A 57254-nucleotide genomic window follows, 5' to 3' on the forward strand; every position below is an offset into this window, starting at 1 on the left:
AGAACAGGACGTTCGAAAGGGAGCCCCCAGGGACGGGTTCACGGCGTTCCCGGAAAGGCGCCCCGCTGTCCCCTCGCGCCCCTCTGGAGAGAAAAACCCCACCCAGACCCGCCGCTTGCCCCAAACCCGGAATGATGATTCAATTCTTCAAACATCGGAACCGGGATTCCATTCATGGCCTATCGAGAAACCGCGCAAGTCAGAGCCCGCAAGGCCGCCCAGCGGGACCATCTGCTGGCCACCGCCGAGACCCTGGTGCGTGCCGGCGGGTTCGCCGCCATGACCATGCAGGCGGTGGCGGAGCGGGCCGGGGTGGGCGTGGGCACCTTGTACCGGTACTTCGACAACAAGGCCACGCTGGCCGCCGCCGTGTTCGAGGCCGCCACCGCCCGCGAAGTGGCGGCGGTGGACCAGGCACTGGGGCGGGAAGGGCCCGCCGCCGAGCGGCTGGAGCGGGCGCTGCGAGTGTTCGCCCGGCGGGCGCTGGCGGCGCCCCGGTTGGCCTGGGCGCTGATCGCCGAGCCGGTGGAACCGGAGGTGGACGCGGCGCGGCTGCGCTACCGGGCCGCCTACGCGGACCTCTACAAGCGCGTGCTGGATGACGGCGTGGCGCGGGGCGAGTTGCCGCCCCAGTCCACCGCCCTGGGTGCGGCGGCCCTGGTGGGCGCCATCGCCGAGGCGCTGGTGGGGCCGCTGTCGGCGCCGCTGGCCGATGCCGGCCTGCCGGATCAGCTCACCGCCTTCGTGTTGCGCGCGGTGGGCGCCCGCCCCGGAGGCGCCGGATGAAAAATCCGCTCAAGGCGCTGTTCTCCGGAGCCGCCGGCCTGCGCCGGGGGCTGTTGCTGTACGGCCCCTTTCTGGGCGCCGGCGTGCGCGTGGACGAACTGAGCGCGGATTTCCGGCGGGTGCGGGTGTCCATGGGCATGCACTGGTACAACCGCAACTATGTGGGCACCCACTTCGGCGGCAGCCTCTACAGCATGACGGATCCCTTCTACATGCTGATGCTGATGAACAACCTGGGCCGCGACTATGTGGTCTGGGACAAGAGCGCCAGCATCGACTTCGTGCGCCCGGGCAAGGGCCGGGTGTTCGCCGAGTTCGAGCTCACCGAGGCGATGCTCGATGAAGTCAAGGCCGCCACCGCCGGCGGCGACAAGTATCTGCCCACCTGGCCGGTGAAGGTCGTCGACGGCGACGGCCGGACCGTGGCCGAGGTGAGCAAAACCCTGTACGTACGACGCAAGCGCGCCTGACGCGCCGGAGGATGGAACCATGAACGCCAAGCACGAGGAGCTCAATGTGGACGCCCTGGCCAGCACCCATGAGGTGTTCAATCAGGCGCCGCCGCTGGAAAACTACGACGCCTTCACCGGCGACGCCGCGCTGCGCGAGGCGGTGATCCGCGAGGGCGGGGACTGGGGTCTGGACGACCTGAGCCGCTACGGCCGCGAAACCACCCGGCCGGAGGTGATCGAATGGGGCTACCAGGCCAACGCCAGCAAGCCCGAGTTCGAGCCCCACGACCGCTACGGGCACCGGGTGGACCGGGTCAACTACCACCCGGCCTATCACCATCTGATGAACATGGCCCTGCGTGAGGGCCTGCACTCCTCGCCCTGGACCGATCCGGGCGCCGGCGCCCACGTGGTGCGCGCCGCCAAATACTATATGCACGCCCAGGTCGAAGGCGGCCACGGCTGCCCCATCACCATGACCTTCGCCGCCGTGCCCAGCCTGGCGCTGACCCCGTCCATCGCCGAGCGCTGGCTGCCCAAGGTCACCGCCCGGGACTATGACCCGCGCAACGTGAGCCATAACGACAAGCAGGCGCTGACCATCGGCATGGGCATGACCGAGAAGCAGGGCGGCTCCGATGTGCGCGCCAACACCACCCACGCCCGTCCGCTGGGCGCCGAGGGCCCCGGTCAGCTGTACGAGCTGGTGGGGCACAAATGGTTCATGTCCGCGCCCATGTGCGACGCCTTCCTGATGCTGGCCCAGGCGCCCGGCGGGCTGAGCTGCTTCCTGGTGCCGCGCTGGCGCGAGGACGGCGGCAAGAATCCGCTGCAGGTGCAGCGCCTGAAGAACAAGGTGGGCAATGTCTCCAACGCCTCCTCCGAAGTGGAACTGCGCGGCGCCCACGGCTGGATGGTGGGCGAGGAAGGACGCGGCGTGCCGGCCATCATCGAAATGGTGGCCATGACCCGCTTCGACTGCATGATAGGTTCGTCGTCCAGCCAGCGTCAGGTGATGGCGCAGGCGGTACACCATGTGGCCCATCGCGCCGCCTTCGGCGAGACCCTGCTGGACCAGCCGCTGATGCGCAACGTGATCGCCGACCTGCAGCTGGAGGTGGAAGGCTCGGTGGCGATGACCTGGCGCATGGCCCGCGCCCTGGACAACCAGGACGATGAACACGAGAAACTGTTCGCCCGGCTCGGCGCGGCGGTGGGCAAGTACTGGATCTGCAAACGCACGCCGCACCACGCCTACGAAAGCATGGAGTGCCTGGGCGGCAACGGCGTCACCGAGAACTTCATTCTCGCCCGGCTCTACCGGGACGCGCCCATCAACGCCATTTGGGAAGGCTCCGGCAACGTTCAGGCGCTGGACCTGCTGCGGGCCATGGGCAAGAGCCCCAAGGTGCTGGACGCCTGGTTCGCGGAACTGGCCGGGGCCCAGGGCCGCAACGCCGTGCTGGATGCCGCCATCAACGATCTGCGCAAGGCGTTGGGCGACAGCGAAGCGCTGGCCTACCGGGCCCGGGATCTGGTCGATCGCATGGCCCTGACCATGCAGGCCGCGCAACTGGTGAAAGCCGGCAACGAGGCGGTCAGCGACGCCTTCATCACCGCCCGCCTGGACAGCGGGCACACCCGCAACTACGGCAGCCTGCCGCGGGGGCTGGACGTGGATACGCTGGTGCGCCGCGCCAATCCGCTGGAGACATGAAGCGGCAAGCTGCAAGCCACAAGCGGCAAGCCAGCCGTGCTGGCACGTCTCCGAATCAAGCACGGCCTGCCTGCCGCTTACCGCCCTACAACTTGAGCCGCTCCACCACCTCGAACCACATCGCCCGGTAGGCCTGGGCCGCCGGGGTGTAGGGCGCGATCTCGCCCACCGGGGCCTGGTGGTCGCCCATCTGCTCCACATGGGTGGCGTAGGGCACCCAGGTCTTCAGGCCATCTTTCATTTCCGGTGGGCGCTTGACCAGCATCTGCACGTGCAGGTCCCGGCGCCGGTCCACCATGTTAAAGAAGGGCACCACCCGCAGGTGCTTGAATTTCTTGTCGTCGAGCCAGTCCAGCACCTGCCGGAAAGCGCGCAGGGACAGGTGGGTGGGAATCACCGGCACGAACAGATAGTCCGCCGCCGCGAACACGCTCTCCGCCAGGGGGCTGAGGGTGGGCGGGCAGTCCAGCACCACCAGCTCGTAGGATTCGCCGAACGGCGCGATCAGTTCCTTGAGCCGGTTCTTGGCGCCGCCGCCCTCCGCCAGTTTGACGTCGGCGTTGCGCATGCTGATGTCGGCGGGGATCACATCCAGATGGGGCCAGCGGGTCTCGCGCTTGAAGCGGCCCGCCGGCTGCTTGCCCTTGAGCAGGCCGCCGGCCTTGTAACCGGGGGTCTGATCGTCCACGCCCAGATAGAAACTGGCGGCGCCCTGGGGGTCCAGGTCCCAGACCAGGGTGCGATGCTTCCAGCGGGCCGCATGCCAGGCCATGTTCACGGCCGTGGTGGTCTTGCCCACCCCCCCTTTCAAATTGTAGAAGGCGATGGTCTGCATGAGATGATTTCCGGTTTCCGCGGTCGGCTTCCGAGGCTAGCATGAAACGCGGGGTATCTCACCGGCGGCGCCTTGTGGTCGCTGTCGTCAGCCGGTTTAATAGCCGGTCCAGGGAAGCCGACCACGGGCGCGGGAGAGCGGGGTGACCGTCGACAAACGTTACCAGGTGTACATCAGCACCACCTATCCGGATATGCAGTCCGCCCGCCAGGCGCTGATGCTGCCGCTGCTGGACCTGGGACTGATGCCCATGGGCATGGACTTGCACAGCACCGAAAGTCATAACCTGATGCCCGTGGTGCAGCGCATGATTGACGACAGCGACTACTTCGTGATCCTGTTGGGCGGCCGCTACGGCACCCTGTCGCCCCTGGGCCTCAGCTACACCCACCGCGAATACATCTTCGCCGCCACCAAGCGCAAGCCGGTGGTGAGCTTTATCCACGACGACCCGCTCAATCTGCCGCCGGACCAGCGCGAGCCTTCCCGCGAAGGCCAGGTGCGCCGGGACGATTTCGCGCGGCTGCTGGAAAACAAGACGCTCAGCTTCCGCTGGCGGGATGAGAGCGACCTGGGCGCCCGGGTGGCCCAGGTGATGCCGGACATCATGCGCCAATACCCGGCGTCGGGCTGGGTGCCGGCGGGCGCCCGGAGCGGCGCGAGCGACGCCCGCGGCCAGGCCCTGGCCCGGCGGGTGGCGGAGCTGGAAAAGGAACGGGAAGAATGGCTGGCGGCCCAGCGGGCGCCGCTGCGCGGTCTGGCCCGGGGCAGCGACCCGCTGGGCCTGGAGTATTCCTGCAACGTCTATGAAGGCGGCGACTGCAAGATGGCCATGACCCGCTGCGAGCTGGACTGGGACCGGGTGTTCGCCTGCGTGGCGCCGCTGATGCTCAATCCGGTGTCCGAGCCGGTGATGCAGAAGGCGCTGGAGGACTACATCGCGCGCCGTGCCCTGCAGGACGTGACCAAGGACTTTCCCAAGGCCCACGCGGTGCGCAACGTGGTGCTGGCGGGCCACGCCTTCAACCAGGTGAAGGTGCACCTGCGCACCCTGGGACTGATCACCAAGACCTCGGAGACCGACAGCCGGGGCTTGCCGCTGTGGCGGCTCACCGCCCAGGGCGACAGCACCATGAGTCAGGTGATCGCCCAGCGGCGCTAGGGCTATCCCTTCAGCTTCTCCGTCAGAAATTCCACGATGCCTTCCATCGGAACGTCCGTATTTTCCGCGTCGGCGCGGCCCTTGTATTCCAGCACGCCGTTGTCCATGCCGCGCTCGGCGATCACCACCCGATGGGGAATGCCCAGCAGTTCGCTGTCCGCCAGCTTGACGCCCAGGCGTTCCTTCTCGCGGTCGTCGAACAGCACTTCCACGCCGGCCTCGGTGAGCTGCTGGTAAAGCTGCTCGGCCAGTTCCCGTTCGCGGGGGCTCTTCTTGATGTTCACCGGCACCAGGGCGACCTGGAACGGTGCGATGGAGGACGGCCAGATAATGCCCTTGTCGTCGTGGTTCTGTTCGATGGCGGCGGCCACCACCCGGCTCACGCCGATGCCGTAACAGCCCATGGGCATCACCACCGCCTTGCCGTTCTCGTCCAGCACCTTGGCGCCCAGGGCTTCGGAGTACTTGGTGCCGAGCTGGAAGATGTGGCCCACTTCGATGCCGCGCTTGATGGTCAGCGTGCCCTTGCCGTCCGGGCTGGGATCGCCTTCGCGCACCTTGCGCAGATCGGCCACCTCCGGCAGCGTCACGTCCCGGTCCCAGTTGACGTTGAAATAATGTTTGCCGTCCTGGTTGGCGCCGGCGGCGAAGTCGCTCATCACCGCCACGCTGCGGTCCACCACGCAGGGAATCGGCAGCCCCACCGGGCCCAGGGAGCCGGGGCCGGCGCCCACGGCGGCGCGGATCTCTTCCTCGCTGGCGAATGCCAGCGGCGCGGCCACCGCCTCCAGATTCTCCGCCTTGACGTCGTTAAGCTCGTGGTCGCCGCGCACCAGCAGCGCCACCAGACCGCCCTCGGCGCCCTTGACCACCAGCGTCTTCACGGTCTTCTCGATGGCCAGATCGAACTGCTCCACCAGCTGTTCGATGGTTTTGGCGTCGGGCGTGTCCACGGTGTTCATTTCGGCGCCGGGGGCGGCGCGCTCGCCGGCCGGCGCCAGCGCTTCCACCAGCTCCACATTGGCGGCGAAGTCGGACTGATCGGAGAAGGCGATGTCGTCCTCGCCGGAGTCCGCCAGCACCTGGAATTCATGGCTGGCGGCGCCACCGATGGCGCCGGTATCGGCCTCCACCGGACGGTACTCCAGACCCAGACGGTCGAAGATGGCGCAGTAGGCGCCGTGCATGATCTCGTAGGTCTTTTGCAGCGACGCCTCGTCGATATGGAAGGAATAGGCGTCCTTCATGGTGAATTCGCGGGCGCGCATGATGCCGAAGCGCGGCCGGATCTCGTCACGGAATTTGGTCTGGATCTGATAGAAATTGACCGGCAGCTGCTTGTAGCTGTGCACCTCGTTACGCACCAGATCGGTGATCACTTCCTCGTGGGTGGGGCCCAGGCAGAAAGCATTGTCGTGGCGGTCGGTAAAGCGCAGCAGCTCGGGGCCATAGGCCGGCGCGCGCCCGGACTCTTCCCACAGCTCCATGGGCTGCACCACCGGCATCAGCACTTCCTGGGCGCCGGCGCGGTCCATTTCCTCGCGTATGATGCGCTCCACCTTGCGCAGCACGCGCAGCCCGGTGGGCAGCCAGGTGTACAGACCGGAAGCCAGTTTGCGGACCATGCCGGCGCGCAGCATCAGCTGGTGGCTGATGACCACGGCGTCGGAAGGGGTTTCCTTGACGGTGCCTAGCAGATATTGGGAGGTGCGCATGGGCGAAGCGAATCCGTGTCAGTGGGTGAAAAGCAAACGGGCATTCTAGAGCAGCCTCAAGCCTCAAGCTACAAGTCGCAAGCGGCGCGCGGAAGACTGGCCGTTGATTGGCACGGCCTGTCCTTCGGCATGGCCAGCTTGCAGCTTGCCGCTTGCCGCCTTATGTTCCGGGTTCGTTTCGGGGCGAGAACAGGAACAGAACCATGCTGACGGCCAAACAAGTGGAAGCGCTGATCCGCGGCGGGTTGCCGGCGGCGGCGGAGCAGGGGGTGGTGGTGGAAAGCGTGGACCGCAACCGGGCGCGGGTACGTTACCGGTTCGATCCGTCCATGGTGCGCCCCGGCGGCACCGTGTCCGGCCCCACCCTGATGAGCCTGGCGGACGCGGCCATGTACGCCGCCATCCTCGCCAACCTGGACGGCCAGGAAATGGCCGTGACCCAGAATCTGAACATCAATTTTCTCAGCAAACCGGCCCCGGCCGACCTGATCGGCGACGCCGAGATCATCCGCCTGGGCCGGCGCTCGGCGGTGCTGGAAGTACGCATCTACAGTGACGGCGTCGACGCCATGGTGGCCCACGTCACCGGCACCTACGCGATTCCCTCGCGCCAACCCTCGTAGGCGCGGTGCCACCGCGCCTACCGCAGCTCTTTTTCCCAGATCAGATCGATGGCCTGCTCCTTGCTGCTGGACTGGGCTTCCAGGTGCAGGGTGCGGGTCAGGGTGTAGCGCAGCATCACCGTGGAGATGGCGTCGAACAGACCCACCGCGTAGGTCAGGTAGAGCCGGTCGGAAAGCCGTTTGCCGAGCATCAGGGCGGCGTCCTCGGTTTCCCAGTCGCTGCCAATGGAGATTTCGTCCAGGCCCAGGGTGTCGCCGATTTTGCGGGTCACGCCGGCCCCTTTCTGCAGACCGTACAGAGCCAGCGCCTGGGCCACCTTGGCGCCGTCGCTGTCCGAGCCGCTGTTCAGTGAACGGCCGGTGATCAGGTAGGACATGGCCTGGCTTTCCTCCAGGGCCGGGTCGGAGAAAATGCGCGCGTCCGGCTGCTGCAGGGTGCCGGAGAGCTGCACGCCGACCACCTGATTTTCGCTGGGAATGCGACGGATGGCGCGGATGTCCAGGGCCGGGTTGTCCGGCGCGCCCTGGAACAGCAGCCGGCCGTTCTCGATGGCCAGATTCTGGCCGTAGGCGCGATAGCGGCCTTCCACGATCACCAGTTCCCCGTCCAGCTGGGCGGGCTGGCCCGGCTGCTGGGTCACGCGCAGATCGCCGTTCAGGGTGGCGGTCAGGCCGAAGCCTTCGAACCGCACCTTGTCGCCCAGGCCCACCGACACCGCCATGGCCAGGGGCAGGCCGCTGCTCTGTTCGGCGCGGGCGTCCACCAGCACCTGGTCCTTGCTGACGGTGACCGCGCTTTCCGGCAGCTCCCGGGGTTTGAGGTCGGCTTCCGGAACGTTCAGGTCGCCGGTCAGGCGCAGCACGTCGCCGTCGCCTTCCAGTTTCAGATCCGGTGAGACGTACACCACCGCGTCGCTGCGGTTGGCCACGCGCAGGCGCTCGCCGGTGGCGGTCAGCGACAGGGCCAGCGGCGACCGGGTGGGCGACCAGCGGCCGTCCAGGTTGAGCGTGCCGTCGCCGAGGCCGGCGCGGCCTTCCAGCCGCAGGGCGCCGGTGGCGTCGCCGCGCACGCTCAGACGCACCCGCTCCACGGTGATGCCCAGGTCCGGCACCGTGGCGCGGCCGTCTTCCAGGGCCAGTTCGCCGCTTACCGACGGCCGCGCCGGATTGCCCCCCAGGGTCAGATCGCCGGTCAGCCGGCCGGCCACCTCACCCACCCAGGGGATCAGCGGGGCCAGATCCGCCAGGCTCGGCACGTCCACGCGGATGTCCCCGTCCAGGGGCGCCTCGGCGCTGAGGCCGGATCCCACCCGGGCGTGCAGCTCGCCCTGGTCCGCGATCACCAGATCCAGCTGGTTATCGAGGCGGTTGTCGTCCAGGGTACCTTCCAGCCGCGCGTCACTGAGGCGGAAGGTGGCGGGTTCTTCCAGGGTGGTCAGGGTCAGCTCGGTGCCGTCCAGGTTGAGTCGCCACTGCCCGGAGAGCGCCTGCAGGGTACCGCCGACGCGGGCGTCGGCGTTCAATTCGCCGTCCACCGTGGTGCCGTCGCCCAGCCAGGGTTCGGCCAGCGACAGGGGCAGCGCCGCGATGCTGACCCGGCCGTCCACGGCGCCGCCGCGGTGGCTGCCCTCGGCGCACAGGCGGCCGCCGGCGCTGCCGGTCAGGCACAGGGTGTCCAGGCTCTGCCGGTCGGCGCTCAGTTCGAAGGGCGCCGGCTGTTGCAGTTGCCAGGTGCCGGCGCGGGGCTGGCTGAGCCGCCATTCGCGGATTTCCCCGCGCCAGCGGTTGCGGGTGTCCAGGCCGGCGTTCAGCGCCAGCCGGGTGTCGGCGTCGTCGGCGCGGGCGGTGAGCACCAGTTGGTGATCGCCGCGCCGGCCTTCCAGATCCAGGGTCAGGGCGTCCACGCGGGTGACGCCGGCCTGGGTCAGGTCCTCGCCGCGCAGGGCCAGGCTCATGGCCGCGTCGCCCGGCGTCAGATTCTGGAAACGCGCCTCCAGGGCGGCCAGATGCCAATCCTGGTAGCCCAGCGCTTCGCCCCGGGCGGTGCCGCTCAGGCGCGGGGTTTTCAGGGCGCCGCGCAATTGCCAGTTGGCCTCCAGGCGGCCGGCGGCGGGGGCATGCCAGCGGCTCAGCCGGGCCACGCTGATCCGGCCGTCCAGGTTCCACTGCTCGCCGATGCGGCCACCGGCGCGCAGCCGGTCCTCGCCCCAGCGGCCGTCCAGGGTCACCGCCAGATCGCCGCCGGCGGGCTGCTCGGCGCGCCCGGTCAGTGTCAGCGGCGTGCCTTTCAGGCGCCCCTCCAGGCGCAGCGGATCGGCGACCACGCTCCAGTCGTCGGCGCCGCGCCAGTGGCCCCGGGTGCGGGTGTCCAGGGCCAGGTCGGCGGGCCAGTCCGGCGCCACCACGGCCGGGTTCAGGTGGCGGCCACGGGCGTCCAGGTCCCAGGCGATCCCGTCGGCATAATCCAGTTGCCCGGTCAGGGTCAGGGTTTGCTTCTCGCTGGTCATCGCCAGCCGGGTAAGCACCAGCCGTTGCAGGCCCGCCTGGCCGGCCAGTGCCAGATGGATGGGGTGGCCGTCGGCGGTGAGGTCGGCGGCGCCCTCCACGTCCACCGCCTCCAGATCGCCGCGGGTGGTGAGCCGGCCGGCGCCCAGGGCCACCGGCACCGGTGTGTCCACCGGCAACGCCTGGGCCGGCCAGGTGTGGGTCAGATCCAGGCTGACCTGGCCGTCCCGATAGCCCAGCTCCCCCTCGGAGTCGAGCCGGAGCGGCGCGCTCAGCCGGTGGGTCAGGTGCAGTTTTTCCGGGGTGCCACTCAGGATCAGGTGACCGGCGGCCTGGTTTAGAGGCGAGGAATCCGCGGGCGAGGTGTCGCCCGGGTCGGTGGCCGCGTCGTCGGTGGCCTCGTTCTGTAGTTCCGCCCGGGCCGGGCGCCGCCAGCGCAGTTCGCCGTCCAGTGCATAGGGCTGTTCGAGCCGGCCGTTCAGGGTCGCTTCCAGGCGGGTGTCCTGAACGCTCAGGGCCAGGGACGGCAGCGCCAGGTCATCGTCGGCGGCCAGATCGTCGCCGCGCAGATCCTCGATCACCAGCGGCGCGTCGCCGTTCAGCGTGAATCGGCCCAGGCGCAGCTCATCCACGCGCACCCCCAGGGGCGGCGCCAGGCGCTCGGGCAGGGCGAACGGCGGCGCGTCCGGATCGGCGGGCTCGCCGGCGGGCAGGGTCAGGGTGACGGCGTCGGCGCGCAGGTGGCGCAGTTGCAGCCAGCCGTACCAGAGCTGGCGCGGGGCCGCTTCCAGATCCAGCCCGTCGATCTCCACCGCCAGGGTCTGGTCGTCGGCGCCCTGGCGGTAGCTCAGCCGATCCACCCTCACGCCATTGAGCAGATTGCCCCGCCAGTTCTCCACCACCAGCTCGCCGGGCAGGTAGGGCCGCGCGCGCTCCAGCAGCCAGAGATTGCCGGCGCGGGTGCCGAGCAAACCGAACAGGGTGCCCAGCAGCAACAGCGGGATCACCAGCAGCAGGATCAGCAGAATCCGTCTCATCCGTGCGCCGCGCCTCACAGGTCCGGCCCCATGCTCAGGTGCAGACGCCAGTCCCGGTTTTCCTCCACGCCCCGGGCCAGGTCCACCCGGATCGGGCCCAGCGGCGAGCGCCAGCGCACCCCGAAGCCGGCGCTGCGTTCGATTTCGTAGTCGTCGAAATCGTTGAAGGCGTTGCCGGCGTCGCCGAACACCGCCACGCTCCAGTTGGGGGTGATCGGGTAATCGTATTCCACGCTGCCCACCAGCAGGTGGCGGCCGCCGATCACCTCACCGTCGTCGTTTTTCGGCCCCAGGGACTCGTAGGCGAAGCCGCGCACGCTGGCGTCGCCGCCGGCGAAGAAACGCAGGGAGGCGGGCAGTTCGGTGACGTCGGTGACGTCGGTGAAACCGAACTCGCCACGGGTGATGAAACGGCCCTTGAACACCGGCACGATCAGTTTGCCCCACAGGTCGTACTGGACGAAGGTGGCCGACGAGGAGAGCGCCTTGTGGGCGCCGCGCACCTTGCCGCCCAGCCGCCAGCCGAAACGCGGGTAGACCGGATCGTCGGATTTCACCCGGCTGAGCTGGAAGCCCGGGATCACCAGTTCCGCCTGATCGATCTGGTCGGCCACCTGGTAGGTTTCGCGCAGGTACTCGATGGACGGCGTGGCCACCCAGCCGGAATCCAGCTTGACGATGTAATCGGCGCCGACGCTGAAAATTTCGCTGTCGGTGGTGTCGGTTTGTTCTTTCACGTAGCTGGTGCGCAGTTCCAGCTTCTCGTTGAGCGGGTCGCTGAGCGGAATGGTATAGCCGGCGCCCACCCCCTGGCGCACCCCGGACAGTTCGGTCTCCGCCCGGGCCTTGTGGCCGTCGGCGTTGACGCGCCGGTTCTCGATACCCAGCCGCACCCGGGGGCCGGTGTCGGTGCTGACGCCGGCCCCGGCCAGCAGCGCCCACTCGTTGCGGGGCGTGAAGTGCAGGGTAATGTCGATGGTGTGGTCGGCCCGGTCCGGCTCGCCGCGCTCCACCCGCACGGCGCTGAAATAGCCGGTGCCCAGATAGGCCTGCTGGGCGGACAGCAGGCGCTCGTTGCTGAACGGCTCGCCGGCGGCGAAGCCCAGGTAGGCGCGCACCAGAGGCTCCTTGAGCTGGGTGTCGCCGGCCAGGGTCACCGCGCCGAAGCGGTAGCGCGGGCCGCTGTCCAGATGCAGCACCACCCGCGCCCGGTGCCGGTCGCGGTCCACTTCGAGGCGGTGCTCGGTGAGCGCGCCCTCGGCGTAGCCCCGGTTGATCAGCAGCTGCTGCAGGGTGCGTTTGAGGGCTTCGTAGCGGTCGTGGCGCAGGCGCTGGCCTTCGCGCAGGCCGCTGTCGTCCACCGCGCGCTGGAACGCCGGGTCGTCGGCGGCTTCGCCCTGGATGCGGATGTCCGGTCCGGTGAGCAGCGTGGGCGGGCCGGGTTGCACCGCCAGCGTGAGGCGGAAACAGTGGTCGTCGTCGGGCTCGCTCCAGCGCGGCGTCAGGGTGGGCTGATAGAAGCCCAGGGCCTGCAGGGCGCGGCGCGCGTCGTCGCGAACCTGGCGCCGGATCAGCGTCTGCTGGCCGGGGCCGGGCCGGCACGGGTAGCGGCTCAGGTCCACCAGGGTGCGCACATTGGCGGCCACGCCCTCGGGCAGCTCGCCTTCCAGGGTCAGTTCCGGCTGCTGGTCGGCCCGGGACGGCGACGTCAGGGCCAGGCCCAGCAGGGTGGCGAAGGCCATCAGGATTAACAGGCTGCGACTGCTCATTACCGCCTTTCGGGTCCCGGTCCGTTGGGAGAGGAATGGAAGCCCGCATTGTCGGCAAGCGGGTCCGTCGGGGGCAACCCCAAAACGCCTTTTGCCGCGAGAAAGCTCAGTCGCGTTCGAAGTGCTTGGGGCTGGGCCGTTTCTTCAGCCGCCGCTGCAGGGTGCGGCGATGAATGCCGAGAGCGTCGGCGGCCCGGGAGATATTGCCCTGGTGGGCGTCAAGAACCCGTTGAATGTGCTCCCATTCCAGCCGTTGCAGCGAAGGGGGCGCGTCGGGCAGCGCCTCCAGGTCGCCGGGATCCCGGGCCAGGGCGTCGAGAATGTCGTTGGCGTCGGCGGGTTTGGTCAGGTAATTGCGGGCGCCCCGGCGGGTGGCGGCGACGGCGGCGGCGATGCTGCCGTAGCCGGTCAGAACGATTACCCGGCACTCCGGGAATCGCGCCAGCAGGGGCGCGATCAGATCAAGGCCGTTGTCCGCGCCCAGGTTCTGATCGAGCACCGCCGCGTCCAGGGCGGGCAGGGTGGCGAGCAGCCGCCGGGCGGCTGCCAGGTCCGTGGCCCAGTGCACCTGGCAGCCGTGGCGGGCCAGGGCGCGCTGGGTCTGGCGGCCGAGGATGTCGTCGTCTTCCAGCAGCAGCAGGGACGCGGGCACGGTCATGGGCCGGTCTCCGGAGTGGCCATTGGTGTCGGCGTTTTCCATTCGATGCGAGCCTGGCTCCACTGGTGGTGGAAGTCCAGCCGCAGGGTGGCGCCCAGCGCCTCCAGGGTGGCCTCCACCAGGGCCAGGCCCACGCCCAGACCTTCCCGGTCGGTGGGGCCCTGCTGGCGCGGTCCGTCGTCGCTGACCTGCAGCACCTGCCGGCCGCCGTGGTCGTCCAGGCGCACCACCAGCCGTTCGGCGCCGGCGTCGATGGCGTTGTAGCCCAGGTTCGCCAGCACCCGGAACCAGTCCGGCGCCGGCGCCAGGGCGCGCCCCGGGTCGCCCTCCACGGTCAGCGTCAGGGTCGGCTGCAGGTGCCGCAGATGCAGGCGCAGCCGCTCGCACAGGGTGCCGTAATCGCAGCGCGGCGGCAGTTCCGGGTCGGGCCGGCGCAGCCGGTCGGCGACCCGCCGGGCCAGGGCGCCGATCTGGATGAGGTCCTCGCGGGTGGCGTCCGGCAGGCCCGGCTCCTGGAGCGCGTTGTCGGCCAGCATCACCAGGCTGCTCAGCGGCGTGTTCAGCTCATGGGCCTGGTGCGCCAGGGTGGCGGCCACCTGATACAGCCGCTCCCGGCGGCCGGCCAGTTCCAGCAGCCGTTCCTGCTGGCGCTGCTGGTCGCGACTGAGCGTCTGGATCACCTGACCGAGCAGGGTGAGCACCCCGGCCAGGGCCACGAACACCACGCTCATGCCGAGGCCGTGGGTGGGGCTGAGCTCCCGGCTCAACGCATGCAGGGTGGAATGCGGATCCGGCGCGCTGTGCCACAGGCCCACCAGCAGATAACCGGCCAGGGTCAGCGCCAGCAGCCCCCAGGCGCCCCGGGGCGGCTGGGTCAGGGCGGCCAGCAGCAGCGGCACCAATAAATAGAAGGACAGCGGATTGGCGGCGCCGCCCAGCTGCTGCACCACGATCAGCACCGCCAACAGGTCCAGCGCCAGCTCCACGCCCAGCAGGGCGCGCTGCCGCGACGGGCGGGCATTGAGCGAGCACACCGCCACCAGGCTCGGCACCAGCAAGGCGGCCAGCCCGAACAGCACATTGGGCGGCGGCAGCAGTTCCGGGGAAACGCGGCGCAGGGTCAACAGGGCCAGCGCCAGGCTCAGCACCAGCAGGCTGCGCAGAGCGATCAGGCGGCGGCGCCAGACGCGATGGACGTTGGGGAGGGCGGTCATGGGGGGAGATTGTAGCGCGCCGTGGCGGGGAGGGATGCGGCGTTTTGTCGCAGGCCGGCGGAGCGGGGCCGCCGGCCGCGGGAGCGCGGATCAACCGCCGGCGCGTTCCAGAATCGCCACGAACGGCTCACTCTTGCCGTGGCCCCGCACGATCTCGAGCAGCGTGCGGCCTTCCGGGTCGGTGGCCCGGACGTCCCGGCCCTGTTCCTGGAAGAACGCCACGAAGCGCTCGAAGTCCTCGGCGCGCAGGGCGCGGTAGGCCTTGAGCAGCACGTGGAAATCCGCGTTCTCGCCGTCCTCCGGCGGGAAGTCCAGAAACACCTTGATCTGTTCGTCGGTCATCGGTTCGCCGATGACTTTTTGTTTGTCCTTGCGTTCAGCCATGGAAATGCCTTTGCTGCAGCCTGCGGGTCGGGCGCCGATTATAGGGGCGGCGGCGGTGGAATGACACCGGCTGGCGTGGCGGGCGGGAAACGGGGCAGGGCGAGAAGGGAGGGCAAGGCCGGAACGTGGCGCCGGATCGGATGGGGCGCTCCGGGCCGGCGCGGGGCCGGCCCGGGGGCCGGATTACTGCGCCATGTCCTTGAGCTTCTTGAGCGGACGGACCTTGACCACGGTACGCGCCGGCTTGGCGGCGAAAGTGGTCTCCGCGCCGGTGAAGGGGTTGATGCCCTTGCGTGCCTTGGTGGCGGGTTTCTTCTGGGTCACCGCCTTGAACAGGCCCGGCAGGGTGAACTGGCCGGCGCCACGCTTCTTCAGGTGACCTTCCATGATGTCGGTCAGCTCGTCGAAGACGGCGTTGACGTCTTTCTTGGTGAGGCCGGTGGTTTCGCTGATCTGGGTGATGATCTGGGACTTGGTCATCGGGTCGGTGATGGTCTTGACCTTGCGCGTGGCGGGTGCCGCTGCGGCTTTCTTCGCCGTCGCCTTTTTCTTTGCAGCCATAGGATCGCTTACCCCTTTGGTAGTACTCGTGGTTGGTGACTCGTAGTGGTCATTTCGGTGCGCATCCAGTTATATGCCAAGCAAAACCCGGGTACAAGGCGTGCAGCCCCTATTTTTTGTGTGTTTCGGCACGAATTGAGGTTTGCGCACGGGGTTAGCAGGGCCAACCGTGAATCGCTATACTAGCCGCCTTTTCAGCCACCCCCCGACGACGCGCCGGGGTGGTCTCTTCGGATACAACGACGGACAGTGGAAATGCGTAGCCATTATTGCGGTGATTTGCGGGCCTCCCACGACGGGGAAACGGTACGGCTGTGCGGTTGGGTGCACCGCCGCCGCGACCACGGCGGGGTGATCTTCCTGGACGTGCGCGACCGCACCGGCCTGGTGCAGGTGGTGTTCGATCCGGACACCGAGGACGCGTTCGCCCTGGCCGACAAAGTGCGCGGCGAGTACGTGCTGCAGCTGGAAGGCCGCGTGCGCCTGCGCGACGAGGCGGTCCGCAACCCGCGCATGGCCACCGGCGACATCGAGGTGCTGGGCAAGAGCGTGACCATCCTCAACGAGGCCCAGACCCCGCCGTTCGAGCTGGACGAGTACTCCGCCGCCGGCGAGGAAGTGCGCCTCAAGTACCGCTATCTGGATCTGCGCCGTCCGGAGGCGCTGAAGCGCTTCCAGTTCCGCTCGCGGCTGACCCACGCGGTGCGCGCCCATCTGGAAGGCCAGGGCTTCATGGACGTGGAAACGCCGATCCTGACCCGCGCCACCCCGGAAGGCGCCCGCGATTATCTGGTGCCCAGCCGCACCCACGCCGGCAGCTTCTTCGCGCTGCCCCAGTCGCCGCAGCTGTTCAAGCAGCTGCTGATGGTGGCCGGCTTCGACCGCTACTACCAGATCGCCAAGTGTTTCCGTGACGAGGACCTGCGCGCCGACCGCCAGCCGGAGTTCACCCAGATCGACCTGGAAGCCTCCTTCGTGGAGGAAGACGACATCATGGCGATCACCGAGGCGATGGTGAAAAGCGTGTTCAAGGACATGCTCGAGGTGGACCTGCCGGAATTCCCGCGCATGACCTACGAAGAGGCCATGCGCCGCTACGGCTCCGACAAGCCGGACCTGCGCGTGCCCCTGGAACTGATCGACGTCGCCGACCTGATGGACGGCGTGGAGTTCAAGGTGTTCGCCGGCCCGGCCAAGGACCCCAAAGGCCGGGTGGTGGCCATGAACGTGCCCGGCGGCGGTGACCTGAGCCGCAAGGAAATCGACGAGTACACCAAGTTCGTCGGCATCTACGGCGCCAAGGGTCTGGCCTACATCAAGGTCAACGACCTGGCCGCCGGCGCCGAGGGCCTGCAGTCGCCGATCCTCAAGTTCCTCACCGAGGAAGCGATCCAGGGCATCCTGGCGCGCACCGGCGCCGCCGACGGCGATCTGATCTTCTTCGGCGCCGACAAGGCCAAGATCGTCAACGAGGCGATCGGCGCCCTGCGCGTCAAGGTCGGCCACGAGCGCGGCCTGGCCAAGGGTGACTGGGCGCCGCTGTGGGTGGTGGACTTCCCCATGTTCGAGGAGGAAGACGGCCGCTACTACGCGCTGCACCATCCGTTCACCATGCCCAAGTGCGACCCGGAAGAACTGAAGAGCAACCCGGAAGGGGCGCTGTCCCGGGCTTACGATATGGTGCTCAACGGCACCGAGCTGGGCGGCGGCTCGATCCGTATCCACCGTCCGGAGATGCAGCGGGTGGTGTTCGAGGCCCTGGGCATCGGCGACCAGGAAGCGGAGGAGAAATTCGGCTTCCTGCTGGACGGCCTGAAATACGGCGCGCCGCCCCACGGTGGTTTGGCCTTTGGCCTGGACCGCATGGTGATGCTGATGACCGGCGGCGACTCGATCCGTGACGTGATCGCCTTCCCGAAAACCCAGACCGCCGCCTGCCTGATGACCGACGCCCCGTCGCCGGTGGATAATCAGCAGCTTCGGGAAGTGGGTATTCAGGTTCGCAAAGACGATAAATAAAGGAACGGCAACATGGCAGGTCATAGTAAATGGGCCAATATCAAGCACCGTAAGGCGGCCCAGGACGCCAAGCGGGGCAAGATCTTCACCAAGCTGATCCGCGAGATCACCGTGGCCGCCCGCATGGGCGGCGCCGAGATCAACGACAACCCGCGTCTGCGCGCGGCGGTCGACAAGGCGCTCAGCAACAACATGACCAAGGACACCATCGACCGGGCCATCAAACGGGGCGCCGGCGGCGACGACAGCGCCAACATGGAAGAGATCACCTACGAAGGCTACGGCAAGAACGGCGTGGCGGTGCTGGTGGAAACCATGACCGACAACGTCAACCGGACCGTCTCCGAGGTGCGTCACGCCTTCTCCAAATTCGGTGGCAACCTGGGCACCAGTGGCTCGGTGGCCTTCCTGTTCACCAAGCGCGGTGAACTGTTCTTCGAGCCCGGCGTGGACGAGGAAAAACTGATGGAAGCGGCCCTGGAAGCCGGCGCCGAGGACGTGGAAGAGAACGAGGACGGCAGTTACCTGGTGATCACCGCCCCGGACCGCAGCTTCGGTGACGTGGCGGACGCCCTCAAGGCGGCGGGTCTGGAAGCCGCCGACGCGGAGGTGACCATGCACCCGTCCACCCGCGCCGACCTGGACGCCGACACCGCCGAGACGGTGAGCAAGATGATCGACCTGCTGGAAGACCTGGACGACGTGCAGAACGTCTACACCAACGCCAACTGGCCGGACGACGAATAACCCTCGCTCCTACTGGACATAAGAACAGCAGGCAGGTTAGATAGACCTGCCTTTTTTATATATAGGCCTCAGGCGCGCTATGACCATTCTGATGGGCATCGACCCCGGTTCCCGGCACACCGGCTATGGTGTGATCCGCCATGTGGGCAACCGCAGCACGGTGGTGGACTTCGGCACCATCAGCACCCGGGGCACCGAGATGGCGCCCCGGCTGGGCGAGATCTTCGCCGGCCTGCGCGAGGTGATCGCCCTGCACCGGCCCGACGAGGTCGGCATCGAAAAGGTGTTTCTGGCCCGCAATCCGGATTCCGCCCTCAAACTCGGCCAGGCCCGGGGCGCCGCCCTCACCGCGGTGGTGCAGGGCGGCGTGCCGGTGTTCGAGTATTCCGCCCGCCAGGTCAAGCAGGCGGTGGTGGGGCGCGGTGGCGCCGAGAAGAGTCAGGTGGCGGAAATGGTGCGTCATCTGTTGAAACTGGAAAAACGGCCGCAGGCGGACGCCGCCGACGCCCTGGCGATCGCCCTTTGCCACGCGCACATGCGCGTGACGCTGGCGCGCCTGGGCGGCGCCTCCGCGGTGCGGCGAGGACGGGTACGATGATCGGACAACTGAAAGGCACCCTGCTCGACAAGCGCCCGCCCCAGCTGCTGCTCGACGTGGGCGGCGTCGGCTACGAGGTGGAAGCGCCGATGACGGTGTTCTATGACCTGCCGGAGACCGGCGGCGAGCTGCTGCTGCACACCCATTTCGTGGTGCGCGAGGACGCCCAGCTGCTGTTCGGCTTCGCCAGCCGCTATGAACGGGAGCTGTTCCGCAGCCTGATCAAGGTCAACGGGGTGGGCCCGAAGATGGCCCTGGCGATTCTGTCCGGCATCGAGGCGGACCGCCTGGCCGCCTGCATCCGCGACCAGGACACCACTTCCCTGGTGAAGGTGCCCGGCATCGGCAAGAAGACCGCCGAGCGGCTGGTGATCGAGATGTCGGACCGGCTCGACAAGCTGGACGGCGCCCCGGCGACGCTGCCCGGCCGGGTGGCCCTGGACACCGCCCCGGACGCCCGCGCCGACGCGCTGGCGGCGCTGGAGTCGCTGGGCTACCGCAATAAGGAAGCGGCCGCCGCCGTGGCGCGGGCCGCCGAACAGGGCGACGACAGCAGCGAGGAGCTGATTCGCCGCGCCCTGCGAACTCTGGCAAGGTAAGCGTCCATGGACAACGAGCGTCTGATCACCGCCGGCGCGGCGGACCCGCGTGAGGAACAGCAGGACCGCGCCATCCGGCCGGCCAGCCTGGCGGACTACCACGGCCAGCCGAAGGTGCGCGAGCGCCTGGAAATCTTTATCGACGCCGCCCGTGGTCGCCGCGAGGCGCTCGATCACACTCTGATCTTCGGCCCGCCGGGTCTCGGCAAGACCACCCTGGCGCACATCATCGCCCGGGAAATGGGTTCCGAGCTGAAGTCCACCTCCGGCCCGGTGCTGGAAAAGGCCGGCGACCTGGCCGCCATCCTCACCAACCTGGAGGAGGGCGACGTGCTGTTCGTGGACGAGATCCACCGCCTGTCCCCGGTGGTGGAGGAGATCCTCTATCCGGCCATGGAGGATTACCAGCTCGACATCATGATCGGCGAGGGCCCCGCCGCCCGTTCCATCAAACTGGATCTGCCGCCGTTCACCCTGGTCGGCGCCACCACCCGCGCCGGTCTGCTCACCGCCCCCCTGCGGGACCGCTTCGGCATTGTCCAGCGCCTGGAGTTCTACGGCGTGGAAGACCTGTCCGGCATCGTCACCCGGTCCTGCGGCATTCTTTCCATCCCCATCGACGAGGACGGCGCCCGGGAAGTGGCGCGCCGCGCCCGGGGCACCCCGCGCATCGCCAACCGGCTGCTGCGCCGGGTGCGCGACTACGCCCAGGTGAAAAGCGACGGCCGCATCAGCGGTCCGGTGGCGGAACGGGCCCTGGACATGCTGGAAGTGGACAGCCACGGCCTGGACGGCACCGACCGGCGCCTGCTCAACCTGATGATGCACAAGTTCGACGGCGGGCCGGTGGGGCTGGATTCCCTGGCGGCGGCGCTGAACGAGGACGCCGGCACCCTGGAAGAAGTGGTGGAGCCGTACCTGATCCAGCAGGGTTTCATCCAGCGCACCCCGCGCGGGCGCCTGGTCACCAACCACGCCTGGCGGCATTTCGGCCTGTCCAGCCCGGCCCGCGACGACGATTTGTTTAAATGAGTGAAAAATCTTCTCGAACTTCGGATTTTGCCCTACCGGTCCGCGTCTACATCGAAGACACTGACGCCGGTGGCATCGTCTACTACGTGAACTATTTGAAGTTCATGGAAAGGGCGAGAACCGAATACTTGCGTTCGCTGGGCTATCAGCATTACGGCCTGGCGGAAGAGAATTACCAGTTCGTCGTGCACTCCTGCCAGGTCCGCTACCGCAAGCCCGGCCGGATCGACGACGACCTGCGGGTAAGCGCCCGTCTGACGCACCTGGGCCGCGCCACCCTGATGTTCGCGCAACAAGTGACCCGGGACGGGGAACTTTTGTGCGAAGCGGAGATCAAGGTGGCCTGTGTCAGCGCCGACGGGATCAAACCGACGGCTTTGCCGGCGCCTTTGTATGCAACGTTCAAGGCTCAAGTCGAGGAGTTGGGGTAAATGGATGAAACGTCGTCCAGTATGTCGATCCTGTCGCTGGTCACCAATGCGGGGCCGGTGGTTCAGGTGGTCATGCTGGTGCTGCTGCTGGCATCGCTGATTTCCTGGTACATGATCGTCAACCGCTACCGCGTGCTGGGCCGTGCCCGTCGCGCGGACAAGGCGTTCGAGGAAAAATTCTGGTCCGGCGAAGACCTCTCCAGCCTTTATAACCAGGTGCGCAAGAAGCCCAACCCGGATTCCGCCAGCGAGGCCGTGTTCCGTTCCGGTTTCCAGGAGTTCGTGCGGCTCTCCAAGTCCACCCGCGGCCCGGACGCCATCATGGAAGGCGCCCAGCGCGCCATGCGCGTGGCCCTGCAGCGGGAGCAGTCACGCCTCACCAAGCATCTGCCGTTCCTGGCCACGGTGGGTTCCACCAGCCCCTATATCGGCCTGTTCGGCACCGTCTGGGGCATCATGAATTCATTCCGGGCCCTGGCCAACGTGACCCAGGCCACCCTCAGCGTGGTGGCCCCGGGCATCGCCGAGGCGCTGGTGGCCACCGCCATGGGCCTGTTCGCGGCGATTCCCGCGGTGATGGCCTACAACCGTTTCGCGGCCCAGTCCGAGTCGCTGTTGGGCGACTGCGAGGTGTTCGCCGAGGAGTTCTCCTCGGTGCTGCACCGCCAGGCCCACGGCCGCGACGCCTGAGCCCCGGAGACGTGCCATGAGTGGTGTACGAGTTCGCAAGCCGCGCAAGATGATGGCCGACATCAATGTGGTGCCCTACATCGACGTGATGCTGGTGCTGCTGGTGATCTTCATGGCCACCGCGCCGATGATGACCCAGGGGGTGTCCGTGGACCTGCCCCAGGCGGACAGCGCGCCGATCCTCAACAACGACGAACCGGTGATGATCACGGTGCGCGCCGACGGCAGCTACCACATCAACGTGGGCGAGGACGGCGGCCGCACCGCCTCCAGCCTGGACACCGTCAAGGGTCATGTGCTCACCATCCGCAAGCAGAAACCCAAGACCCTGTTCCTGGTGGAAGGTGACCAGAACGTGCCCTATGGCAAGGTGGTGGTGCTGATGTCCGAGCTGCAGCGGGCCGGGGTGACCAACGTGGGTCTGGTCACGGAGCCGCCGGGGCGTTCATGAGCGATCGCGGGGTTGCCGCCGGCTTCTCGGCGCTGTTGCACCTGGTGGTGCTGGGCCTGATGGTCTTTACCTGGTCCTCGGACCCGGAGCTGCGCCGTCCGCCGGAGATTCCCCCCCACGTGATGGCCACCGTCATGGAGGAGACCCGCCGCGCCCCGGACGCCAACACCTCGCCGGCGCGGGAGGAGAAGGACCAGAAAGCGGCCCCGGTAAAGGCGCCGGAACCGAAGCCCGAGCCCAAACCGGAGCCGAAACCGGAGCCCAAGCCAAAACCGAAACCCAAGCCGGAGCCGAAGCCCGAACCCAAGCCGAAGCCCCAGCCGAAGCCGGAACCCAAACCGAAACCGGAACCCAAGCCCGAGCCGAAGCCCGAGCCCAAACCGGAACCGAAAAAGACGGAGCCGAAAAAAGCCGAGCCCGAAAAGCCGAAGCCGGAGAAAGCCAAGCCGGCGCCGGAGTTCGAGCAGCCCAGCATGGAAGAGTTGATGGCGGAGGAAGAGCTGGAAATGGCGCGCAAGAAGCGCGACCAGGTGGCCGAGAACCCGGGCTCCGGCCCGGCGGACAGTGAGGTGACCGAGGAAACCGCCAGCTACGAGGACGCCATCCGCAATGCCATTTCCCAGCGCTGGCGGATCCCCGGTAACTACCGCAACCGCAACGACCTGAGCGTGCAGGTGCGGATCCAGGTGATTCCCGGCGGCGAGGTGGTCAATGTGCAGGTGGCCAAGTCCAGCGGCTACCCGAACTTCGACGATTCGCTGGTCAACGCCGTGCAACTGGCCAGCCCGTTGCCGGTGCCGGATGGCAAACAGTTTGAACAGTTCCGTACTTTCGTGATCGTTTTCAGTCCCAGGGATGTGCAATGATGCGAATTATCAACGTCCGATCCGTCGCCCGCGCCGCCGCCGTCATGGCTCTGACCATGCTGGCGCTCGGTGCCCGGGCCGAATTGATGATCCAGATCACCGAGGGCCGCGTGGACGCGGTGCCCATCGCGGTGGTGCCTTTCGCCGGGGCCGCCGACGCCCCGGAAAACATTTCCGATATCGTGCGCGCCGACCTGCACCGCAGCGGCCAGTTCAAAACCCTGGAGCCCGGCGACATGCTCAGCCGGCCGACCAGCGCCGACCAGCTCAGTTTCCGGGACTTCCGCGTTCTCAATCAGGAGTACGTGGTGGTCGGCAGCATGCAGAAAACCGATTCCGGCGCCTACGAGGTGCGCTACGGGCTGTACGACGTGGCCCGCGAGAAGCAGCTGATCACCGAGAGCTACCGGCCGCCGGCGTCGCAACTGCGCGACGTGGCCCATGCCATCTCCGACCGTATCTACGAGGAGCTCACCGGCATCCAGGGCGCGTTTTCCACCAAGATCCTGTACGTGACCTTCAACCGGGGCACCCAGAATCCCTACCAGCTTCAATACGCCGACGCCGACGGCGCCCGGGTACGCACCATCGTGCGCAGCCGCGAGCCGATCATGAGCCCGTCCTGGTCGCCGGACGGCTCCAAGATCGCCTATGTGTCGTTCGAGAAGGACGGCCTGCCGAAGATCTACGTGCACGACCTGGCCAGCGCCCAGCGCCGGGTGGTGGCCCAGTACAAAGGCATCAACGGCGCGCCGGCCTGGTCCCCGGACGGCCAGCGGCTGGCGGTGACCCTGTCCAAGGGTGGCAATCCGGACATCTACAGCCTGGACCTGAACAGCGGTGCCCTGGAACAGCTCACCGACCACTACGGCATCGACACCGAGCCGCGCTGGATGCCGGACGGGGAACACCTGGTGTTCACCTCCAGCCGCTCCGGCGGGCCGCAGATCTACGAGCTCGACATCAATGACAAATCCACCCGCCGGGTGTCGTTCGAGGGGGCCTACAACGCCCGCCCGGACGTGACTCCCGACGGTCGGTATCTGGTTTATGTGCACCGACGGAACGGCTCGTTCCATGTCGGTGTGCAGGACCTCCAGCGCGGTACGTTCGATATCGTCACAAAGACCGATATGGATGAATCGCCCAGTGTTGCGCCCAATGGAAGTATGATAATTTACGGGACGCAATACCGGGGTACGGGGGTCCTGCAAGCCGTGTCCATCGACGGGAGAGTGAAGGTGGAGCTTCCGTCGAAGGAAGGGGAAGTCAGGGAACCGGCCTGGTCGCCGTTCCTCTGAACGGATCTCAGAGTTCCAATACAGGAAATCAATAGGAGTTTTCGTATGCGTTCGTTCATTAATCCGTTTCTTGCCGTGATTCTTGCTGGTCTGCTGGCGGCGTGTTCCAGCACCCCCACCGAGGAAGATACTTCTTCCACGGACACCATGGGTCAGAACACCCAGACCACGCCGACCACTCCGGTCGAGCGTCCCAAGCCGTCCAAGCCGGAAACCAGCTCCATTCCGCTGACCGCGGAAAACTTCCATAACCATCCGTCCAACTACGACGGCACCACCGACACCCGGGTGATCTACTTCGCCTTCGACAGCAACACCGTACCGGCGGCCGCGTTCGAAACCCTGCGCGCCCACGCCAAGTACCTGAAGGAAAACCCGAACGCCAAGGTGCGTCTGGAAGGTCACGCTGACGAGCGCGGCACCCGCGAATACAACGTGGCTCTGTCCGAGCGTCGTTCCGAAGCCGTTCAGAAGTTCCTGCGCGTGCAGGGCGTGAGCGCTTCCCAGCTGGAAACCGTCGCTTACGGCGAAGAGAAGCCCGCCGCTTTCGGTCACACCGAAATGGACTGGGCGAAAAACCGTCGCGTGGTACTGAACTACACCGCCGGCCGTCCGTAACCGATGATGAGCTTCAAGCAGGTATTCAAACACGCCACCCTGGCGTTCCTGCTTGCCGGCCCGGCGGTCTGCGCCCAGGCGCAGTCCACCGGGCCCCTGGTCGTGGAGGAGCGTGGCTCCTCCGGCGACCGGGGTTCGGCGAACCCCGCCACCGCCGGCCAGGGCGGTGACGAGGGCCTCTACGTGCTGATGCAGCAGATCGAGCAGTACCAGCAGCAGATCCAGAACCTGCAAGGGCAGGTGGAGGAATTGCGCCACGAGCTGGACCGCCTCAAGGCCGCCGAACGCGAGCGCTACCTGGACCTGGATACCCGTATCAACGCTTTGGTCGATCAGACCAAGAACGCACCTCAAACCGACGCCGAAGCCGGCGACGACGGTGGCAAGAACAGCGCCCCCGCCGACCCGGAAGCGGATCGCGCCGCCTATACCGCGGCCCGTGGCAAGCTGCTCGAACGGGATTTCGACGCCGCCGCCACCGCCTTCGAAAACTATCTCAAGGATTTCCCGCAGGGGCAGTTCCGTGCCCATGCGCATTTCTGGCTGGGCGAGGTTTACAGCAACCAGAAGACGCCCCAGCTGGACAAGGCCCGCCAGCAGTTCCAGACCGTGGTGGACGAGTACCCCAACCACAGTCGCGCGCCGACCAGCCTGTACAAGCTGGCCAGCCTGCAGGCCCAGGCCGGCAACACCTCGGAAGCCAAGGTCACCCTGCACAAGCTGATCAAGCAGTTCCCGGACGCCTCCGAAGCGGAGATGGCCCAGGCCATGCTCAAGCAGCTCAACGGCGGCTGACCGCCGTACCCCTGGCCGCCCCCGGCCACCTTCCCGGGGGCGACCGCACCGGGTAGAATCCCCGGCCCAGTCCCCAAGCCCGGAATCACCGTGGAACTGCGCGTCACCGAAATTTTCCATTCCCTGCAGGGCGAAGCCCGCACCGTGGGCCGTCCCACCGTCTTCGTACGTCTGACCGGCTGCCCCCAGCGCTGCGTCTGGTGCGACACCGAATACGCCTTTCAGGGCGGCGAGAAGCGCTCCCTGGACGATATTCTCGACCAGGTGGCCGGCCACGGCGCCCACTACGTCACCGTCACCGGCGGCGAGCCCCTGGCCCAGCCCAACTGCCTGCCGCTGCTCACCGCGCTCTGTGATCGGGGCCACGAGGTGAGCCTGGAAACCGGCGGCGCCATGGACATCGCGCCGGTGGACGAGCGCGTCTCCGTGGTCATGGACCTGAAGGCGCCCGGCTCCGGCGAGCAACACAACAACCGGCTGGACAACATCCCGCACCTGCGCCCCCACCACCAGGTGAAGTTCGTGCTCGCCGACCGGCGGGACTATGATTGGGCACGCTTCATGCTGGACCAGCACCAACTGGCGGCGCGCGTCTCCGACGTGCTGTTCTCGCCGGTGCACGGCCAGCTGAGCGGCGCCGACCTGGCCGACTGGATCGTCGCCGACCGCCTGCCGGTGCGCTTCCAGCTGCAACTGCACAAACTGCTCTGGAACGACGCCCGCGGCCGTTGAGCCGCTTGACGCGCCTGCACAGCCAAACAGGAGAATCGCCATGAACACCGCCGTGGTGCTGCTTTCCGGTGGCCTGGACTCGGCCACCTGCCTGGCCATTGCCCGCCACCAGGGCTATCGCTGCCACACCATCGCCTTCGACTACGGCCAGCGCACCCGCTCGGAGCTGGACGCCGCCGCCCGGGTCTCCAGGACGCTGGGCGCCGAATCCCACCGGGTCATCGAACTGGGCCTGGGCAGCATCGGCGGCTCGGCGCTCACCGATCACGCCATCGAGGTGCCGGAGGAGGGCGGCGAGGGCATTCCGGTGACCTATGTGCCCGCCCGCAATACCGTGTTCCTGTCCCTGGCCCTGGGCCTGGCCGAGGTGGTGGACGCCAGTGCCATCTATATTGGCGTCAACGCGGTGGACTACTCCGGCTACCCGGACTGCCGGCCCGAGTTCATCGACGCCTTCCAGACCCTGGCGGGGCTGGCCACCAAGGCCGGCGTGGAGGGCCACCCCATCGAGATCGCCACGCCCCTGATGCACCTCTCCAAGGCCGACATCATCCGCCGGGGCACCGAACTGGGCCTGGACTACGGCCTCACCGTGTCCTGCTACCAGGCCGACGCCGACGGCCGCGCCTGCGGTCGCTGCGACAGCTGCCGCCTGCGCCGCCAGGGCTTCGAGGAGGCATTGATCAAAGATCCAACGATCTATCAGTGATCCGGCCCCGATCGAGAAAAAATTCCGCCTCAACCCTTGTCATCCGGAAATAAATCCGTATTATTTGCGCCTCGTTCGACGGGTCGTTAGCTCAGTTGGTAGAGCAGTTGGCTTTTAACCAATTGGTCGATGGTTCGAGCCCATCACGACCCACCAAACCCCGAAAAAGCCCGCCTCCGGCGGGCTTTTTTCGTTGGCGGCCCGCGCGGGTTCAGCGCCCGAGCCGCTCCCCGGCCTCCCTGCCGCATCATCCTTATCGGCACCCTCCATCGCACCCCCTCCACCGCACCCTCCATCGCACCCCCTCGGCGCACCATGCCACCGCACGCCGCCCCGTTTTGGCGCAGCCCTCCCGGCCCTTCGCCGCCTGATGGCGGGCCAGGGCCCGTTTCGGGGGCTGGCATGGAACTTGAATAACCTCTGTGGAGTTCATGATTCGCGGGGCCGGCCGACGCAGGCCGGTCCCGCCCACAAGTTGCGGGTAAACGAGCAAAGGCGCTCACCACGGGAACGTGGTGGGCGCTTTTTTTTGCCGATCGCAAAAAGCTCATTGATAGGAGGAAACCATGCGCAAGGCCCGTTTTTGCAAACGCTTCGCCCCTGGCCGGTGGCTGACCCGGCTGGCGGTGGTGAGTCTGACGGTGCTGAGCAGCGCCGGCCTGTCCGCCGCCGAGCCCGCCATCGGCTGGCCGGAGAAGCCTCAGTTGACGCTGGGTTTCATCAAGCTCACCGACATGGCGCCGTTGGCGGTGGCCTACGAGAAAGGGTTTTTCGAGGACGAAGGGCTTTATGTCTCGCTGAAGGCCCAGGCCAATTGGAAGGTGCTTCTCGACGGGGTCATCGATGGGCGGCTCGACGGCGCCCACATGCTCGCCGGCCAGCCGCTGGCCGCCACCATCGGCTATGGCACCAAGGCGCCGATCATCACCGCGTTCAGCATGGATCTGAACGGCAACGGCATCACCGTGGCCAATTCGGTGTGGGCGGAGATGAAGAAGAACACCGAGCACCGGGACGGCAAGCCGGTGCATCCGATCAGCGCCGGGGCCCTGAAGCCGGTGGTGAAGGCGTACCGGGACCGGGGCGAGCCGTTCAAGATGGGCATGGTGTTCCCGGTCTCCACGCACAATTACGAGCTGCGCTACTGGCTCGCCGCCGGTGGCATCCACCCGGGGTTCTACGCGCCCGCCAAAGGCGACACCTCCGGTCAGCTTCAGGCCGAGGTGCTGCTGTCGGTGACGCCGCCCCCGCAAATGCCGGCCACCCTGGAGGCCGGCACCATCCACGGCTATTGCGTGGGCGAACCCTGGAACCAGCAGGCGGTGTTCAAGGGCGTGGGCGTGCCGGTGATCACCGATTACGAAATCTGGAAAAACAATCCGGAAAAAGTGTTCGGCGTCAGCGAAGCCTGGGCCCGTCAGTACCCCAACACCCATGCCCGTCTGATCAAGGCGCTGATCCGCGCCGCCAAGTGGCTGGACGAGAACGACAACGCCAACCGTCCCGAGGCGGTCCGGATCCTCGCCAAAAGCGAATACGTGGGCGCCGACGAGGCGGTGATCGCCAATTCCATGACCGGCACTTTTGAATACGAAAAAGGGGACGAGCGGCCGATCCCGGATTTCAACGTGTTCTTCCGCCACAACGCCACCTACCCCTACTACTCCGACGCCATCTGGTATCTCACCCAGATGCGGCGCTGGGGCCAGATCCCGGAGCAAAAGGACGATGACTGGTACCGGGAGACGGCGCGCCGGGTGTACCGCCCGGACATCTATGCGGTGGCCGCCCGGGCGTTGATCGAGGAAGGCCGGATGCAGGCCTCGGACTTCCCGGATTTCGACCGCGAGGACGGGTTCAAGCCGCCCCAGTCCGGCTTCATCGACGGCATCACCTACGACGGCCGTCACCCCAATGCCTATCTCGAACAATTCCCCATCGGTCTGAAAGCCGACCAGCGCCTGTAGCGCGGCGGCGATAGGAGAGTGAGATGACTTCGATCAGCCGGCAAACCGGACTCAAGCCCTGGCTCAGGCTCGTCGGCGGCGGGCACCGGGCGGTGTTCCCGCGGGCACTGGGCAATGTTCTGCTGGTGCCGCTGGCCGGCATCGCCGTGTTCCTGCTGCTGTGGGCCCTGGCGGCGCCGCGCATCCATACTTCGCTGGGGGCCTTCCCCGGGCCGCTGGATGTGTGGGGGCAGGGCGCCGCCCTGCTCGAGGAGCACGCCGCGGAGCGCCGCGAGGAACAGGCCTTCTACGAGCGGCAGCGCGCCCGCAACGCGGAGCGGCAGGCGATGGATCCGTCCTACCAGCCCAGGCTCTTCCCCTACACCGGCAGCCCCACCTTTATCGACCAGATCCTCACCAGCCTGATGACGGTGACCGCCGGCTTCGTGCTGGCCTCTCTTCTGGCCATTCCCCTGGGCATTCTGATCGGCCTGAGCCGCACCCTGTATCGCGCCTTCAACCCGGTGATCCAGTTGCTCAAGCCGGTGTCGCCGCTGGCCTGGCTGCCCCTGGTGACGATGGTGGTGAGCGCCGTCTACGTCAGCCAGGACCCGCTGGTGCCCAAGTCGTTCATCACCTCCATGGTCACGGTGATGCTGTGCTGCCTGTGGCCCACGGTGATCAATACCGCCGTGGGCGTGGCCGGCGTCGACGCCGATCTCAACAACGTGAGCCGGGTGCTGCGGCTGGGCTGGACCACCCATGTGCGCACCATCGTGCTGCCGTCCGCCATGCCGATGATGTTCGCCGGCCTGCGCACCTCCCTGGGGATCGCCTGGATGGTGCTGATCGCGGCGGAAATGCTGGCGCAGAGCCCGGGGCTGGGCAAGTTCGTCTGGGACCAGTTTCAAAACGGCAGCTCCGATTCGCTGAGCCGGATCATGGTGGCGGTGATCACCATCGGCGCCATCGGCTTTCTGCTCGACCGGCTGATGCTGGCGGCGCAGAGCCTGGCGTCCTGGGACAAATCCACGGATCTGCGCTGAACCCGCCGTGCAAGAGGAACCCTTGTCATGAGCAACTATCTCGACATCTCCAAGGTGAGCATCGATTTTCCCACCCCGCAGGGGCCGTTCCGGGCCCTGGACGGGCTGTCGCTGCGCATCCGTAAAGGCGAGTTCGTCTCCCTGATCGGCCATTCCGGCTGCGGCAAATCCACGGTGCTGAACATCATCGCCGGCCTGCTGCGGGCCAGCGAGGGCGGCGTGGCCCTGGACGGCAAGGAAGTGAACGAACCCGGCCCGGACCGGGCGGTGGTGTTCCAGAACCATTCACTGCTGCCCTGGCTGACCGCTTTCGAGAACGTGCAGCTGGCGGTGCGCCAGGTGTTTCGCGGCCGCATGAGCAGGGCGGAGATGCGCGACTGGGTGGAGCACAACCTGAAACTGGTGCACATGGCCCACGCCATGCACAAACGTCCCGACGAACTGTCCGGCGGCATGAAGCAGCGGGTCGGCATCGCCCGCGCGCTGGCCATGCGGCCCAAGGTGCTGCTGATGGACGAGCCGTTCGGAGCGCTGGACGCGCTCACCCGGGCGCACATGCAGGATTCGCTGATGGAGATTCAGCGGGACCTGAACAACACCGTGGTGATGATCACCCACGACGTGGACGAGGCGGTGTTGCTGTCCGACCGCATCGTGATGATGACCAACGGCCCCGCCGCCACCATCGGCGAGGTGCTCGACATCGATCTGCCACGCCCGCGCAACCGCGTCACCCTGGCCGAGAACAGCGCCTACAACCACTTCCGCCAGCAAGTGCTCCGCTTTCTCTACGAGAAGCAGCGCAAGGTGGTGGAGATGGCCCGCGAGCCGGACGACGCCGGCGCCTCCGGGGCGGCGTCGCGCGGTGGGGTGGCCGGGCTGGTGCACCGGCTCGGCCGGCGAGCCTGAGGGGCCGCGTCATGATCGGAGAGACCGTCACCTCAGGCCACCGGCCACGGCGCCGTCTGGTGATCGTCGGCAATGGCCTGGCCACGGACAGCCTGATCGGCCACCTGGGCACGGACCACCCGTGGTCGGTGCGGGTGCTCGGCGACGAGCCGGTGCGCCACTACAACCGCATCATGCTGTCGCCATTGCTGGGCGGAGAAACCGATCTGCCCTCGATCTCGCCGCGCGATGAAAGCTGGTACCGGGCGCGCCGGGTCACGGTGAGCCCGGGCAAGCGGGTCACCGGCATCGACCGCCGCCGCCGCCGGGTGCTCTGCGAGGACGGCGAGTGGGTCGACTTCCACACTCTGGTGCTGGCCACCGGCGCGCGTGCGTCGCTGCCGCCGCTGCCCGGCGTCGACACCCTGGCCGGTGTCGGCGGCTTCCGGTCCCTGGAGGATGCGCGGCGCCTGCGCGAGCGGTGCCAGGCACGCCCCGGCGCCCGGGCGGTGGTGGTCGGCGCCGGCCTGCTTGGCGTCGAGGCCGCCGTCGGCCTGCGTCGCCTGGGCGCCGACGTGACCCTGGTGCACCGGCGGCCGGTGCTGATGAACCGGCAGCTCGACGCCAGCGCGTCGGCCCTGTTGCGGGCGGCGCTCTCCGATCGGGGCATCCGGGTGCGCACCGGCTGTGATCCCCGGCGTCTTCTCGGCGCCACCTCGGTGACCGGTGTCGAGGTGGAAGAGGGCGGCGTGTCGCGAACGCTGCCCGCCGATCTGGTGGTCTTCGCCACCGGCATCACCCCCAACCGCGAGCTGGCGCGGGCCGCCGGCCTGGAGTGCGGGGCCGGCGTTCGCGTCGACGCCGCTCTGTGTACCTCCGACCCGCGCATCCGGGCACTGGGAGAATGCTGCGAGTTCCAGGGCAACACCTATGGCCTGGTGGCGCCGGTGCGGGCCCAGGCGGAGGTGCTGGCCCGGGTACTGCGCGGCGAGACGGCCCGCTACCGCGACCCGGCGCCGCTCACGCGCCTCAAGGTCAGCGGTCTGGACATCCACACCCTGGGGCCGGTGGACGCGGCGGAGGGTCAGCAAACCCTGTGGCTCAGCGATGCCGCCGCCGGTGTGTACAAAAAACTGATTCTGGAAAACGGCCGCCTGCGCGGCGTGCTGTTGGTGGGCGATGTGCGTCACAGCCAGTGGTACGCGCACGCCCTGCAAAGCGGCCGTGACCTGGGCGCGCTGCGCGACATTCTGCTTACCCATCCGACCCGTGACGACGCCCACGAGACCGGTCTTCCGGTGGAAGTGGCATAACAGGAGGCAAGACCATGACGGACGACAAACCCGTACTTCCCACCTCGGGCAACCTGGTGATCATCGGCAACGGCATGGTCGGCCACCATCTGGTGAAGACGCTGGCCGAGCAGGGCGCCGACAGCCCCTGGACGATGCACGTGTTCGCCGGCGAGAGCCGGCCCGCCTACGACCGGGTGCATTTGTCCGCGCTGTTCGACGACCGGACCCCGGAGGATCTGTGTTTGTCCCCGGAACAATGGTATCGGGACAACCGGGTGACGTTGCACCTGAACGACCCGGTGGTGGAGATCGACCGGGCCAACAAAACCGTGCGCACCGCCGCCGGCGTCCGGCAGGACTACGACGCCCTGGTGCTGGCCACCGGCTCCTATCCGTTCGTGCCGCCGATCCCCGGCCACGAACACGAAAACTGCCTGGTGTACCGCACCGTGGACGACCTGGACGCCATCAAGCGCCTTGCCGGCAACGCCCAGCGCGGGGTGGTGGTGGGCGGCGGCCTGCTCGGCCTGGAAGCCGCCAACGCCCTGCGGCTGCTGGGGCTGGAAACCCATGTGGTGGAATTCGCGCCGCAGCTGATGCCGGTGCAGCTGGACGAAACCGGCGGCGCGCTGCTGCGCCAGGAAGTGGAAGCGCTGGGCGTGCACATCCACACCGGCCGCAAAACCGAGCGGATCGACGCCGGCGAGCGCCACGCCCTGCGCATGAACTTCGAAGGCGAGGCGCCGCTGGAAACGGACCTGATCGTGTTCTCCGCCGGCATTCGCCCCCAGGATGCCCTGGGCCGTCAGGCCGGCCTGACGCTGGGCGAGCGGGGCGGCATCGTGGTGGACAATCAGTGCCGCACCTCGGACCCGGCGATTTTCGCCATCGGCGAGTGCGCGCTCTGGAACAACCGGATCTTCGGGCTGGTGGCGCCGGGCTACACCATGGCGCGCACTGTGGCCGCGGTGCTGAATAACGAAGCCGGCGATTTCACCGGCGCCGACATGAGCACCAAACTGAAACTGATGGGCGTGGACGTGGGCTCGGTGGGCGATGCCCAGGGGCGCACCGCCGGCGCCCGCTGTTACCGCTTCCAGGACGAAGTGGCCGGCGTGTACCGCAAGCTGGTGGTCAGCGAAGACCAAAAGTACGTACTCGGCGCCATGCTGGTGGGGGACTGCGACGCCTACGACACCCTGCTGCAGTACATGCTCAACGGCATCCCGCTGCCGGATAACCCGGCGTCGTTGATTCTGCCCGCCGGTGACGCGCCGCCGGCGCTGGGCGCCGATGCGCTGCCGGACGGCGCCACCATCTGCTCGTGCCACAACGTGTCCAAGGGCGCCATCAACGCGGCCCTGGACAACGGGTGCTGTTCGCTGGCCGACATCAAGGACGCCACCAAGGCGTCCACCGGCTGCGGCGGCTGCGCGGCGTTGCTGAAAAGCGTGGTGGACGCGGGGCTGGAAGCGCGCGGCGTGGAGGTGAACAACCATCTCTGCGAGCACTTCGAGTATTCCCGCCAGGAGCTGTACCACCTGATTCTGGTGGGCGGGCTGAAGCGCTTCTCGGAGGTGCGCGAAGCGCACGGCAAGGGCCTTGGCTGCGACATCTGCAAGCCGGCGGTGGCCTCCATTCTCGCCAGCATCCACAACGACCATATCCTGGAACCCGAACACGTGGGCCTGCAGGACACCAACGATGTGTTTCTCGCCAACATGCAGAAGGACGGCACCTACTCGGTGGTGCCGCGGGTGCCGGCCGGTGAGATCACTCCGGAAAAACTGATGACCCTGGGCCGGGTGGCGAGCAAATACGATCTCTACACCAAGATTACCGGCGGTCAGCGCATCGACCTGTTCGGTGCCCGTCTGGAGCAGCTGCCGCTGATCTGGGAAGAGCTGATCGAGGCGGGCTTCGAGACCGGCCACGCCTACGGCAAGTCGGTGCGCACCGTGAAGTCCTGCGTCGGCTCCACCTGGTGCCGCTACGGCGTGCAGGACAGCGTCGGCATGGCGATCCTGCTGGAGCACCGCTACAAGGGGCTGCGCTCGCCGCACAAACTCAAGTTCGCGGTCTCCGGCTGCACCCGGGAATGCGCCGAGGCGCAAAGCAAGGACATTGGCGTGATCGCCACCGAGAACGGCTGGAACCTGTACGTATGCGGTAACGGCGGCATGCGTCCCCGCCACGCGGATCTGTTCGCCACCGACCTCTCCGACCAGGCGCTGGTGCGGCTGGTGGACCGGGTGCTGATGTTCTACGTGCGCACCGCCGACCGGTTGCAGCGTACCTCGGTGTGGCTGGAAAACCTGGAAGGCGGGCTCGATTACCTGCGCCAGGTGGTGATCGACGACAGCCTCGGCATCGCCGGGGAGTTGGAGGCGCAGATGGCGGTGGTGCGCGAGCGCTATCAGTGCGAATGGCGCACCACGCTCGGTGACGAACAAAAGCTCAAGCGCTTTCGCAGCTTCGTCAACGCGGACACGCCGGACCGGGACATTCGCTTCGTGCGCGAACGGGGCCAGCCCCGTCCCGCCACCGAGCACGACCCCGCCGATCGCATCGAGACCCTCAGCCTTTGAAACGGAAGGAGCACGAGCATGTCATGGCAGCACGTTTGTACCCGACAGGATCTGGTGGCCGGCGGCGGCGTGGCCGCGCTGGTCGATGGTGAGCAGGTGGCGCTGTTCTACCTGCCGGACCAGTCGCCGCCGCTTTACGCCATCGGCAATCGGGACCCGATTGGCGGCGCCAACGTGCTGTCCCGGGGTATCGTCGGCGACGTCGGCGGCGAACTGGTGGTGGCCTCGCCGCTGTACAAGCAGCACTTCAGCCTGCTCACCGGCGCCTGTCTGGAGCAGGGCGACGTCGCGGTGCCGGTCTGGGAGGTGAAGCTGGACGGCGACAAGGTGTCACTGCGCCCGCCGGCGGCGGCGCTCAACCGGACCGGCACCTGAACCATGGCCGCGCGTATCCCGGTGACCGAAACCACCTGTCCGTACTGCGGCGTGGGCTGCGGGGTGGCCGTGCAGGGCGCCGGCGAGGCGGTGGCCGGCCTTGAATCCCATCCGGCCAACCGGGGCCGGCTCTGCGTCAAGGGCGCGGCGCTCCACGACACCCTGGATCTCCGTCACCGGCTGCTTTATCCGGAAGTGGACGGCGCCCGGGTGGGCTGGGACACGGCGCTGGACGCAGTGACGCGACGGCTGCGCGACACCCTGGCCCGGTACGGTCCGGACAGCGTCGCCTGCTACGGCTCCGGGCAGCTGCTGACCGAGGACTACTACGTCGCCAATAAACTGATGAAGGGATTCATCGGCAGCGCCCACATGGACACCAACAGCCGGCTTTGCATGGCGTCGGCGGTGGCCGGCTACAAGCGCGCCTTCGGCGGCGACAGTGTTCCCGGCTGCTACGAAGACCTGGACCAGGCCGACCTGCTGGTGCTGGCGGGTTCCAACGCGGCCTGGACCCATCCGGTGCTGTACCAGCGCATGGTCGCCGCCAGGAAGGCGCGGCCCGACGTCCGGGTGGTGGTGATCGACCCCCGCCGCACCGCCACCTGTGACCTGGCCGACCTGCATTTGGCGTTGCGTCCCGGGGCCGACGGCCTGCTGTTCAACGGGCTGCTGGCCTGGCTTGCCCGGCACGGCCATCTGGACCGGGACTATATTCGCGACCACACCCGCGGCTTCCAGGACGCCCTGGCCAGGGCCGAGGCGGACAGCGGTTCCCTGGCCGATCTGGCACGACGCTGTGATCTGCGCGAAGCGGACATCGAGCGGTTCTTCCACTGGTTCGCCGAGCGCCCGCGCACCGTCACTTTTTATTCCCAGGGCATCAATCAGAGCGCCACCGGCACCGACAAGTGCAACGCCATCATCAACTGTCATCTGGCCACCGGCCGGGTGGGCAAGCCCGGTGCCTCGCCGTTTTCCATCACCGGCCAGCCCAACGCCATGGGCGGCCGCGAGGTGGGCGGGCTGGCCAACCAGCTGGCCGCGCACATGGACTTCGCCGCCGATGACGTGGACCGGGTACAGCGCTTCTGGAACGCCCCCAACATGGCCAGTGAGCCCGGCCTCAAGGCGGTGGACCTGTTCCAGGCCGTGGCCGACGGCCGGATCCGGTTTATCTGGATTCTTTCCACCAATCCGCTGGTCAGCCTGCCCGAGGCGGACCGGGTGCGCGAGGCCCTGCGGCGGTGCCCCACGGTGGTGGTGTCCGACTGCATGGGCGATACCGACACCGTGCGCATGGCGGACATCAAGCTACCCGCCTGCACCTGGGGCGAAAAGAACGGCACCGTCACCAATTCGGAGCGTTGCATTTCCCGCCAGCGGCCTTTCCTGGAGGCGCCGGGGGAGGCGCGCCCGGACTGGTGGGCGCTGGCCGGGGTGGGCCGTCGCCTCGGTTACGCCGAGGCGTTCGGCTGGCGCCATCCCGCCCAGGTGTTCGCCGAGCACGCGGCCCTCTCCGGGTTTGAGAACGACGGCCGGCGGGCGTTCGACATCAGCGGCCTGGCGGCGCTGGACCAGGCCGGCTACGACGCCCTGACGCCGGTGCGCTGGCCGGTCAACCGGCACTGGCCGCGTGGCCGCCGGCGCCTGTTCGACGATGGCCGCTTCCACACCGACGACGGTCGCGCCCGCTTCGTGCCGATCACCGCCGCGCTGCCCGACGACCCGCCCGGGGCCGGGGAGCTGATCATGAATACCGGTCGCATCCGCGATCAGTGGCACACCATGACCCGCACCGGCAAGTCGCCGCGCCTGCTCCAGCACATCGGCGAGCCCTTCGTCGCCCTGCACCCCCGGGACGCCCGCCGTCACCGCATCGAGGACGGCCAGCTGGCGCACGTGGAAAACCGCCTGGGCGCGATCATCGTGCGCGCGCGGATCACCACCGACCAGCGCCCCGGCGAGCTGTTCGTGCCGATGCACTGGAGCAGCCCGTTCAGCGCCCGCGCGCGCCTGGGCGCCCTGGTGCCGGCCATCACCGACCCGCTGTCCGGCCAGCCGCAATCCAAGTTCGCCCGGGTCCGGGTGACGCCCTGCGCGGTGCGTTGGCAGGGTTTTCTGATCACCCGGGTCCGGCGCGGCGACCCGGATTGTCTGTACTGGAGTTACAGCCCCTTGCCTGGAGGACATCTGTTCGAGCTGGCCGGCGACGATGAACCGGACCGCGCCCGGCGTCGTCTGGCCACGCTGATCGGCGAGGCCGGGCAGGGGGAAGCGCCGCAATGGCTGGACCTGCAGGACCCCACGGCGGGCCACTTCCGCCGGGTGGCGGTGCGGGACGGCCGTCTGATCGGCGCCTTGTTCATTCACCCCGCCGGCGCGCTGCCCGAGCGGGACTGGCTGGGCGGTCTGTTGCAACGGGACCGGCTGGAGGACGACGAGCGGCGGGCCCTGCTCGGCGGCGAAGCCCCCGACGGTGGCGCCGGGGACGGCCCGGTGGTGTGCACCTGCTTCCAGGTCGGGGAGCGGGCCATCCGGGCGCGCATCGACGCCGGCGACCGCAGCGTGGAAGCGCTGGGCCGCTCACTCCGGTGCGGCACCAACTGCGGCTCCTGCCTGCCCGAGCTGAAACAGCTGCTGGACGGCTGAGGGGAAAAAAGGTTCATCGCGCTTTGACGGGAATCGATGCGGGAGGCATCTATCCGGGACGCGGATCTGGGTGGGGGCCTTCCGGGATCGCTCAAGCCATCCCTGGGCGCTCCCGTTTTTGGCATCCCTGCCAAAAAGGGTCCCGGAAGGCCCCCACCCAGCTCCGCTTCGAGGTAGAGGAACCGTTCCGGGTTCCAACAACGATGAACCGGGGTAGGTGGAGGGGGCGGCTCCGTAGAGCCCATCTTTGAGCCGGCAGGCACCGATTCTTGCTCCACCAAACGCCTGAAGCGACCGTGGCGCCGAGGATCACTGCTCAGCGGCTCAGGGCGTGACGCCCTTCCGGGACCCTTGAGAACAGGACGTTCGAAAGGGAGCCTACAGGGGTGAGGCAAGCGTGTTGCGAAGCACGGCTTCGCGCGCCGCTGAACGCCGCCCATCTGTGATGGGTGGCCGGGCCCGCTTGCGGGGACTCGCGGCGTTCCCGGAAGGGCGTCACGCCCTGAGCCGCGCCCCTGATGGAGAGAGACTTCCCGCCAAAGCAAAAAAAAGGCCACCCGGGGGAAGGTGGCCTTGGGGGATCCTTCATTGCCTGAAGGAAGGGGGATACGCGTCGCTTAACGCCCTGGGGGAGGCGGTGACCGTCCGTGGCCGGCGACGCAGATTCACTGTCTCACGATTCCCCGCCGCCGTGTGTAAAACAGCTTTAAATGTGCCCCCCGAAAAACCCGCCCGCGCGGCTTCACAATCCGTTCATCGGTTCCCGCCCAAACTTGTACAAGTTCGATCACTTGTACAGGTAGACCGTCATGGACCGCGATCACTGCTCCGCACCGCACGACGACCGCATTCCGGTGGGCATCAGCGCCTGCCTGCAGGGCCGCGAGGTCCGCCACGACGGCGGCCACAAGCACTCGCGCTACTGCACCGAGGTGCTGTCCCGCTACTTCCGGTTTCACTCCCTGTGCCCGGAAATGGGCGCCGGCCTGTCCACCCCCCGGCAGGCCATGCATCTGGTGGACACCGACCAGGGCGTGCGGCTGAAGGCGACCCGGGGCGACCGGGATTTCACCGACCTGATGACCGGCTTCGTGGACCGCACTCTGGACGGCCTCGCCGGGCTGCGCGGCTTCGTGCTGATGGCCAAGTCGCCGAGCTGTGGCATGGAGCGCATCCGGGTCTACCGGGAAGACGGCGAAGTGGGCCGCCGCGACGCCAGCGGGCTGTTCGCCGGCGCGCTGATGGCGCGCTATCCGCTGATGCCGGTGGAAGAGGAGGGGCGGCTCAACGACGACCGCCTGCGCGAGAACTTCGTGGAGCGGGTGTTCGTCTATGACGATTGGTGCCGCCTGCGCGAGCAGGGGCTCACCGCCAAGGGGCTGATCGAGTTCCACAGCCGCCACAAATTCCAGCTGCTGGCCCACAGCGAGGCCACCTACCGGCGCCTGGGACCGATGCTGGCGGACCTGAAGAGCCGGCCCCTGGACGAGATCGCCGACGACTACATCGGCGCCTTCATGCCGGCCATGGCCCAACGGGTATCACCCGGCGCCCACGTCAACGCCATGCTGCACCTGGCCGGTTTCCTGCGCGACCACCTGGAGGACGCGGACCGGCGCCTGCTGCACGAGCAGATCGAGGCCTACCACCGCGGCGACGTGCCGCTGGTGGTGCCGATGACATTGCTGCGCGGGGCGCAGCGCAAGGTGGCGCAGCCCTACCTGGCCCGTCAGCAGTATCTCAATCCCTACCCGGACGCCCTGGGTCTGCGCAACCGTGTCTGAGGCATCGTCCATGACTACCCCGGATTACAGCATCCAGGCGATCAGTGAGCTTACCGGCGTGTTGCCGGTGACCCTGCGCGCCTGGGAGCGCCGCTACGGCCTGATCCGGCCGGCGCGCACGGCGCGTGGCCATCGCCGCTACGGCGAGGCGGATCTGCGCCGCATCCGTCGCATCCTGGCCTGGCTGGAACGGGGCCTGCCCATCGGGCAGGTGCGCGCGGTGCTGGACGGCGAGGACGCCCCGGTGCTGGCCGGCGACCCCTGGCGGCGCGCCGCCGAGGACGGCCTGGCGGCGCTGGCCGCGCGCAACGTGCCGCGTCTGGAGCAATGGTTCCAGCGCCTGGTGGCGGACTATGCCTTGGAGAAGGTGCTCACGCAGTGCTGCGACCCGTTGCGCGAGCATCTGCGGGCACGGCCGGACGGCGCCGCCGCGCGGCTGCTGCTGGACAGTTTTTTGCGCCAGAAACTGGGCGGTCGGGCGCTGGCCCTGGCCCCCGGCCGCCGCGATCCGGCCTGGCTGGTGCTGGCGGTGGGCGACCCGCTGCCGGCGCTGAGCCGGGCGGTGCCACGCGGCGCGCCGGTCTGGTGTCTGGAGGATGCGCCGCCCTGGAGCGCCCTGGCGCCCTGGCTGGCGGACCCGCGCACCCGGGGCGTGCTGTGGGTACTGGGCGAACACCCGGGCCGTCGCCGCGCCGACCAGCTGTGGCCCGCCGACGCGGCGCCCGACTTGCCGGCCTGGTGCACCGGCCCGGCGCTCACCGATGAATTGATCACCCCGCCCTGGCTGCGGCGGGTACCCGGCGACCGGGCCGCCCTGTACGCGGCCTGGGACGCCGCCCTTCACGACGCGGACAACGAACACGCGGACAAAAGAGGAGACGCCGGTGCGACTGGTTTGGTTTCGTAATGACCTGCGCTGTCACGGGCACACGCCCCTGACCCAGGCGCTGGCCGGCGGCGATCCGGTGATCGCCCTGTATCTGCTGTGCCCCCGGCAATGGGACGATCACGACGTGGCGCCGCTGCGTCGCTGGTACGTATTGGAAAGCCTGCTGGAACTGGGTGACACCCTGGCCGCCAAGGGCATCGATCTGCACGTGCTGGACGCCGGCGATTTCGACGGCGCCGTGGACACCCTGGCCGACTTCGTGGCGGAGCAGGGCGTGCGCGAGATTTTCTGCAACCGGGAATACCCGCTCAACGAGCTGAACCGGGACCGGGCGGTGGCCCGGCGTCTGGAACAGGACGGCGTGCGGCTGCACGGTTTCGACGACGGCGTGCTGGTGCCGCCGCGCACCCTGAGCACCGGCAAGGGCACGCCCTATACGGTGTTCACCGCCTACAAGAAACGCTGGGATCAGTGGATGGACGACGCCGACCCGGGCGCCTTGCCGGCGCCGGCCTGGCCGGCCTCCTCCGGGGCGTCGAAAAAGGGCCGTTTCCACGGCCGCGACCGGGTCGAGGCGCTGCGCGACGGCCTGGACCTGCCGGACACCCTCACCGCGCCCTGGCAGCCCGGGGAAACCTCCGCCTACCGGCAGCTTTACGACTTCGTGGAGCATCAGCTGGGCGACTACAAACGCTACCGGGACTTTCCCGCCGAGCCCGGCACCAGCGGCCTGTCCACGGCCCTGTCCGCCGGCACCCTGGCGCCCCTGGACGCCTATCTGGCGGCGCGCCGGGCGTTGGCCGACAGCGGCGCCCGGGAGGGGGCCGCCACCTGGATCGGTGAACTGGCCTGGCGCGACTTTTACCGCCAGATCATGCATCGTTTTCCGCAACTGGCCACGGGGGCGCCGTTCCGGCCGGAAACCCGGCTGTTGCAATGGCACGACAACGACGCGCATTTTCAGGCCTGGTGCGAAGGACGCACCGGCTATCCGCTGGTGGACGCGGCCATGCGCCAGCTGGTGCGGACCGGCTGGATGCACAACCGGCTGCGCATGCTGACCGCCATGTTTCTCAGCAAGCATTTGTTCATCGACTGGCACAGGGGCGAACGTTTCTTCATGCAGCATCTGATCGACGGCGACTTCGCCAGCAACAACGGCGGCTGGCAGTGGAGCGCCTCCACCGGCACCGACGCGGCGCCGTACTTCCGCGTGTTCAGTCCGATCCGCCAGAGCCACCGGTTCGACCCGCAGGGGCGGTTCATCGCCCGCTATGTGCCGGAACTGGCGGAACTGGACGACGAAAGCATCCACGAGCCCTGGAAGCAGCCGCTGCTGTGCCCGGATTACCCGGCGCCCATCGTCGCCCACAAGGGCGTCAAGGAATTCGTGCAACAGGCGTTCCGGCAGGCCGGCGACGCCTGGCGGCAGCAGGAGAACGGCCAATGAATCAGCGCATCGCGGTGATCGGCGCCGGCATCAGCGGACTGACCGCCGCCTGGTACCTGGGCGAGCGCCACCGCGTCACGGTGTTCGAAGCGGAGCCGGAGCCCGGCGGCCACACTTACACGCTGGATGTGCACCGCGACCACGGCGACTTTGCCGTGGACATGGGCTTCATCGTCTTCAACGACCGCACCTACCCGAACTTCGAGGCGCTGCTGTCGGAGCTCAACATCGGCCGGCAGCCCACCGCCATGGGCTTCGCGGTGAGCGACGCCCGCCAGGGCGTGGAATATTGCGGCGACGGGTTGCGCGGCTTCTTCGGCCAGCGCCGCAATTGGGTGAGCCGCCGTCACTGGCGCCTGCTCGCCGACATTCTGCGTTTCAACCGCGAGGCTCCGACGCTGCTGGAGCATGAGGAAGGGGAACAGCCGCTGGGCGAATACCTGCGCGCCCGGGGCTACGGCGAGGCGTTCCGGCGCCACTACATTCTGCCCATGGGCGGCGCCATCTGGTCCTGTTCCCTGGCCCAGATGGAGGCGTTTCCGGCCCGCTTTTTCGTGCGTTTCTTTATCAACCACGGCCTGCTGGCGCTGCGCAACCGGCCGCAGTGGTACGTGGTGCCCGGCGGCTCGCGCAGCTACGTGACGGCGCTGAGGCAGCGCTGTCAGGCGGAGATCCGCACCGCCACGCCGGTGCGCCAGGTGCGCCGCGACGACCAGGGCGTGACCCTGACCCTGGACGGCGCCACGGAGCGTTTCGACCAGGTAATCCTGGCCTGTCACAGCGACCAGGCCCTGGCGCTGCTGGCGGACCCGGACGCCCGCGAGCGGGACTGTCTGGCGCGTCTGCCTTACCAGAGCAACGACGTGGTGCTGCACACCGACACCCGGCTGCTGCCGCGCCGTCGCCGGGTCTGGTCCAGCTGGAACGCCCTGTTGGGCGACGCCGCCGACGATCAGCCGGTGCAGGTCACCTACAACATGAACATCCTGCAGCGCCTGGACGCGCCGGAAACCTTCTGCGTCACGCTGAACGCCGGGGACCGCATCGACCCGGCGCGCATCCTCCACCGGGTGCGTTTCGACCATCCGCTGTTCACCCTGGACGGGCTCGCCGCCCGGGACACCCTGCTGGCGGACAACGGCACCCGGCGCACCTGGTTCTGCGGCGCCTGGTGCCGCAACGGCTTCCACGAGGACGGCGTGGCGTCGGCCCTGGCGGTGGTGCGCGGCCTGGAGAAGACGCCGTGATTCCCCGTTTCGCGCTGGCCCGCGGCCATGTCTGGCACCGTCGCTTCGAGCCGGTGGACCATCGCTTCCGCTACCCGCTGTGGCTGGTGTGGTGCGACCTGGACGCCACCGGCGAGCTGCTGGAGCGGCATGCCGGATGGGGGCGCCGCTGGCGCCCGGTGACGTTCCGGGACCGGGACTTCGTCGACCAGCGGGACCGCCCGCTGGACGACAAGGTGCGCGCCAAGGCCGGCGAGCTGGGCCTCGACTGGCGCGCCGGGCGGGTTTGCATGCTCGGCCAGTGGCGAACCTTCGGCGTGCTGTTCAATCCTCTGGTGCTGTACTTCCATTTTCCCGACGGCGCCGACCGCCCGGACGCGGCCCTGGCGGAAGTGCGCAATACGCCCTGGCGGGAGCGGCATTTCTACCCGCTGCGGTTCCGTGAGGAGAACGGCGAACAGGTGGTGGAGCACGACAAAAAGTTTCACGTATCGCCGTTTCTGCCGTTGGCGCTACGCTACCACTGGACCCTTCACGCCCTATTTCCCGCCTTGCGCCTAACGTTGCGGGACCGGGAGGGCGAGCGAACGGTGTTCGCCGCCGGCCTGGATCTGGCCATGCTGGAGGCCCGCCCGCCGGCGATGACGGCGGTGATCGCCCGCTTCGGCGCCCAGGGGGTGCGTACCCTGGCGGGGATTTACCGGCAGGCCTGGAAGCTCTGGCGTAAGGGCGTGCCGGTGTACGCGCACCCCCGGGCCGGAGGTGGGGATGGTGAGAACGGAGAAAAAACACATGATGGACGGTGAAAAAGCTCTGGCGACTCCGCGCCCGTCCTGGATTCAGGGTGTGGCGAGAAAGCAGGTGCAGGCGCATCTGGCGAAGCTGCCCCACGGTGGCGTGACCCTGCGCGAGCCGGACGGCGAGGTGGTGGTCATCGGGGACGCGGGCCGGTTCGGCGCCGACATCGACATCCACCACTGGGACACCTACCGGGCGATGATGACCGGCGGTGCTCTGGGCGCGGCGGAAGCCTACATGGCCGGCGCCTGGGACAGCCCGGACCTGCTGGCGGTGATCCGCTATTTCGCCGCCAACGTGGAGGCCATGCGCGCCCTGGAAGGCGGCGCCGCCCTGCTGGCCCGGCCGGCCCTGAAAGTGCTGCACACCCTGAACCGCAATTCACCGGCGGGCTCGCGCCGCAACATCGCCGCCCATTACGACCTGGGCAACGACTTCTTCGCCCTGTTTCTGGACCGCAGCATGATGTATTCCAGCGCCGTCTATCCGGATGCGGACGCGGATCTGGAAACCGCCTCCGAGTACAAGCTGGAGCGCATCTGTCAGCGGCTGGAACTGGCGCCGGGCCAGCATCTGCTGGAAATCGGCACCGGCTGGGGCGGCCTGGCCCTGCACGCCGCCCGCCACCATGGCGTGCGGGTGACCACCACCACCATTTCCCGGGAACAGGCCCGCTACGCCCGCGAGCAGGTGCGCGCCGCCGGCCTGGAGGACCGCATCGAAGTGCTGGAACAGGACTACCGGGACCTGCGCGGCCGCTACGACCGGGTGGTGTCGGTGGAAATGATCGAGGCGGTGGGGCACCAGTATCTGGACGGCTATTTCCGCGTGCTCGGCGAGCGGCTCAAGCCCGACGGCCTGCTGCTGCTGCAGGCCATCACCGTGCCCGATCAGCGCTACGCCTACGCCCGCGACCGGGTGGATTTCATCAAACGCTACATCTTCCCGGGCGGCTTTCTGCCGTCGGTGTCGGTGATGTGCCAGGGGCTGCGCGACAACACCGCGCTGACGCCGCTGCGGCTGGAGGACATCGGCGAGCACTATGGTCGCACCCTGGCGGACTGGCGAGAGCGCTTCCTGCGCGCCCTGCCCAGGATCCGCGAACTGGGTTTCGACCAACGGTTCTGCCGGATGTGGGATTATTACCTGTGCTACTGCCAGGGCGCCTTCATGGAACGCGCCATCAGCACCGTGCATTTGCTGGCGGCGGGGCCGGACTACCGGCCGGCGGAACGACTGGTCTGAACGCGGTGCCGCGCCGATCAATATGGTATAGTTTGCCGTCCGCGCCCCGGTGGTCACCCCGCCGGCGGTGTCCCAAGACCCAGAATAAAGCCCCTTACCCGGGGCGGTAATGCCGTATGACTGCACAGGCTCAAGAGATCGTGCGCGCCCATCTGGCGGGCACCGGGGACCAGCCCGAACTCACCGACGATCAACGCGCACTGTACCGCCGTCGCATTAAGGAACGGTTACAGCAGCGCGACGCCGTGATGGTGGCGCACTATTACACCGACCCCGAGATTCAGGCCCTGGCCGAGGAAACCGGCGGCTGCGTGGCCGATTCCCTGGAAATGGCCCGCTTCGGCCGCGACCACCCGGCCAGCACCCTGATCGTCGCCGGCGTGCGTTTCATGGGCGAGACCGCCAAGATTCTCAGTCCCGAGAAGCGGGTGTTCATGCCCACCCTGGAAGCCACCTGTTCCCTGGACATCGGCTGCCCGGAAGATCAGTTCGCCGCCTTCTGCGACCAGCATCCGGACCGCACCGTGGTGGTCTACGCCAACACCTCGGCGGCGGTGAAAGCCCGCGCCGACTGGGTGGTGACCTCGTCCATCGCGGTGGAACTGATCGAGTACCTGGACCAGCGCGGCGAAAAGATCCTGTGGGCCCCGGACAAACACCTGGGCAGCTATGTGCGCGCCAAAACCGGCGCCGACGTGCTGTGCTGGGACGGTGCCTGCATCGTCCATGAGGAATTCAAGGCCCAGGGCCTGCTCGACCTGAAAGCCGCCCACCCGGGCGCGGCGGTGCTGGTGCACCCGGAATCGCCGGCGGCGGTGGTGGAGATCGCCGACGTGGTGGGGTCCACCTCGCAGCTGATCAAGGCCGCCATCGAGATGGACAATCAGCGCTTTATCGTCGCCACCGACAAGGGCATCTTCTACAAGATGCAGCAGCTGGCGCCGCACAAGACCTTCGTGGAAGCGCCCACCGGCGGCAGCGGCGCCCAGTGCCGCAGCTGCGCCCACTGCCCGTGGATGGCCATGAACGGCCTGGAAAACACCCTGGCGGTGCTGGAAGACGACAACGGCTGCGGCCAGGAAATCTTCGTCGACCCGACCCTGGCGGAAAAAGCCATGAAGCCCCTGGATCGCATGCTCGACTTCGGCGCCCGCCTGAAAAAATAGGCTGATCGCGACTAAAGTCGCTCCTACAACATCCGTCGACCTCGTAGGAGCGACTTCAGTCGCGATACGGTCACTTCAGCCATGACCCGCTTTTCCAGCTAGAACTCCTCCTTCGAAAGCCGCTCCATTTCGTCCCGGCGGGCCCCCAGTTTGCTGCGCAGGGCGAACTGGTCGCCGGCTTCCTTGAGAGCGAACTCCATCTGCCGCAGCGCCTGGTCGTCCTGACCGCGCAGGAACAGCACCTCGGCCCGGGCCCGGTGGGCGCGGGCCTGGTCGCCGGTGTTGCCCCAGGCGTCGGCGGCCAGGGACCACACGCCCGGATCGCCGGGGCGCGCCAGCACCAGCGGTTCCAGCAACGGCAGGGCTTTCTCCGGCTGCTTGGAGAGCAGGTAGGCGCGGCTCATCAGCAGGGAACTGGCGTAGTCCCGGGGATTGATATCGAGCACCCGGCGGCCCCGCTCGATCACCTCCGGATAGCGACCCTGATCCAGGTCCACCTCCATCAGCCCCAGCTGGTACCAGGGCTGGAAGCCGTCCCCATCGGCGATCAGATCGTTGAAGCGCTGGCGGGCGGCGTCGTAGCGGTCGGCGCGCAGTTCGGTGAGCGCCAGGCCGTAGCGGGCGGCCCGTGCCTCCAGCCCGTTCACTTCCTTGAGCCGTTCCTGGAAATACTGGCGGGCCCGTTCCGGGGTTTCAAAGTAGCGGGCCTGCACCCGCGCGCGCACCAGTTCGAACGGCAGGCTGGGGGCGGTGTCCGGGTGGGGCAGGTTGCGCGCCCGGGCGCGGGAATCCGCCACCCGTTCCTCGGTGAGGGGGTGGGTGAGCAGAAACTCCGGCGGGTCGCCGGCAAAGCGCTGCTGTTCCAGCATGCGCTCGAAGAAACGGGGCATGGCGGTGGGGTCCATGCCGGCGTTGGCCAGGGTCTGCATGCCGACCCGGTCGGCCTCGTATTCATTCTGTCGGGAATAGGCCAACTGGGACTGGATCGAGGCCGCCTGGGTGGCGGCCATGCCGGCCATGCCGGCGTCGCCGGCGCCGGCCACCGCCAGGGCGATGCTGGCCAGCATGGCGGCCAGCACCGCCGGGCCGCGGCGCTTGGAGTCCAGGTAGCGGCGGGCGAAGTGACGCTGGCTGACGTGGGCGATCTCGTGGGCGACCACCCCGGCCACTTCGTCCTCGGAATGAGCGTTGAGAAACAGACCGGCGTTGAGGCCGATGACGCCGCCGGGCACCGCGAAGGCATTGATGGCGCTGCTGTTGATCACCACGATGTCCAGGTCCGGTTCGTTCAGGTCGCTGTAGGAGGCCAGCCGGTAGACCAGGCTTTCCACGTACTCCTGCACCAGGGCATCGTCCATGATCGGCGTCTGGCCCCGCAGCTGGCGCAGCCAGGCGCGGCCCAGGCGGTGTTCCTGGTCCGGGGACATGACCGCCACGGTGGGGTCGCCCAGCTCCGGCAGGTCGCTGGCGGATTGCGCCTGGCCCGCCGCCGACAACAGGCACAGCAGGAACAACAGTGTCAGGCGGGTGACGGCGATCAAAGCGAACTCCTCTGAACTATATTGACCAGTACTTTATAATGACCGCCCTGGCGCAAGGATCACACCATGGACACAACATTTTTGGACGCCCGCGGCCTGAACTGCCCGCTGCCGCTGCTGAAGACCCGCCAGGCACTGCGGGGCCTGGCGCCCGGTGCCTTGCTGGAAGTGGCGGCCACCGACGCGGGGTCGGCCCGGGACATTCCCGAATACCTTCGACAATCTCCCCATGAGCTGGTTCGCCGGCAGGATGACGACCGCGAGTACCGGTTTCTGATCCGCCGTGGCGAGGAAGGCCAGGGGCCGGAGCGGGGACGCTGATGCTGGACGTGTTCAAAGGCTGGTTCAACACCTGGTTTTCCGATGACGAGGCGGTCTACCTGCTGGTGGTGCTGCTGGCGGGCTTCGCCGTGGTGGTGCTGTTCGGCGGCATGCTGGCGCCGGTGCTCACCGCCCTGGTGCTGGCCTATCTGATGCAGGGGCTGGTGACCCAGCTCAACCGCCTGGGCCTGCCGCCGGGGCTGTCGGTGAACCTGGTGTTTTTGCTGTTCCTGGCCGCCCTGACCATGGTGCTGGTGGTGGTGCTGCCGATGGTGTGGCGGCAGACGGTGCTGCTGGTGCGCGACCAGTTGCCCTACATCGTGCACAACGCGGAGACCTGGCTGAGGGCGCTGCCGGAGCGCTACCCGGAGATGGTCTCCATGGAGCAGGTCAACACCCTGGTCAACATTACCCAGCGGGAGATGGCCCAGTTCGGTCAGTCGGTGCTGACCCTGTCCCTGTCATCGATTCCCAACCTGCTGGATATTCTGGTGTTTCTGGTGCTGGTGCCGGTGCTGGTGTTCTTCTTTCTCAAGGATCGCCGGCTGCTGGTGGGCTGGGTACTGGGGTTCCTGCCGCAGCGGCGGCGCATCCTGTCCCATGTGTGGGACGAAATGGATCAGCAGATCGCCAACTACGTGCGCGGCAAGGCGGTGGAAATTCTGCTGGTGGGCGCCACCACCTTCCTGGCGTTTCTGTTCCTGGGGCTCAACTATACGGTGCTGCTGGCGGTGCTGGTGGGCTTTTCGGTGCTGATTCCCTATATCGGCGCCACCATCGTCACCCTGCCGGTGGCGGCGGTGGCCTACCTGCAGTTCGGCTGGAGCGGCGATTTCGCCCTGGTGATGGTGGTCTACGGGGTGATCCAGTTCATCGACGGCAATATTCTGGTGCCGTTGCTGTTCTCCGAGGCGGTCAATCTGCACCCGGTGGCGATCATCACCGCCATTCTGTTCTTCGGTGGGGTGTGGGGGCTGTGGGGGGTGTTCTTCGCCATTCCGCTGGCCACGCTGCTCAAGGCGGTGATCAACGCCTGGCCGCGCCGGCCGTTGCCGGCGGAACCGGTGGGGTAGGGGGATCGCGGCTGAAGCAGCTCCTACAGGGTGGTCGTTGTAGGAGCGGCTTTAGCCGCGATATACGGCGTCAGAAGCGGTACTGACCGCCGTCGATGCCCTGCTGGATTTCCGGGGTGAGCGGTTGATAAGCGCTCTCACCGGGCAGCAGCACATAGACCGGGTCGTCCACCTTCTCCAGATCGTATTTCTCTTCCTTGAGCTTGTTCTTCTGGTGCTTGAAGGTGCCCGTGGTTTCCACGCCGTGGTCGGTGATGCGCAGGAACACCGGCACCGCGTAGGGAGGCAGTTCGCGCTGCACCTCGGCGGTCAGGCCGGCCCAGTCCACCTCGCCGTGGGGCTGGTTGAGGCGCAACTCCGCCATGCCGGCGCGGCCGTTGGTGCCCGGGATTTCCACCCCATAGACCACCGATTCCACCACCGGAGCGGTGCCGTCCAGGATCTGCTCCACTTCCGTGGTGGACACGTTCTCGCCTTTCCAGCGGAAGGTGTCGCCCAGGCGGTCCACGAACTGGGCGTGGCGGAAACCGATGTCGCGCATCATGTCGCCGGTGTTGAACCAGGCGTCGCCCTTCTTGAACACGTCGCGGAAGATGGCCTTTTCGGTCTTGTCCGGATCGGTGTAGCCGTCGAACGGGGTCTTGTCGGTGATCTCGCCGAGCATCAGGCCGGATTCGCCCTTGCTCACCTTGATCATGTGGCCGTTCTTGTCCCGCACCGGCTCGTCCGCTTCCTTGTCGTACTTGACGATGGCGTAGCTGACCGGGGAGAAGCCCACGGTGTTGTCGAAGTTGAACACGTTGGTGAAGGCCACGTTGCCCTCGGAGGAGGCGTACAGCTCCACCACGCGCTCGATGCCGAAGCGGCTCTTGAAGTTCTTCCAGATGCTCGGACGCAGACCGTTACCGACGATCACCTTGACCGGGTTGTTGGCGTCGTCCGGCTTCTCCGGCTGCTCGTGCAGGTAGCGGCAAAGCTCGCCCACGTAGCCGAAGGCGGTGCAGTTGTGCTTGCGCACGTCGTCCCAGAAGCGGCTGGCGGAGAACTTGCGCGCCACCGCCAGGCCGCCGTGGCCGGCGATCACCGAGGCCCAGCAGATCACCATGCCGGTGGCATGGTAGAAGGGCAGGGTGCAGTAGAGGCGGTCGTCCTTGCCCAGGCGCACCGCGGAGAAACCGAAGGCGCCGTAGGCCTTTTCCCAGCGGCCATGCTTGAACACCACCGCCTTGGGCAGGCCGGTGGTGCCGGAGGTATAGATATAGAACAGCGGATCGTGCAGGAAGGTCTGGTGGGTGGTGGCCGGGTTCTCGCTGGAGCAGTCCTTGATCTCGGTGGCGAGGTTGGCGAAGCCTTCCGGGGCGGTGCCCGGGTCCGCCAGGGTGTCCTGGTCGGCGAAGTAGAAGAAGTTTTTCTTTAGGTCCAGGTCGTCGCGGATTTCCTGGATAGTGGCCACCAGCTCCTCGCCGGCGATCACCGCCTTGGGTTCCACCAGATTGACGCTGTGCACCAGCACCTTGCCTTTCTGGGAGGTGTTCAGCAGCGCCGCGCACACACCCAGCTTGGCGCAGCCCAGCACGGTGGCCAGCAGTTCCGGGCGGTTCTCGATGTCCACCGCCACGGTGTCGCCTTTTTTCAGGCCGATGGAGGCCAGGTAGTCGGCGATGCGGTTGGCCCAGGCGTTGAATTGCTTGTAGGTGAGTTCCCGGTCCTCGTAGAGAATGGCGACGCCGTTGGGGTTCTGCGCGGTGGCGTGCTCGAAGGCCACCCCCAGCCCCAGCGGGGTATTGGCGTCGGTGTTCTTACTCATCTTGGAACCCTTGATGAGACCGGGCAGATTGCCGATCACCTCGGGCACCTTGGACAGCAGCTTGGGCAACGTAATCACGTCGGCGTTGCTCATGGGATCTCCATTAATCCGTGTTCTTGGAATGCCCGGGTCGCGCCGGGAGCTCGGGTCGGCGGCCCCGGTCGTCGAAACGGGTCGCCAAAAAAACGTCTCAAAAGCGGTGCCCGCCGGATTCGGAAAGCGGGGATACCTTAACGCCCGTTTCGTATACCAGCAAGCAAACCCAGGCCCCGAGCGCGACCCGCGAGTCGCACCGAAGCCGGGGCTATTGAAGCACACTCTGGCACCATGGTCCCGCCTTGGGGACACCGCCGCTTGTCATCCGGTGACAGGTCCATCCGGCTGCCGTCCATCGCCCGTCCCATTGGGCCTCCACCCGGCGCCGCCGTTCACGGGGCGTCGGGCGTCACGGTGACCAGCACCTGTTGACGGCGCACCTGGTCGCCGGCGGTGGCGTTCACCGCCTCCACCACACCGTCGCAATCCGCGCTCAGAGAGTGCTCCATTTTCATCGCTTCCAGTACCGCGATAACTTGGCCGCGGGTGACCCTGTCCCCCGTCGCCACGGTCACCTCGGTGAGCGCGCCGTCCATGGGCGCCTGGATACGGCCGGATCCGGGGCCGTCCGCGCCGGCGCCGGCGCGGTGGGTGCGATCCTCGAAAACCACGCGCAGGGCACCGTCCTGCAGCCACAGCTGCTCGCCGTCCCGCCACCAGCGGTAATGCCGGCGTACCCCGTCCAGGGTGGCCACCAGGCCGCCGTCCGCGTCCACCCGGTCCAGGGTCAGCGCCGGGCCGTCGCGCAGGCCGGAGGGGGTCAGATAGAGGGTGCGTTCCTCCTCGCCGGCGGCCAGCACCAGGGGCTGGGCGCCCAGGCCGCTGGAATGCCAGCCGTCGTAGCCGCGCTGCCGGCCGGCGCCGTCGGCGCGCCCGGACGAGCCGGTCCGGGCGAGCAGCAGGGCGGCCAGGCCCCAGAGGGCGTTCGGTGGCGCCAGCGGCCGCAGGGCCGGGTCGTCGGCGAAGTCGCCGCCGATAAAGGCGGTGGTGGCCTGGCCGTCCGCGAAGCGGGGGTGGCGCAGAATCGCCGCCAGGAAGCGACGGTTGTCGTCCAGCCCCATCAGCTCGGTGTCCTCCACCGCCCGGATCAGACGGCGGCGGGCCTCGTCGCGGCTGGCGCCGAAGGCAATGATCTTGGCCAGCATGGGGTCGTAGTGGCTGCCCACCTCGGCGCCGTCCACCAGGCCGTGGTCCACGCGCACGCCGTCGCCGGAGGCCGGGCGCCAGCGTGCCACGGTGCCGGTTTGCGGCAGGTAATGCCGGGCCGGGTCCTCGGCGTAGAGGCGCACTTCCATGGCATGGCCGGAGAGGGTCACCTGTTCCTGGGTCAGCGGCAGGGGCGCCCCGGCGGCCACCCGCAGCTGCCAGGCCACCAGGTCCTGGCCGGTGACCAGCTCGGTGACCGGGTGCTCCACCTGCAGGCGGGTGTTCATCTCCAGGAAGAAAAAGTCGCCGTTGTCGGCGAGCAGGAATTCCACCGTGCCGGCGCCCACGTAATCGCAGGCCCGGGCGGCGTTTACCGCCGCCTCGCCCATGCGCGCGCGCAGGGCCTCGTCCACCGCCGGGGAGGGCGCTTCCTCCACCACCTTCTGGTGACGGCGCTGCACCGAGCAGTCCCGCTCGCCCAGGTGGATCACCTGGCCGTGGTGATCGCCGAACACCTGAATCTCCACGTGGCGGGGATTGACCACCGCCCGCTCCAGAATCAGCTCGTCGTTGCCGAAGCTGCTTTTCGCTTCCTGGCGGGCGCTTTTCAGCTGCGCCGGGATGTCGGCGGCGTCGGTGACCACGCGCATGCCACGGCCGCCGCCGCCGGCGCTGGCCTTGATCATCAGCGGCAGACCGACCCGCTCCGCCTCGCGGATCAGGGTGTCGTCGTCCTGGGCCTCGCCCTGGTAGCCGGGCACGCAGGGCACGCCCGCCTCCTGCATGGCGATCTTGGACAGGCGCTTGGATCCCATCAGGCGGATCGCCGCCGGCGGCGGGCCGATAAAGGTGACGCCGGCGGCGGCGCAGGCCTCGGCGAAGTCCGCGTTCTCGGACAGAAAGCCGTAGCCCGGATGCACCGCGTCCGCGCCGCTGCGCCGGCAAGCGTCCAGCAGCGCCTCGCTGTTCAGGTAGGAGTGCGCCGCCGTGGCCGGGCCGATGCACACCGCTTCGTCGGCCAGGGACACGTGCCGGGCCCCGGCGTCCGCCTCGGAGAACACCGCCACGGTGCGATAGCCCAGGGATTGCGCCGAGGCGATCACCCGGCAGGCGATCTCGCCCCGGTTGGCGATCAGAATCTTTTCAAAGCTCATCGGTGATTCCTTGTTGGTTGTTCCTGCCGTGGCGCGTCCTTATCGCGACTTCAGTCGCGATCACCGGCCCAGGACGGCGCCCGCTTCTGCACGAAGGCCAGGGTGCCTTCCTGGCCCTCGTCGCCGTTGACCGCGTCGGCGAATTCCCGGGCGGCCCGGTCCAGCAGTTCGGCCATGGGCACCTGGCCCACGTCCAGCACCAGGGCCTTGGTGGCGCGGTTGGCGCCCGGCGCGCAGCGGCCTACCTGGGTGAGCAGTTCGGCCAGTTTTTTGTCCAGCTCCTCGGCGGAATCCGCCACCTCGTGGACCAGCCCCAGGGCCAGCGCCCGGTGACCGTCGAAGCGGGCGCCGGTGAGCGCCAGACGGCGCGCCTGGGTGAGCCCCAGCCGTTGCACCACGAACGGGGCGATCTGCGCCGGAATCACGCCCAGGCCGGTTTCCGGCAGGGCGAAGCGGGCATCGCCGGCGGCCAGCGCCACGTCGGACACGCAGGCCAGGCCGAAGCCGCCGCCCATCACCGCCCCTTCCAGCACGGTGATCAGCACCGCCGGCAGCCTGTTGGCGCGGGTGATCATTTCGCCGAAGCGTCGGTTGAGCCGGAAGAACGCCTCGCGGTCGCCCTCGGCGGCTTTCTGACGGGCCCCGGCCATGTCCTTGATGTCGCCGCCGGCGCAGAAGTGGCCACCGCTACCGCGCAACACCAGCGCGCGCACGCCGGCGTCGCTCTCCACCGCCTCGAAGGTGGCCATCAATTCTTCCACCATGGCCAGACTCATGGCGTTGCGCGCCTCCGGTCGGTTCAGGGTGACGTGGAGGACGCCACCGTCCTGGGTCAGGGTGATGGCTTGGGTTTCGGGTAGCTTCATTGGCGTTCTCACTCGATCAACTTCTTTATTTCTTTTTGCCCGGCAGAATGCCCATGGTCTTGCAGATGATGCCCAGCATCACCTCGTCGGCGCCGCCGCCGATGGAGGCCAGGCGGCCGTCGCGGTAGAGCTGGCTGGCCGGGTTGTCCCACATAAAGCCGTTGCCGCCCCAGTACTGCATGCAGCCGTCGGCGACCTCGCGCAGCAGGCGGCCGGCCTTGAGCTTGGCCATGGAGGCCAGACGCAGTACGTCGCCGCCGTTCACATAGGTCTCGCAGGCCTGCCACACCAGGGCGCGCAGCAGTTCCACCTCGGTCTGCAGTTCCGCCAGCTTGAAATGCACCGACTGGTTGTCGAGCAGGGACATGCCGAACACCGGGCGGGCGCGGGCGTACTCGATGGTGTCGTGGATCAGGTTGTCGCAGCCCTTGAGCGCGTTGGCGGCGCCCCACAGCCGCTCCTCCTGGAATTGCATCATCTGCATCATGAAGCCCATGCCTTCCTGGCCGATCAGGTTGCCGCGCGGCACGCGCACATCGTCGAAGAACACCTGGGCGGTTTCCGAGCTGCGCATGCCCAGCTTGTTGAGCGGCTTGTCCACGGTGATGCCGGCCGCGTCCTTGGGCACGATGATCAGGGATTTGTTGATGTGCGGTTTGTCGTCGGAGGTATTGGCCAGCAGACAGAAAAAGTCGGCGCTGGGAGAGTTGGTGATCCACATCTTGGTGCCGTTGATCACGTAGTCGTCGCCGTCCTTTTTGGCGTGGGTCTTGATGTTGGCCACGTCGGAACCGGCATGGGGTTCGGACACCGCGATGGAGGCCACCATGTCCCCGGCGATGGCCGGCGCCAGATAGTCGCGCTTGAGTTCGTCGGAGCCGAACCGGGCCAGGGCCGGCGTGGCCATGTCGGTCTGCACGCCGATGGACAGGGGCACGCCCCCGCACGCCGCGCCGCCGATCTCCTCGGCCACGATCAGGCCGTAGGAATAGTCGAGGCCCATGCCGCCGTATTCCTCCGGCTTGGTAACGCCCAGCAGCCCCAGATCGCCCATCTTCTTGAACACCTCGTGGATCGGAAACCGGCCCGCCGCTTCCCACTCCGGCACGTAGGGGTTGATCTCTTTCTCGACAAAATTGCGCACCGTGCGGCGCAGCTCTTCATGTTCCTGGGTAAACAGCATGGGTTTGCTCCTGGGTTCTCGCGTTCGTTAAAAACGTTTCGTTTTTGTCCGGCGAGTTGAAAGTTAAAAGTTAAAAGGGCGGCTCCGCCAAGAGGCCCTGTCGTCGGCGGCGACGAAGCCGCCCTTTTAACTTTCAACTTTCAACTGCTTTTATAGCCTCGCCACGCCAAATGTATTGGCGCGCAGGTCCCTTTCCTCCGCCTGCCGGAAGATGTCCAACACATAGGCGAGGACTTTCCGGGTGTCGCGGGGGTCGATGATGCCGTCGTCCCACAGCCGCGCGGTGGCGTAGAGGGCGGTGGATTGGGCGTCCAGTTTCTGGGCGGTGCTTTGCTGCAGCATATCCAGTACCTTTTCGTCCGGTTCCAGGCCGTTGGCTTTCTGTTTGGCCTCGGCGACGATGCGCAGCACCATGCCGGCCTGCTGGCCGCCCATCACCGCCACCCGGCTGTTGGGCCAGGCGAAGATAAAGCGCGGATCCAGCCCGCGGCCGCACATGGCGTAGTTGCCGGCGCCGTAGGAGCCGCCCACCAGAATCGACACCTTGGGCACCCGGGCGTTGGCCACCGCCTGGATCATTTTCGAGCCATGCTTGATGACGCCGTTCTGTTCCGCGTCGGTGCCCACCATGAAGCCGGTGGTGTTGTGCAGGAACAGCAGCGGACGGCCGGTCTGGTCGCAGAGTTGAATGAACTGGGCGGCCTTGGCGGCGCCGCGCGGGGTGATCGGGCCGTTGTTGCCGAGCACGCCGATGGTGCGGCCTTCGATATCGATCCAGCCGCACAGGGTGGCGGCGTCCCAGTCGTTCTTGAAATCGAGAAAGTCCGAGTCGTCGGCGATGCGCGCGATGATCTCGCGCACGTCATAGGGCTTTCTGGGATCGGCGGGCACCACCCCCAGCAGTTCCTCGGCGTCGTGGCGAGGTGGCTTCCAGTCGCCGGCGGGCGCGGGGGTGTCCCTGAGCCCCAGTTTCTTCATGATGTCACGGGCGTGGCGGATGCCGTCCGCGTCGTTCTCGGCCAGGTACTCGGCGGTACCGGCCTGGCCGGTGTGCATTTCCGCGCCGCCCAGTTCCTCATCGCCGGCGATTTCCCCGGTGGCGGCTTTCAGCAGCGGCGGCCCGGCCAGGAACATCTTGGCGCGGTTGCGTACCAGCACCACATAGTCCGACAGGCCCGGCTGATAGGCGCCGCCGGCGGTGGCGTTGCCGTGCACCACGGTGATCTGCGGCACCCCGGCGGCGGACAGGCGCGCCTGGTTGGCGAAGGTGCGCGCCCCTTCCACGAACACTTCCGACGCGTAGTTCAGGTTGGCGCCGCCGGATTCCACCAGGCTCACCATGGGCAGCCGGTTTTCCAGGGCGATCTTCTGCAGACGCAGGGTTTTGTGCAGCCCCGACGGCGTCACCGTGCCGCCCTTGATGGCGGAGTTGGAGGCGGTGACCAGGCAGCGTACACCGCACACATAGCCGATGCCGGCGATGGTGCCGCCGCCGGCTTCGGTGCCGTCCTTGTCGTCGTGCATCTTGTAGCCGGCCAGATTCATCAGGCTGAGGAAGGGCGAGCCCGCGTCCAGCAGCCGGGCCACCCGTTCATGGGGCAACAGCTGGCCGCGTTTCTCGAACTTTTCCCGCTTGCCCTCGGCGGTGTCCACCACCGCCTGTTCGATGGCGCGGAACTCGTCCACCGCGCGCAGCAGGGCGGCGCGGTTCTG

Annotated in this window: 49 protein-coding genes and 1 tRNA gene (1 of these 50 running past the window's edge); 36 read left to right on the forward strand and 14 right to left on the reverse strand. The window is 67.7% G+C overall.

Features of this window, described 5'->3' with window-relative positions:
- The first annotated feature begins 174 nt into the window (after nt 1-174).
- From IM760_RS10750 to IM760_RS10760, 3 genes are read left to right on the forward strand one after another with little or no spacing between them, the layout of a single operon-like run.
- Nucleotides 175-786: a TetR/AcrR family transcriptional regulator gene (locus IM760_RS10750; RefSeq protein WP_204429078.1), complete on the forward strand. Its 612-nt coding sequence runs from the start codon at nt 175-177 to the stop codon at nt 784-786.
- Nucleotides 783-1256, forward strand: coding sequence for a DUF4442 domain-containing protein (locus IM760_RS10755; protein WP_204429079.1), 474 nt, complete (start codon nt 783-785; stop codon nt 1254-1256). Before IM760_RS10750 ends, IM760_RS10755 begins: the two co-directional genes overlap by 4 nt.
- Before the next feature lie 19 nt (nt 1257-1275).
- Nucleotides 1276-2955, forward strand: coding sequence for an acyl-CoA dehydrogenase family protein (locus IM760_RS10760; RefSeq protein WP_204429082.1), 1680 nt, complete (start codon nt 1276-1278; stop codon nt 2953-2955).
- A gap of 85 nt (nt 2956-3040) precedes the next feature.
- Here the strand turns inward: IM760_RS10760 and IM760_RS10765 are convergent, their stop codons facing one another.
- Nucleotides 3041-3790 (reverse strand): ParA family protein, encoded by a 750-nt coding sequence (locus IM760_RS10765; RefSeq protein WP_204429084.1) that lies wholly within the window; start codon nt 3788-3790, stop codon nt 3041-3043.
- Between the two features lie 142 nt (nt 3791-3932).
- Between IM760_RS10765 and IM760_RS10770 the strand changes: the two genes are divergently transcribed.
- Nucleotides 3933-4952, forward strand: coding sequence for a DUF4062 domain-containing protein (locus IM760_RS10770; protein WP_228233792.1), 1020 nt, complete (start codon nt 3933-3935; stop codon nt 4950-4952).
- A gap of 2 nt (nt 4953-4954) precedes the next feature.
- On the opposite strand, the gene IM760_RS10775 is transcribed toward IM760_RS10770, so the two are convergent.
- Nucleotides 4955-6667, reverse strand: a complete 1713-nt coding sequence (locus IM760_RS10775) for a proline--tRNA ligase (protein WP_204429086.1) — start codon at nt 6665-6667, stop codon at nt 4955-4957.
- A 203-nt stretch (nt 6668-6870) separates the two neighbouring features.
- On the opposite strand from IM760_RS10775, the gene IM760_RS10780 reads away from it, so the two are divergent.
- Nucleotides 6871-7290 carry a PaaI family thioesterase gene (locus tag IM760_RS10780; protein ID WP_204429088.1) on the forward strand — a complete coding sequence of 140 codons (420 nt, stop codon included), beginning with the start codon at nt 6871-6873 and terminating at the stop codon, nt 7288-7290.
- Between the two features lie 17 nt (nt 7291-7307).
- Here the strand turns inward: IM760_RS10780 and IM760_RS10785 are convergent, their stop codons facing one another.
- From IM760_RS10785 to IM760_RS10810, 6 genes are all read right to left on the reverse strand, one after another.
- Nucleotides 7308-10832, reverse strand: coding sequence for a translocation/assembly module TamB domain-containing protein (locus IM760_RS10785; RefSeq protein ID WP_204429092.1), 3525 nt, complete (start codon nt 10830-10832; stop codon nt 7308-7310).
- A 14-nt stretch (nt 10833-10846) separates the two neighbouring features.
- A complete protein-coding gene (locus IM760_RS10790; protein ID WP_204429093.1) occupies nt 10847-12601 on the reverse strand; it encodes an autotransporter assembly complex protein TamA in 1755 nt (584 codons plus the stop codon).
- Nucleotides 12602-12707: 106 nt separating this feature from the next.
- Nucleotides 12708-13259, reverse strand: coding sequence for a response regulator transcription factor (locus IM760_RS10795; protein WP_204429094.1), 552 nt, complete (start codon nt 13257-13259; stop codon nt 12708-12710).
- On the reverse strand, nt 13256-14473 hold the full coding sequence (locus IM760_RS10800) for a sensor histidine kinase (protein WP_204429095.1): 1218 nt from the start codon (nt 14471-14473) through the stop codon (nt 13256-13258). The genes IM760_RS10795 and IM760_RS10800 overlap by 4 nt, the downstream gene beginning before the upstream one ends.
- Nucleotides 14474-14563: 90 nt before the next feature.
- Nucleotides 14564-14857 carry a PA4642 family protein gene (locus tag IM760_RS10805; protein WP_204429096.1) on the reverse strand — a complete coding sequence of 98 codons (294 nt, stop codon included), beginning with the start codon at nt 14855-14857 and terminating at the stop codon, nt 14564-14566.
- A 183-nt stretch (nt 14858-15040) separates the two neighbouring features.
- On the reverse strand, nt 15041-15418 hold the full coding sequence (locus IM760_RS10810) for an HU family DNA-binding protein (RefSeq protein ID WP_204429097.1): 378 nt from the start codon (nt 15416-15418) through the stop codon (nt 15041-15043).
- A gap of 255 nt (nt 15419-15673) precedes the next feature.
- Here IM760_RS10810 and aspS point away from each other — a divergent pair, with 255 nt between their 5' ends.
- From aspS to nadA, 29 genes are all read left to right on the forward strand, one after another.
- Nucleotides 15674-17437: an aspartate--tRNA ligase gene (gene aspS, locus IM760_RS10815; RefSeq protein WP_204429098.1), complete on the forward strand. Its 1764-nt coding sequence runs from the start codon at nt 15674-15676 to the stop codon at nt 17435-17437.
- A 12-nt stretch (nt 17438-17449) separates the two neighbouring features.
- On the forward strand, nt 17450-18184 hold the full coding sequence (locus tag IM760_RS10820) for a YebC/PmpR family DNA-binding transcriptional regulator (RefSeq protein WP_204429099.1): 735 nt from the start codon (nt 17450-17452) through the stop codon (nt 18182-18184).
- A 79-nt stretch (nt 18185-18263) separates the two neighbouring features.
- On the forward strand, nt 18264-18782 hold the full coding sequence (gene ruvC / locus IM760_RS10825) for a crossover junction endodeoxyribonuclease RuvC (RefSeq protein ID WP_204429101.1): 519 nt from the start codon (nt 18264-18266) through the stop codon (nt 18780-18782).
- Nucleotides 18779-19381: a Holliday junction branch migration protein RuvA gene (gene ruvA, locus IM760_RS10830; protein WP_204429103.1), complete on the forward strand. Its 603-nt coding sequence runs from the start codon at nt 18779-18781 to the stop codon at nt 19379-19381. Before ruvC ends, ruvA begins: the two co-directional genes overlap by 4 nt.
- A 6-nt stretch (nt 19382-19387) precedes the next feature.
- Entirely contained in the window at nt 19388-20413 is a 1026-nt protein-coding gene (gene ruvB / locus IM760_RS10835; RefSeq protein ID WP_204429107.1) for a Holliday junction branch migration DNA helicase RuvB, read from the forward strand.
- Nucleotides 20410-20844, forward strand: coding sequence for a tol-pal system-associated acyl-CoA thioesterase (ybgC, locus tag IM760_RS10840; protein ID WP_204429109.1), 435 nt, complete (start codon nt 20410-20412; stop codon nt 20842-20844). Before ruvB ends, ybgC begins: the two co-directional genes overlap by 4 nt.
- A complete protein-coding gene (tolQ, locus tag IM760_RS10845; protein ID WP_204429110.1) occupies nt 20845-21534 on the forward strand; it encodes a protein TolQ in 690 nt (229 codons plus the stop codon).
- 16 nt (nt 21535-21550) lie between these two features.
- Nucleotides 21551-21985, forward strand: a complete 435-nt coding sequence (gene tolR / locus IM760_RS10850) for a protein TolR (RefSeq protein ID WP_204429111.1) — start codon at nt 21551-21553, stop codon at nt 21983-21985.
- A complete protein-coding gene (tolA, locus tag IM760_RS10855; RefSeq protein ID WP_204429112.1) occupies nt 21982-22851 on the forward strand; it encodes a cell envelope integrity protein TolA in 870 nt (289 codons plus the stop codon). The genes tolR and tolA overlap by 4 nt, the downstream gene beginning before the upstream one ends.
- On the forward strand, nt 22851-24152 hold the full coding sequence (gene tolB / locus IM760_RS10860; RefSeq protein WP_204429277.1) for a Tol-Pal system beta propeller repeat protein TolB: 1302 nt from the start codon (nt 22851-22853) through the stop codon (nt 24150-24152). The genes tolA and tolB overlap by 1 nt, the downstream gene beginning before the upstream one ends.
- Nucleotides 24153-24197: 45 nt before the next feature.
- Nucleotides 24198-24770: a peptidoglycan-associated lipoprotein Pal gene (gene pal / locus IM760_RS10865; RefSeq protein WP_204429113.1), complete on the forward strand. Its 573-nt coding sequence runs from the start codon at nt 24198-24200 to the stop codon at nt 24768-24770.
- A 6-nt stretch (nt 24771-24776) separates the two neighbouring features.
- Nucleotides 24777-25565: a tol-pal system protein YbgF gene (ybgF, locus tag IM760_RS10870; protein WP_204429114.1), complete on the forward strand. Its 789-nt coding sequence runs from the start codon at nt 24777-24779 to the stop codon at nt 25563-25565.
- 90 nt (nt 25566-25655) lie between these two features.
- Nucleotides 25656-26297, forward strand: a complete 642-nt coding sequence (gene queE, locus IM760_RS10875; protein ID WP_420838124.1) for a 7-carboxy-7-deazaguanine synthase QueE — start codon at nt 25656-25658, stop codon at nt 26295-26297.
- Nucleotides 26298-26337: 40 nt separating this feature from the next.
- Complete coding sequence (queC, locus tag IM760_RS10880; protein WP_204429119.1) at nt 26338-27006, forward strand: 7-cyano-7-deazaguanine synthase QueC; 669 nt, start codon at nt 26338-26340, stop codon at nt 27004-27006.
- An 80-nt stretch (nt 27007-27086) separates the two neighbouring features.
- Nucleotides 27087-27162 (forward strand) — tRNA-Lys (locus IM760_RS10885).
- 410 nt (nt 27163-27572) lie between these two features.
- Complete coding sequence (locus IM760_RS10890; RefSeq protein ID WP_204429121.1) at nt 27573-28973, forward strand: CmpA/NrtA family ABC transporter substrate-binding protein; 1401 nt, start codon at nt 27573-27575, stop codon at nt 28971-28973.
- 23 nt (nt 28974-28996) lie between these two features.
- Nucleotides 28997-29998 (forward strand): ABC transporter permease, encoded by a 1002-nt coding sequence (locus IM760_RS10895; protein ID WP_204429123.1) that lies wholly within the window; start codon nt 28997-28999, stop codon nt 29996-29998.
- A gap of 27 nt (nt 29999-30025) precedes the next feature.
- A complete protein-coding gene (locus tag IM760_RS10900) occupies nt 30026-30907 on the forward strand; it encodes an ABC transporter ATP-binding protein (protein WP_204429125.1) in 882 nt (293 codons plus the stop codon).
- A gap of 11 nt (nt 30908-30918) precedes the next feature.
- Nucleotides 30919-32199, forward strand: coding sequence for an NAD(P)/FAD-dependent oxidoreductase (locus tag IM760_RS10905; protein WP_204429127.1), 1281 nt, complete (start codon nt 30919-30921; stop codon nt 32197-32199).
- Between the two features lie 14 nt (nt 32200-32213).
- Nucleotides 32214-34769 (forward strand): nitrite reductase large subunit NirB, encoded by a 2556-nt coding sequence (nirB, locus tag IM760_RS10910; RefSeq protein WP_204429129.1) that lies wholly within the window; start codon nt 32214-32216, stop codon nt 34767-34769.
- 18 nt (nt 34770-34787) lie between these two features.
- Complete coding sequence (gene nirD, locus IM760_RS10915; protein ID WP_204429131.1) at nt 34788-35144, forward strand: nitrite reductase small subunit NirD; 357 nt, start codon at nt 34788-34790, stop codon at nt 35142-35144.
- 3 nt (nt 35145-35147) lie between these two features.
- Nucleotides 35148-37796 carry a nitrate reductase gene (locus IM760_RS10920; protein ID WP_204429133.1) on the forward strand — a complete coding sequence of 883 codons (2649 nt, stop codon included), beginning with the start codon at nt 35148-35150 and terminating at the stop codon, nt 37794-37796.
- An 809-nt stretch (nt 37797-38605) separates the two neighbouring features.
- Entirely contained in the window at nt 38606-39580 is a 975-nt protein-coding gene (locus tag IM760_RS10925; RefSeq protein WP_204429134.1) for a YbgA family protein, read from the forward strand.
- 10 nt (nt 39581-39590) lie between these two features.
- Nucleotides 39591-40487, forward strand: a complete 897-nt coding sequence (locus IM760_RS10930; protein WP_204429135.1) for a MerR family transcriptional regulator — start codon at nt 39591-39593, stop codon at nt 40485-40487.
- Nucleotides 40465-41919 (forward strand): FAD-binding domain-containing protein, encoded by a 1455-nt coding sequence (locus tag IM760_RS10935; RefSeq protein ID WP_204429136.1) that lies wholly within the window; start codon nt 40465-40467, stop codon nt 41917-41919. The genes IM760_RS10930 and IM760_RS10935 overlap by 23 nt, the downstream gene beginning before the upstream one ends.
- On the forward strand, nt 41916-43166 hold the full coding sequence (locus IM760_RS10940) for an NAD(P)/FAD-dependent oxidoreductase (RefSeq protein ID WP_204429137.1): 1251 nt from the start codon (nt 41916-41918) through the stop codon (nt 43164-43166). Before IM760_RS10935 ends, IM760_RS10940 begins: the two co-directional genes overlap by 4 nt.
- Nucleotides 43163-43951: a DUF1365 family protein gene (locus IM760_RS10945; RefSeq protein WP_204429138.1), complete on the forward strand. Its 789-nt coding sequence runs from the start codon at nt 43163-43165 to the stop codon at nt 43949-43951. The genes IM760_RS10940 and IM760_RS10945 overlap by 4 nt, the downstream gene beginning before the upstream one ends.
- Nucleotides 43938-45188: an SAM-dependent methyltransferase gene (locus IM760_RS10950; RefSeq protein WP_204429139.1), complete on the forward strand. Its 1251-nt coding sequence runs from the start codon at nt 43938-43940 to the stop codon at nt 45186-45188. The genes IM760_RS10945 and IM760_RS10950 overlap by 14 nt, the downstream gene beginning before the upstream one ends.
- A gap of 116 nt (nt 45189-45304) precedes the next feature.
- Nucleotides 45305-46354 carry a quinolinate synthase NadA gene (gene nadA, locus IM760_RS10955; RefSeq protein WP_204429140.1) on the forward strand — a complete coding sequence of 350 codons (1050 nt, stop codon included), beginning with the start codon at nt 45305-45307 and terminating at the stop codon, nt 46352-46354.
- Between the two features lie 98 nt (nt 46355-46452).
- On the opposite strand, the gene IM760_RS10960 is transcribed toward nadA, so the two are convergent.
- Nucleotides 46453-47895 carry a M48 family metalloprotease gene (locus IM760_RS10960; protein ID WP_239549758.1) on the reverse strand — a complete coding sequence of 481 codons (1443 nt, stop codon included), beginning with the start codon at nt 47893-47895 and terminating at the stop codon, nt 46453-46455.
- Nucleotides 47896-47961: 66 nt separating this feature from the next.
- Between IM760_RS10960 and IM760_RS10965 the strand changes: the two genes are divergently transcribed.
- Together IM760_RS10965 and IM760_RS10970 are read left to right on the forward strand one after the other, a co-directional pair.
- A complete protein-coding gene (locus IM760_RS10965) occupies nt 47962-48216 on the forward strand; it encodes a sulfurtransferase TusA family protein (RefSeq protein ID WP_204429141.1) in 255 nt (84 codons plus the stop codon).
- Nucleotides 48216-49289, forward strand: coding sequence for an AI-2E family transporter (locus tag IM760_RS10970; RefSeq protein WP_204429149.1), 1074 nt, complete (start codon nt 48216-48218; stop codon nt 49287-49289). Before IM760_RS10965 ends, IM760_RS10970 begins: the two co-directional genes overlap by 1 nt.
- A 70-nt stretch (nt 49290-49359) precedes the next feature.
- On the opposite strand, the gene IM760_RS10975 is transcribed toward IM760_RS10970, so the two are convergent.
- The 5 genes from IM760_RS10975 to IM760_RS10995 form a co-directional block, all read right to left on the reverse strand.
- Nucleotides 49360-51189, reverse strand: coding sequence for a long-chain-acyl-CoA synthetase (locus IM760_RS10975; protein ID WP_204429150.1), 1830 nt, complete (start codon nt 51187-51189; stop codon nt 49360-49362).
- A gap of 335 nt (nt 51190-51524) precedes the next feature.
- Nucleotides 51525-53492: an acetyl/propionyl/methylcrotonyl-CoA carboxylase subunit alpha gene (locus tag IM760_RS10980; RefSeq protein WP_204429152.1), complete on the reverse strand. Its 1968-nt coding sequence runs from the start codon at nt 53490-53492 to the stop codon at nt 51525-51527.
- Nucleotides 53493-53542: 50 nt separating this feature from the next.
- The gene (locus IM760_RS10985) at nt 53543-54358 is read right to left on the reverse strand and encodes an enoyl-CoA hydratase/isomerase family protein (protein WP_204429153.1); all 816 of its coding nucleotides are present in this window, start codon (nt 54356-54358) and stop codon (nt 53543-53545) included.
- Nucleotides 54359-54383: 25 nt separating this feature from the next.
- The gene (locus tag IM760_RS10990; RefSeq protein WP_204429157.1) at nt 54384-55541 is read right to left on the reverse strand and encodes an acyl-CoA dehydrogenase family protein; all 1158 of its coding nucleotides are present in this window, start codon (nt 55539-55541) and stop codon (nt 54384-54386) included.
- Nucleotides 55542-55691: 150 nt separating this feature from the next.
- A protein-coding gene (locus tag IM760_RS10995; RefSeq protein WP_204429159.1) for an acyl-CoA carboxylase subunit beta crosses the window boundary here: on the reverse strand, nt 55692-57254 show its 3' portion. Its footprint extends 48 nt past the window's final position; only the last 1563 of its 1611 coding nucleotides appear in the window; its start codon lies beyond the right edge, outside the window; it ends in the stop codon at nt 55692-55694.

This window comes from Alloalcanivorax marinus, from assembly GCF_016906305.1.
GTDB lineage: Bacteria > Pseudomonadota > Gammaproteobacteria > Pseudomonadales > Alcanivoracaceae > Alloalcanivorax > Alloalcanivorax marinus.

Coding starts and splice junctions, on each gene's coding strand:
- tolB (WP_204429277.1), top strand. CDS start 22,851: ATGCGAATTATCAACGTCCGATCCGTCGCCCGCGCCGCCGCCGTCATG.
- ybgC (WP_204429109.1), top strand. CDS start 20,410: ATGAGTGAAAAATCTTCTCGAACTTCGGATTTTGCCCTACCGGTCCGC.
- IM760_RS10750 (WP_204429078.1), top strand. CDS start 175: ATGGCCTATCGAGAAACCGCGCAAGTCAGAGCCCGCAAGGCCGCCCAG.
- IM760_RS10890 (WP_204429121.1), top strand. CDS start 27,573: ATGCGCAAGGCCCGTTTTTGCAAACGCTTCGCCCCTGGCCGGTGGCTG.
- IM760_RS10970 (WP_204429149.1), top strand. CDS start 48,216: ATGCTGGACGTGTTCAAAGGCTGGTTCAACACCTGGTTTTCCGATGAC.
- IM760_RS10895 (WP_204429123.1), top strand. CDS start 28,997: ATGACTTCGATCAGCCGGCAAACCGGACTCAAGCCCTGGCTCAGGCTC.
- tolQ (WP_204429110.1), top strand. CDS start 20,845: ATGGATGAAACGTCGTCCAGTATGTCGATCCTGTCGCTGGTCACCAAT.
- ruvB (WP_204429107.1), top strand. CDS start 19,388: ATGGACAACGAGCGTCTGATCACCGCCGGCGCGGCGGACCCGCGTGAG.
- IM760_RS10940 (WP_204429137.1), top strand. CDS start 41,916: ATGAATCAGCGCATCGCGGTGATCGGCGCCGGCATCAGCGGACTGACC.
- ruvA (WP_204429103.1), top strand. CDS start 18,779: ATGATCGGACAACTGAAAGGCACCCTGCTCGACAAGCGCCCGCCCCAG.
- aspS (WP_204429098.1), top strand. CDS start 15,674: ATGCGTAGCCATTATTGCGGTGATTTGCGGGCCTCCCACGACGGGGAA.
- tolA (WP_204429112.1), top strand. CDS start 21,982: ATGAGCGATCGCGGGGTTGCCGCCGGCTTCTCGGCGCTGTTGCACCTG.
- IM760_RS10980 (WP_204429152.1), bottom strand. CDS start 53,492: ATGAGCTTTGAAAAGATTCTGATCGCCAACCGGGGCGAGATCGCCTGC.
- IM760_RS10920 (WP_204429133.1), top strand. CDS start 35,148: ATGGCCGCGCGTATCCCGGTGACCGAAACCACCTGTCCGTACTGCGGC.
- nirD (WP_204429131.1), top strand. CDS start 34,788: ATGTCATGGCAGCACGTTTGTACCCGACAGGATCTGGTGGCCGGCGGC.
- nirB (WP_204429129.1), top strand. CDS start 32,214: ATGACGGACGACAAACCCGTACTTCCCACCTCGGGCAACCTGGTGATC.
- IM760_RS10755 (WP_204429079.1), top strand. CDS start 783: ATGAAAAATCCGCTCAAGGCGCTGTTCTCCGGAGCCGCCGGCCTGCGC.
- IM760_RS10905 (WP_204429127.1), top strand. CDS start 30,919: ATGATCGGAGAGACCGTCACCTCAGGCCACCGGCCACGGCGCCGTCTG.
- IM760_RS10795 (WP_204429094.1), bottom strand. CDS start 13,259: ATGACCGTGCCCGCGTCCCTGCTGCTGCTGGAAGACGACGACATCCTC.
- IM760_RS10975 (WP_204429150.1), bottom strand. CDS start 51,189: ATGAGCAACGCCGACGTGATTACGTTGCCCAAGCTGCTGTCCAAGGTG.
- IM760_RS10780 (WP_204429088.1), top strand. CDS start 6,871: ATGCTGACGGCCAAACAAGTGGAAGCGCTGATCCGCGGCGGGTTGCCG.
- ruvC (WP_204429101.1), top strand. CDS start 18,264: ATGACCATTCTGATGGGCATCGACCCCGGTTCCCGGCACACCGGCTAT.
- IM760_RS10930 (WP_204429135.1), top strand. CDS start 39,591: ATGACTACCCCGGATTACAGCATCCAGGCGATCAGTGAGCTTACCGGC.
- IM760_RS10950 (WP_204429139.1), top strand. CDS start 43,938: ATGATGGACGGTGAAAAAGCTCTGGCGACTCCGCGCCCGTCCTGGATT.
- IM760_RS10760 (WP_204429082.1), top strand. CDS start 1,276: ATGAACGCCAAGCACGAGGAGCTCAATGTGGACGCCCTGGCCAGCACC.
- tolR (WP_204429111.1), top strand. CDS start 21,551: ATGAGTGGTGTACGAGTTCGCAAGCCGCGCAAGATGATGGCCGACATC.
- IM760_RS10805 (WP_204429096.1), bottom strand. CDS start 14,857: ATGGCTGAACGCAAGGACAAACAAAAAGTCATCGGCGAACCGATGACC.
- IM760_RS10990 (WP_204429157.1), bottom strand. CDS start 55,541: ATGCTGTTTACCCAGGAACATGAAGAGCTGCGCCGCACGGTGCGCAAT.
- IM760_RS10900 (WP_204429125.1), top strand. CDS start 30,026: ATGAGCAACTATCTCGACATCTCCAAGGTGAGCATCGATTTTCCCACC.
- IM760_RS10785 (WP_204429092.1), bottom strand. CDS start 10,832: ATGAGACGGATTCTGCTGATCCTGCTGCTGGTGATCCCGCTGTTGCTG.
- IM760_RS10775 (WP_204429086.1), bottom strand. CDS start 6,667: ATGCGCACCTCCCAATATCTGCTAGGCACCGTCAAGGAAACCCCTTCC.
- IM760_RS10765 (WP_204429084.1), bottom strand. CDS start 3,790: ATGCAGACCATCGCCTTCTACAATTTGAAAGGGGGGGTGGGCAAGACC.
- nadA (WP_204429140.1), top strand. CDS start 45,305: ATGACTGCACAGGCTCAAGAGATCGTGCGCGCCCATCTGGCGGGCACC.
- IM760_RS10790 (WP_204429093.1), bottom strand. CDS start 12,601: ATGAGCAGTCGCAGCCTGTTAATCCTGATGGCCTTCGCCACCCTGCTG.
- IM760_RS10800 (WP_204429095.1), bottom strand. CDS start 14,473: ATGACCGCCCTCCCCAACGTCCATCGCGTCTGGCGCCGCCGCCTGATC.
- ybgF (WP_204429114.1), top strand. CDS start 24,777: ATGAGCTTCAAGCAGGTATTCAAACACGCCACCCTGGCGTTCCTGCTT.
- IM760_RS10965 (WP_204429141.1), top strand. CDS start 47,962: ATGGACACAACATTTTTGGACGCCCGCGGCCTGAACTGCCCGCTGCCG.
- IM760_RS10820 (WP_204429099.1), top strand. CDS start 17,450: ATGGCAGGTCATAGTAAATGGGCCAATATCAAGCACCGTAAGGCGGCC.
- queC (WP_204429119.1), top strand. CDS start 26,338: ATGAACACCGCCGTGGTGCTGCTTTCCGGTGGCCTGGACTCGGCCACC.
- IM760_RS10810 (WP_204429097.1), bottom strand. CDS start 15,418: ATGGCTGCAAAGAAAAAGGCGACGGCGAAGAAAGCCGCAGCGGCACCC.
- IM760_RS10925 (WP_204429134.1), top strand. CDS start 38,606: ATGGACCGCGATCACTGCTCCGCACCGCACGACGACCGCATTCCGGTG.
- IM760_RS10985 (WP_204429153.1), bottom strand. CDS start 54,358: ATGAAGCTACCCGAAACCCAAGCCATCACCCTGACCCAGGACGGTGGC.
- pal (WP_204429113.1), top strand. CDS start 24,198: ATGCGTTCGTTCATTAATCCGTTTCTTGCCGTGATTCTTGCTGGTCTG.